Genomic DNA, 54,589 nt, shown 5'->3' with positions numbered 1-54,589 from the left:
CCAACCAGGAATGATGAAGACCCAGCAGATGATCACACATGCGATCAACACGCCCAGCGTGCCAAAAAACTGATCCAGATCATCCAATATACTCCCGCGTGAGTTTTTATCAGTCATACCCGCTCCTCACTCCACACGTTTTCTGCCGACTCCATCTTCGTCAGCCCATCGGTAGCCTGCCGGATCAGCGTGCTGCAGATACTCATCTGCAGATTGAACGCCACACGATCCTGCTCCATAGCCAGCAGTGACCGACGCACGCTGGCATCGACCTGTTTTTGCATGACCGACGCCCACAACGGTACGCCACTCTGCCCAGCTTGGTGATCCGGCAAACGCCAGCGCAGAAAAGTTGCCCCAGATCCTGCCCGCTGCAGTCGTAGAATCGCACCGAGCTGCCAGACATAGTTCAACTCCTCCGACTGCCGGACGATATACCGACCCAGGACCAGGAGCCCCTCACGGGACTCCTCGGCCTGCACACCCAATAGCGCGATTCTCCCCTTACCCTTAAAAGGAAAAAGGCCTTTTAGGGAGGGAACGTTTGCGGCCTGTGACAGCAGCTCTGGGGAGACATCGTTTGCGGGGGTGTAGACGCGAATCACGCCTCGGCCTCGATGTCAGATACCCCTGCCCCAGTCATCTTCGTAGCACCATTGATCACTGCCCCAGTCACTTCCTCTCCCGCCTCGTCCAGCGCTTCGGTAGCAGATACTGCGTCAGTCACTGTGTTGATCGGGGGGCGTCCGGCGGCCAGACCTGCCCGCGTGGCCAGCGCCTCATTCATGGCATCCAGCTGGGCCTTGGGCAGAGGAGGGGAGAACTGTGAGCGCAGGGTTCCATCCAGAATACCTGCCGGCAACTCCCCGTTGCGCTCGATGGCGGCCAGCACCTTGGCGCCACCAAGCACATAGTCGGCACGGGTCAGCCCGGTAAAGCGATAGCGGCGAGACTTATCAAACACACTGCGGACCACCCGGGCTGCATCTCTGATTAAGAGCTTCTTATCCACATTACCGATCAGCCCCACATGGCTGGCCAGCAATATCGACCGGATCAGCTCGTCAAAATCCGATACCAGGTAGCTGCCCTGGAACGCCAGTGGCGTGGCGCTAATGACCGGGAACTGCCGTGGACTGACCGACAGGTTGTCCGTCATGGAGATCGATGACGGCACCTGGCTCAACACCGCGCTGATGGTTTGTTTCTGCTCAAGCAGGGTCTGACGGGCTTTGGCGATGGCTTGCTCGATGTCCAGCATGTGCTTGTCGGCATAGGGATCGTACATCCCTGACGCGACTGTGGTCTGGTGCATATTGGACATGAACACGCGCATGCCGGGGCGATTGAACGGACGCCCATTGGACTCATCGGCATGGTTGTCGTCGTTGATGTTGACGCCTTCCCACAGCCGGCAAGCGTGGAAAGTATGCAGCTGGATAGTGATGGTCGAGCGCAGCGCCCCCAGCTGGGGGGCGGTTACGGAAATAGCAGAATCAGACATGAACACACTCCTGATTGAATGGCGAAGCGAAAATAGAAACGAAACATGAGCAAGAACAATCGAGAAAAGCGGCGCCGGATCTACGTCCGGCTGCCGCTACGCAGTGTGTTCAACAACGACCCGCAACTCAGCAGAAAACCCTCAGAGACAGGCTGAGAGTAGGGAAATGGAGGGGGAGAGGAGGGCATTGCCTCAGCTGACCGATATTTGGCTAAGTGATTCCCAGGGAATCACTTTACTAACCCTTGGTCACTTATCCGGGTGCGTTACAGCTGACCGATATTTGGCTAAGTGATTCCCAGGGAATCACTTTACTAACCCTTGGTCACTTATCCGGGTGCGTTACAGCTGACCGATATTTGGCTAAGTGATTCCCAGGGAATCACTTTACTAACCCTTGGTCACTTATCCGGGTGCGTTACAGCTGACCGATATTTGGCTAAGTGATTCCCAGGGAATCACTTTACTAACCCTTGGTCACTTATCCGGGTGCGTTACAGCTGACCGATATTTGGCTAAGTGATTCCCAGGGAATCACTTTACTAACCCTTGGTCACTTATCCGGGTGCGTTACAGCTGACCGATATTTGGCTAAGTGATTCCCAGGGAATCACTTTACTAACCCTTGGTCACTTATCCGGGTGCGTTATAGCTGACCGATATTTGGCTAAGTGATTCCCAGGGAATCACTTTACTAACCCTTGGTCACTTATCCGGGTGCGTTACAGCTGACCGATATTTGGCTAAGTGATTCCCAGGGAATCACTTTACTAACCCTTGGTCACTTATCCGGGTGCGTTACAGCTGACCGATATTTGGCTAAGTGATTCCCAGGGAATCACTTTACTAACCCTTGGTCACTTATCCGGGTGCGTTACAGCTGACCGATATTTGGCTAAGTGATTCCCAGGGAATCACTTTACTAACCCTTGGTCACTTATCCGGGTGCGTTACAGCTGACCGATATTTGGCTAAGTGATTCCCAGGGAATCACTTTACTAACCCTTGGTCACTTATCCGGGTGCGTTACAGCTGACCGATATTTGGCTAAGTGATTCCCAGGGAATCACTTTACTAACCCTTGGTCACTTATCCGGGTGCGTTACAGCTGACCGATATTTGGCTAAGTGATTCCCAGGGAATCACTTTACTAACCCTTGGTCACTTATCCGGGTGCGTTACAGCTGACCGATATTTGGCTAAGTGATTCCCAGGGAATCACTTTACTAACCCTTGGTCACTTATCCGGGTGCGTTACAGCTGACCGATATTTGGCTAAGTGATTCCCAGGGAATCACTTTACTAACCCTTGGTCACTTATCCGGGTGCGTTATAGCTGACCGATATTTGGCTAAGTGATTCCCAGGGAATCACTTTACTAACCCTTGGTCACTTATCCGGGTGCGTTACAGCTGACCGATATTTGGCTAAGTGATTCCCAGGGAATCACTTTACTAACCCTTGGTCACTTATCCGGGTGCGTTACAGCTGACCGATATTTGGCTAAGTGATTCCCAGGGAATCACTTTACTAACCCTTGGTCACTTATCCGGGTGCGTTACAGCTGACCGATATTTGGCTAAGTGATTCCCAGGGAATCACTTTACTAACCCTTGGTCACTTATCCGGGTGCGTTACAGCTGACCGATATTTGGCTAAGTGATTCCCAGGGAATCACTTTACTAACCCTTGGTCACTTATCCGGGTGCGTTACAGCTGACCGATATTTGGCTAAGTGATTCCCAGGGAATCACTTTACTAACCCTTGGTCACTTATCCGGGTGCGTTACAGCTGACCGATATTTGGCTAAGTGATTCCCAGGGAATCACTTTACTAACCCTTGGTCACTTATCCGGGTGCGTTATAGCTGACCGATATTTGGCTAAGTGATTCCCAGGGAATCACTTAGCAGAAAAAACTGAGGCAGCAACCCACAGACTGCCTCATTGTGTATTGACTTATTGCACTGGATATGGTTTAGGATTTTTTGAGACCTGCCCCAGTCTCTCTGCTTTGCCCAACCTATCAGCCAGCCTTCTCAGTGGCCGCTGCTGCAGTCTTGATGGATTGCCGATCCGCCTTCACCCAGCGATTGATATGCTGCGCCAGTTGTCTGACATCCGTGCCGGCTGCCTGAATATTCCGCTGCAATGCCACAAAGGCAGCCATTCGCTGCTCGGTCGGGGTATACGACGCTAGCACCGGATCGATTCGTTCAAACGCGGCGCACAGGGTGGCGGGGTACCGTGACCATGCAAACAGGCGGGGTACATGCACTTCACTGAGTAACAGCCGCCGTTGCTCAGGTGAGAGATCAGGGCGATCCTCAGGCAGGGCATCCAGCGAGCGCTCACTAAACTGGGCAAACGGCCTCCAGACGGCATAACGCTCTTCCTTATTCCACGTCAGGATGACACTCAGGGGGGCGGGCTTTTCCAGTCTCAACATAAGTCCCAGGATCACCAGCTGGATCATCATCGTCCCAGCCCATTGCACCCATCCCCCTCCGGTGACGCCTACATAGATCGCTGTCACAACACATCCGGCACTGCCTCCCAGGAGCAGCCGTGCCTTAAACGTTTCACGTGCCTGATCCCTGCCTGCCGCTCCATCTCATCAAGCTCTTTTAGCTGTTTCCGCTGATCGTTGGTCATTACTCACTGTCCCCATTCAAACGATACCCAGACATACCGCCGTTGCTCCGGTACCGGATGCTGGCTTGTCGTCACATCCACTAAAAACTGACACTGGGCCAGGATGGCATCGCCATCCGAGACCCATTCACCCGCCGCTTTGCGCTGATCCAGTTCGTGCTGGTTCAAGGTATAGAGTTTGCCCGGTGGATAGCGCGTGCCGTCGGGTGCCAGGCACCCAACAGCCGCACTGTCTGCTGCCGGCGTGGCGAGTGCAGGCAGGGCGGCGGCCCAACACACAGCACTGAGCACCACCGCGCCCCACCCTTGTTTCAGGGAGGGCCTAAAATGGAATGTCATCATCAAAGTCGTCAAAGTTGTTCTGTGGGTAACCGGAGTAATCGGGCGCAGGTGAGGCGGGTTGCTGGTAGGGTTGCTGTGGGACTCCTCCCTGGCGACCGGGGGCATTCGGCGCACTTCCACCCTGGCCTGCTCTCTGACCGTTGTCGGAACGGTTGTCCAGCAGCTGCATCGAGCCGCGCATGTCCACGACGATCTCGGTGGTGTAGCGATCCTGACCACTTTGGTCCTGCCACTTACGAGTCTGCAGTTTGCCTTCCACGTACAGCTTGGAGCCCTTGCGTGCATACTGACCGACCACTTCAGCCAGACGGGCGAAGAACACCACACGGTGCCACTCCGTTCGTTCTTGTACTTGGCCGGACTGTTTGTCTTTCCAGCTTTCGCTGGTTGCCAGGGTAATGTTGGTTACGGCAGTGCCGTTGGGCATGTAGCGGACTTCGGGGTCCGCGCCCAGATTGCCAATCAGGGTAACTTTGTTAACGCCTCGTGCCACGATGGACCTCCGAATGGATGGATGATGGAGATGGATGAATCGTCGGAAAGAGAGCCAGCTGCAGAGCACTGGGATCGGATGTGCCGGTCTGAGCTCTCGGGGCGGATCCTGCCTGCTCTGGCTCCAGTGTCGCGACCACCCCTGACTCCAGACGCTGCAGATCACTCAAGGTACGCTGCAACAGACGACCTGATAACGGCTGCGAATAGACCGTGTGCCAGCGCCATGCGTGCTGTACCGGATACCCGGCAGCCATCCAGCGTAGCTTCATCACCTGTTCCCAATCTGCTTGGTAGACCGACTCCGCCTGTCGCAACAAGACCTGAGCCAGGGCATGACTGACATCGGACAGACCCACCCCCATGGCCATGCTCAGTTGATACAGCGTCGTGATGGACGTGACCGCGGCCACCTCATACCACACCTGCACCAGATTGACAGGGACGACGGCCAGCCTGCGGGCTGCTGCCGTTGAACAGGACAGGCTACAGGTCAGCGCCCGGCAGCCGGGCAGTACCTGCTCTAACACCAACATGGCGGTGGCTTCAGACAGCCCGTCATCAAGGCCAGGCAGCACCGGGAACGTATCCCGGACGCGCTGGATAAAGGCCAGCAGCTGACGAATCTGATCGGCCTGCCAGGGCGTATCAATGCCGTACTGGCCGGACAGATGGGAGCGGGGATGGATCAAATGGTAGATGGCCATCGCAGTACCTCACCGAACGATGGCCGTAGTATTGGGAGAAAGGGGTGAGCCGACAGCAAGAAAGGCTCACTGAGGCTCAGAGGGTTTACGTGCCCGGCACAGGCATAGGGACGTGCTGGCCTTGTTCAGCATGGGGGTTGAGCAGCGTTGTCCAGGGGACATCCGACATCACGAACACCGACACCTGGCCGGCATCATTGGTACTGACCTGATAACGATAGTCCCCGAGCAATCCTGCTCTGACCCAGACCTCGGCCACCTTCATCTTCATAGACGGTTTTCCTTAACGTTGATGGTGGCATGGGGGTGACCTCACTGCTCCGTGGCCGCAGTGAAGTGGTAGTCACATTCCTCTCCGGTGGCAGTGGCCTCGTTCCAGATCCCCAGTCTGGCATAGCAGCAGGCCGACACTTCCATGTAGCTGAAATGGCGCTCCTGCACGATGCCAGCCCGGGAAGTGATGGTGGCCCGATGCTCTTCCAGTAATGTTTTTTCGCACTCCCCGCAGCCCCTGTCACAGCAGTACGTCTCATGTTCTGCCAGAGGCGGTACGGTATAGGTCCCCAGCAGCACTTTTTTAACACCGGGATGGAGGTGTGGCGCCGTCAGCGCTACGTTGTCCGCACTGTTTAACCGTTCACTGATCGACATGGGTATGGCCATGGTGCGACTCCTGATGTGCTGTGATGCAATGTTACGTCTGTGGGAATAGGGGGGTGGTGCAGTTATCCAGCATGCGTTTAGCCTGATCGTGTGACATCGCAGCCCGTGTTTTCCACGACGCTATATGAATCATTATCCAGCGGTCATAGCCCAGTGACCGCAAAAATTCCAGCAATGGCTGTGCTTCTTCCTGTACCTGTGCGCAGATCATGATCTTGAATGTATCCGGGGTCGCTCCATGACGCTGGAGGTAATCGATGCTGAGTGCATTGGGTTCACCCATTACATCGGTCAGGATCACGTTATTCTCTGTTATCAAAGGGGTGGGCGATTCCTGCAGGCGCCCCAGTGCATCCCATTCAATGGGTAAATCCAGTGCCTGATAGGCAGCGACACTTTTACCGGCCCCCGTCGCGCCGACCAGCACCACGACATGGTGATCCTGCATTGCCTGTTTGATGAGAGGGGTCATCCCGTTGTCTTTCATACGGTTATCCTGCGCTGTTTCATGGTTAACGAAGCAGGCAGTGTAGTTGTGGCTCATCAGCGTGTAGCGGGGGAAACCTGACTGGCAGAAGAAGGGTTTTGAGGATGAGTAAGCCCAGCAGCGTCACTGGGCCTTGTACGGGGAGTCGCAAGAGGGGAAGGGTTAACTATCCAGTTTTTTAAGACCGCGATGAGTCTGTTTTAATGATGTCTTCACTTTCTTGATGTCATCTGCCAGAGCCATATCTTCAGGGGCAATACCACTGATTTCTAACATGGTTTTGCGGATTTTAGAGCCCACTTCCCTGGCCGTATTTTCTGCCAGACGTTGACCTTGAATAGCTTCATTCTTCATCTTCAGGTCGGTCTGGGTGATACGAAAGAGATTGGCAGCCAGCTCTTCTTTACCCATAAAATCGAGCAAAGAGCGGTTTTTCTGGGCCAGTCCTTTGTATTCCTTGAGCTGAGTAAGGCTCATGTTGTACATGCCTCTATACCCCGCATTCTGAAAAAAGGCATAGTCCTTGTCTGTCTCAATGCCCGCAGCCTTGGCTGTGGATGCCAGGGTTTTCTCATGGGCGGTAATCTCGTCACGGATCAGGACACGCTCAACCTCTGCAGGATTGTCTACATAGCGCTGAATCGCTTCGGCCGTGACAGCAAAGAAGGCCTGCGCCTGAGCCACTTTTTCTTTCTTGTTATCACCGTTCATGGCGACCAGATAACACGCAAAGCGCGAGAGTTTGAAGTCTTTGACCTCTTTACCATCCAGCGTTCGGTGGGTCTGCTGAAAATTATCGGACGTGTCAATGTCCAGTGTCAGGCAGGTGGTCATGGCCTTATTGAGGACTTTGCGAAAGGTCTCGTACGAGCTGTAGCCGAGCATAAACATGAAGTCGCGGGCATACCAGTAAGTAAACCCATTCGCTCTGGCCAGATCGTTGAAGTTCATGAAGTCTTCCTCAAAGTGAAAGAGATCGACATCCTTACAGCGTTCGCCTTCATATTCACTATAGTCCATGGCATCCATCCTGTTCCAAAAAAACGCGTGATTCTAACACAGTCACAGAATGTATCCGTAAGTAAAAGTAGCACTTTAACAATGCGCCGGCTATGACTTGGCACCCTCGTTAAATGATTGGATGAAACACTGCCGGGCAGTGTAGTTCTGGCTCATCAGCGTGTAGCGGGGGAAACCTGACTGGCAGCGGGAGCGGGAGAGATAGAGAGGAATGGCCCAGCAAGACAGCTGGGCCAGGGCGCTTAATCCTGCTGTTCACGCCAGCGCAGATAATCGGCCTCGCGATAGAAGCCGGCCTGGATGTAGTTGATGTGATAGATGATCTGCAGATTAAACCAACACCCTTCCTTTCGCTTCGGGCACCATGCAGGGCCACTGTTCGTCGTGCCACGATGCCATGTCCTTGCCGTAGGTATCAATCAATACCTGACGCCGTGCCTCATCTGAGCCCCGATACCCCAAAAAAGGCAGGATCGCAGGGTTGTCTGAACAGCAGGATCTTTCAATCAGATCATCGACAACCGCCTTGCAAAGTGGGGTACCGGGCTGATCGAGAATGATGTTCCATTTCTCTGTGCCTTGAGACGGCATCGTGATGGTGTCGTGAGCCATGTTCGTTTCCGTGCCTGAATACATATCGCATGGGAGTATCGGAGCAAAGCAGCAGCGCCGTCCTGCATCAAGCCTGACGGCGGGGCAGAGGGTTGGGGCGGGCGCTGTAAGAGTGGCGGATCGCGCTAGCTATGACCTGCAGGACGGTATGTAAAAACATATGATATGTAAATCCATACGATTCACGCGGTCGGATTCTAACCCGACTAAATTGCGTGGAAAGTCGTCACGCGGTCGCTTCCTGACCAACCTGTGCATCACTCCCCCTTCGTTTTCGGCGTCTTGCCTTCGGCCTTCTCGGCGGCAACGGCTTTGTCCTGCTGCTGCTGTTGTTGCGCCTCAAGCTGACCGGCCAGTCGGGCGGCTTGCTCGCGAGCATCGGCGGCGGTCTTGCGGGCGTCGTCGCGTTCTGCTTGAGCCTGCCGGGCTTCCTGTGCGGCTGCGGCACGGGCGGTATCGTGGGCCCGCACCGTTTTGGCGGCCTGCTGCTCGACCTGCTCGGTGCGAGCCTCGGCACGGCTGGCCCGGTCGGCGGTGGCTTCCAGCTTGGCGGCTAGCACAGCGGCCTGCTGCTCGGCGGCGGTGCGACCACACTGCGCCTCGGCCAGTGCGATGCGTAGGCGCTCGATCTCTGCGGTCTGCTCGCTCACTCGCTCAGCCTGCGCCTCGATCTTGAGGCGGGCGGTTGCCACCTCCACGCGGGCGACCTCTGCCGCTTGTTGTTCGCGCTCGATGCGCTGCTGCGTGTCGGCAAGATCTGTGGCCTGCTGGGCGGCTTTGCCTGCCAGCGTGTCGCGCTCAGTGGTGAGGACGGCCACCTGCTCGGCCAGCGTGTCGCGTTCGGACTCCAGTGCTTCGCCTGCCACTGCCAGCTCGGCGGCCTCGGCCTGTGCCTGTACCAGACGGCCCTCGATCTCCCCGCGTGCCTGTACGGCGGCCCGCTCGATCTCGGCCGCAATTGCGGCGGTTAGCGCCTGCGGCAGTTCCTGCGCAGCGGCAGCGGCCACCGGGCGGGCCTCGCGCCAAGTCGAAAGATGCTTGTGGATCGTGTTCGGGCTCCCGGTATCTCCCAGCCGCTCACGCACCGCCCGGATAGTCGGCTGCTGCCCCTCGCCTGCCAGCGCATCAGCGACAGCCACGACCTGCTCAAAGGTGATTCCTGCTCGTGCCATGTCGTGCTCCTAGTCATGGTCAATCTGCTGCGAAAACCCGGCCCTCGGCGACTGCCTACCGGGCGACATCGGCGGAGGGGAAGAACTCGCCCGGCACTCCTCAAACGAGCCTCGCTCGCCCTCACACTGACGAACAGCCCCGTAAGCCCCTCGGATCGGGGATAACCACCCATTCGTCACACATGGATCATGTCGCGGAATTTTGTATATCATATCATGTATTTAGCATAATTACAGATATGATACATAATACAAAATATGATAATAAAGCAGCTTTCGTAACGTATCGCTGCGCCGGACGGCGGCACCTTGCGTCCGGTCGGGCGCAGACTACTCGCGTCAAGGGGAGAGCTCACGAAATGGCGGATTGGGACGTTAAGCAGTTGGCATGAGTCGGGAACGCTTGCTATGCCTGGTCATGTCCTTACCGCGTCTGGTTGAGGTGTGCCTCAGCCTGGACGTGCCCACTGATCGACGTGCTACATGGCGGCTGAATGGCCAGATCGTGACGGGTGACAAGACTGCTTTAGTCGTCAGGGCCGTGGCGGAAATGAGCCAAGATCGCAAGCTGATCTGGATTCGACTACTACAAAGGCCCTAACGGTTTGAGGTGGATCCGCGAGGGTGAAACCGTAAGTTTCTGTTCAAATGCCCCCGCTAGTCCATGATGCGGCCTAAATGCAGGTCTATCTTCTCCTGGAGCACTGCAGACCGCCAAAGTGGCTATATTTTATACGTATATATATTAAATATAGGTAGCAGATACTTCTCCTGGCTATTCGGATGTGGCCGGGAAAACCTGACTGGTAGTGGAAGAGTTGGGGCTGGAGACAGCGCCGTCATGCATCAAGCCTGACGGCGAGTCAGAGGGTTGGGGCGGCTTAATGAGACACGATGGTCGGCGGACAGTGCCTGCGCACAGCAGCGCTGGTCAGCTGAGCGATTTCCTGTTTGGAGTACATGCGCACCGGCGCGTATTCGGGGTAGAACTGCATCACTGGGAAGTACCGCTCGTCATCACTGAGTGACGTGGTTTCCTCTCCGACCACCCAGGCGACCAGTCCTGCTCCCATCTCGCTGGCCAGTGCCACCGCGGCGTAGCTATGACGTGCCACATCGTAAAATTCAGCCGGGCTCCGGGCATCGGAGTAATAGAGCATGACCGCATCCTGGTGGCATTTCGCGCACAGCAGGTCTTTGCTCTGCTGCCGGCGATAGTGCAGGGGCCGGACCGTGGTACTGGTGTCGAGGGGGAGGATCGCGGAGACATCCTCAATGGTGTTGAGGGCGGGCAGGGCGTTCAGCACGGCGGTGATCTCATCCGCCACGCTGTCAAAGCAGGCCTTTCGCCTGGCCGTCATGGGATCGTCCGGTTCCCCCAGGGCTTCGACATGAAAAAAGCCGGTAGTGGCCGCCGGATTTTTGACATCCATCCAGATACGGACCAGCAGCATACCCACATCACCGAGCACGGTATCCCGGAACAGATAACCGTGAGACTGTCCCTCACGGTCCAGCTCAGGGTCGGTAGGGCGAACCGACATCCCTGTCGGCAGAACGAGTAAACTCATGAATAACGGTCCTTACTGATGCGTCTGATGCTGTAAAAGTGGCTTAGGGTTGTCGGCGTGCCTGATCCTGCTGGTACAGCAGTTCGGCCTGCTCGTAAAAATCGGGCAGATTCAGCTGCCTGGCCAGGGCAATGATGTCTGCCGGATCCGGCATCTCATCCCCCCAGTTGAGATGGGTATAGAGCGGATGCGCTTCATCAATGCCTGCCAGGTAATCTTCCGCCCAGTCGTCATAGGTGTAAGGCGCATTCACCAGCTGCGCCATCATGGCGGACGAGATCTCGTTTTTGATCTGAGCGTCACGGGCATCGAGTACGGCAATCTCCCGATCAAGGGCGGCAAGACGTTTGTCAAACTGCCTGATGATGCGGCCTTCTTTTGCTTTTTGCTTGGCGCGTTGACGTCGCTTTTCGGGGCTGGCCATCGGTATGTCCTTCTGTGGCGGGGAGTTGCCTCTGATCATAGCCCAGGCTGACGGTGCGAGCCGATACGCAGGTGTAGCCCTCTGCTGCTTAGAGGGCTTTACTGTCCCTGTCTTTGCAGCCAGTTCTCGACAGAGAGGCCCCGGATGCGGCTGAATTCGCGTGTATTGTCGGTCACAAGCGTGAGGCCAAGTGCGTGGGCATGGGCTGCAATCAGCAGATCATTCATGCCGATAGGTTGGCCAGCGGCCTCCAGCTCGGCGCGGATACTCCCATATTTAGCATCCGTCGGAGCATCCAGTGGCAGCACCGGGATGGTAGCAAGGAGGCTATCCACCCTAGCCTGCAGCTGGGCAGACCCTTTCTTTGCACAGCCATAACGTAATTCAGCGGCAACGATGATGCTGGTGAATATCTCTTTCGGTCCGATGTGCTCAATGCGTTGGGCTGCGGAGCCATTCGGATGACGGATCACATCGCTGATGATGTTCGTATCCAGCAGGTAACCGCTCAAAATATCTCCTCCGACGAGGCAGGCATATCTTCAATGTCGGGTAATTGATCTTCCGGCCCCAGGGGGGCTTCTTTTCTCCATTCCGCCAGTAGCTCGATGATGTTCGTTGGTCGTGCCACGGGTTCAATGATGAGCTTGCTGCCTTCACGATGGATCAGTACACGCTCTCCTGGTAATTCAAACTCTGCAGGAATGCGCACCGCCTGGCTACGGTTATTGCGAAACAGCTTGGCTTCCTTGGATCTGGAGGGAGTCGGTAGGGTTGGCATGGTAGGTCGCTCCTGTGTATATGCCAAATTGTATATGCCATTTCTGCCACTCGTCAATTGACCCGCCATCGTACTCCTCCTGGACACCGGGGGGCTGGGGCGTAGCCCCAGAATAGGCGCTACACGGCCTGGCAGAGGGATGCCAGGTCTGGCCGCGCCGGTACCCGCCCATCTGTCCCGTCACCACGGCGGTTTGCCCCTCTGAGTTCCCCGTGGCCATTGTCGCGGGCACGGAACAATAGGCTGATTCTGCGCCCTCCCGCGCCCTGTTTAACCGATGGCGTTGGCATAGTGCGGTGCATTCAGTGGAGCACCGACCCTGCGGGAGATGGGGCGCAGCCCCGTCCGGGTGCGGGCTGGCCCGCGTAAGGCCGCATGCCCGCAGGGCATCGAGAGGCCGCTGCATTTTCAGCAGCGTAGCTGCCAGAAGAACAAGCAGATTTCTTAAGCAGATAAAGAGGCAAAGGACACTTAAAAGGATATTACTGACAGTTAAATCAAAACTACTGACACTTAATTTTTAACTCTCTGGTTAATAACGCCGTGAGCGCGGTCGTTCAGGACGCGCCGGGGCGGTCGACGTGGGTGGGATCGGTGTTTTAGGTTAAATAGTGATCAATCTGGGAGCCGCAAAGGCCAGTGGTGCAATGAGGGGAGAAATTCAGGCAAGGGGAGGCCGCGAGGCGTTCAATGGGCCGCCTCGGGGTGTTCGTGTTGTTCAAGTTGCTGCTCTTTCCAGGTCTCGAACGGTTGCAGCTGCTGCCTGACCCGTTCTCTCACCCAGTAAGGGGGATGGCCGTGCTGCTCCTGCTCTCGGCAGAGACTGGCCATCAGCAGGTGCTGGTAGCCCCGGTAACGCTGCCAGAGGCTGGCAGCCAGCTGTTGCTCCGGTGTTTTTTCAAGCGGGGTATAGCCGGGTCGGCAGCGACCTGCCAGGTTGCTGGGGCGCAGCTGACTGCGGACCGTGGCGCGGGCTTCACGCTCGGCCTGGCGTTTGGCTACAAAGTCAGGGCGCGTGGCGCGCCAGACATTGCGCCGTTTGGCCAGCTCACGGCGGCGGTTGTCACGAAACTCGCGCAGCTGCCGTTCGCTGACAACGCCGAGGGAAATCAAGGACGTAGCGCTGATGGATTTCACTGCCGTGAGGGCGTACTTGTGGCCATCGCGTTCTTCATAACGTTGCACAACCGTCAGGTGGCCTTTGTTCTTCAGGGCTTTGGTGGCGCGGCGATAGCGCTGTGTGGGCCTGAAGGTCCAGAGGTTGGGCGGCAGGTGGGGGTTTTCCGGCTCAACAAGACAGTCACCATCCGGCGTACTGGCTGACAGAGCAATCTCCAGCATTGATCGGTGACTGAAGGATCCATCATCACGCGGGGTGCCAATGTGGATGTCATCGCCGGTACTGGCAAAATTAGCCATCTCTACCATGGCGGCAAGGGTCCGCACCTCAATCAAGCGCAGCTCTGAACGGTCACAGCGGGGTGTTCCGTCCAGGTTGGCCTTGCCGGAATTGGTGAACAGCGGGTAGAGACGCGGGTTATCGTAGACCGGCGACACGGTACCTTTGTACTCGTGGCCATGGGTGCCGCTGTTCAAAAAGACATTTCGGATACGCTGGATGGCCTGGGGCAGATCATCAAAATCCACCAGGGGGTTAGCGATCCGTTCATTGACCGGGCGCTGGGGCCGATGGCCACAGCGGTTGCCTGTACCGATATACAGTCCGGGGTACAGGTAGGGCTGACGGCCATGCAGGACTTTGCCGGGCCGGGTGGTGTTGGCTTTTTTCTGTTCTTGCTTCTGCTCACGCGCATCCAGGGCTGCTTGGATGGCAAGACGCAGGGGGTGACGATAGGGCTCATCCCCCTCGCGTACAAGGAGATCGCCATCGAGCAGGTGCCGTAACACCTGCTCGTCATGGCAGTAGCGCTGCATAAGATACGGCATTAAGCCGGGGTTGATCCTCATGATCATCCCCCAGCTTTTATGCGGGCGCGCTTTGATGACAATCGTCACAGTCACAGGCGGCGCTTAGGCAGGCTTTTTCAGCAGTCTGACGTGCCGGATAAGCCCGTCAGTATTGCTTTGTTCACGCAGATGACGGGCACGGAATGCCTTCACGCCTTTGCCGAACAGACGTTCATCCTCGATCCAGCCACTCACGAGATGCCAGCAGCTGGCCAGTGAGAGCAGCGCCTGATCGGGACCAAAGAGGCCTGCGCGGGCCTCTTCCGTCAGCCGGCACATGGCTTCGAGGAAGGCATCCGTGCTTTCCGCGGCTTCTGGCTGCACGACTTCGTGCCACCGCTCCCACAGGGCTTTTTCCTGCTCCTCTGACGGCATTTGCTGCCGTCCCGAGGAAATCTGGATGCCCTGCAGTCGGCGAACCGACGCCGCCTCGGTGGAGTTCAGCCCAAAGAACTCCTCCAGCAGTGAGTACGAGGCGCCCAGGTTCATGGCTCTCACCATGCGCTCATCGCGGTTGCTGTCATTCAGCAACTGGCGAACCACGTTCCTCAGCACGGCACGATTCACCGACACCTCGGCCATGGGCACGGTGCAGTTGCACAGTCGGGCGAAGGCGGTTGAAGACAACAGCTGCAGCATAGCGGCATCGTCGGCCTCGACACCTAAATCCTGCAGGCGGGCCAGATCTCCCCGCTCAATGGTGCTCATGATCTCGTTGATCAGAGCCTGATTTAGCACGTGAACTAAACGTGGGGACATTTCCTTACATCCTTTATGGTACGGGTTGGGTTAGTTTTGCGTCCGACGGCGGATCTCGCGTCCGAGCCGGATCAAACGGAACAGGCGCAATACATCGGCATCGGGCAGATCGCCCAGCAGCAGTGCATGCGCGGGAAGCTCGAAGTCGACGTGGCCAGCGTCAGTGCGGGTCAGCAGACTCAGCCACTGAGCCAGGTGCCGTGCCGCGGGGGTGGCCAGGTCATCCAGCGCTTCGGGCTGGACGACAAAGCCGAGCAGCGCCTCCCCGTCCATATCTACCAGCTCCGGTGCGCCGGCCATCATGGCCATGACCATCGCAACGTCAGCTGCCTGATACTGCAGCTCAGCGACCGCTGTGTTGGCATCAACGAGCCACAGATCGTCAAAGCCGAGGCCAGGATCAGCCACCGCTGTTCGGGGCAGGACGGCAGGGGGAACTGGCGTGGGGGCAACAACAGGTGCTGCCGCAGGGGCTGGGCTACTGGCCGGGAACACCGAGGCCGGCGTGGGAGTAGGGCCCAATGGGTTAGGGGCAGCAGGAGACACCGGCGCGGTGGCGACGACGGTATTTACTTGCGGGGTGTGACTGGCACCCGGATGGGCTACTGTCTGGACGGAGGGGGACAGGGGCAGTGGGGCCTGATCGTCGATCAGATCCAGCTGCTCCTCCGTGTAGTCGTCATCGAGGCGGTCGTCGTCCGGCACGGTGTGACCCGCCTGAGCCGCAGCGGCTTCTGCTGCTCTGCGCTCGTTGGCCCGTTCCCGGCCTTCCTCCATTTTTAGCCTTCGTTCTTCGCGCTCTGCGTCCCGAATGGCCGCCGCTGCCGACTCGGATGCCAGTTCGGCATCGATCTCCAGCCACTTATCTTTGGTAGTCCGGCCCTGCAGAAACAGGAGCGCGTTGTTGTTGTGTCGCGTCCCGGGTTTCTGCATCTCCGGGTTATCCGGGTTCAGCTCGCGGGTGACCCGCGACAGCCAGCCGGCCAGATCTTCGGTGAAAAACCGAATGATCTCAGGACTGTTGGCTAACGCGATCAGTGCCGCCTCTTCGTCGTTGTCATGACGCTGCAGTGTTTCGTTCCAGCCCAGCTGGAACAGGCCTTCCCGCTCTTCGGGCTGGGGTATAAACGTTCTCCAGTATTCCCAGGCGCCGGAGCGCATTTTCAGCAGCTCTGAAATACGGTGTTTTCCCATGCCCAGGGTTAATAAATTCGGGATACAGGGGTAGAGGTACTGGATTGCCGCTTCCATTTTCGAGATGTGGGACTGGCCGATGGGGAAGCCGTCTTCTTTTAGTCTGTTGGCCAGCTCTCGCTGCGAGATCGCTGTGCCTTCCTGCTGTTCGTACAGGGTTCTGGCCTTGGCAATACCGAGGGCTTTTTCGATAAAGGTCAGGTCCGACCTCATGGAATTTTCTGCCAGGTGGCCGACCAAGGTATCCAGTTCGCCGATTGCTGGGCTTTCGTGACCGTCGGCATCCAGCAGTTTCCAGGGTTTGAACAGGACGGGGATCCTGAAAAATTTCTCGTCCTGGGTCTCTGTCCACAGTTCATTGAGGATGGCGAGGCGCGTATTGCCGCCATTGCGGATGATGTAATAGGTCTCACCCGGTCTGCGGGTCACCGGGGTGGATTATCCAGACCTCGCTTCAGAATCGAGGCCTTGATGTCCTCATACAGCGGGTTTTTCGACAGCCTCGGGTTGTTGTCGAACGGGCGTAACTGATCCAGTGTCAGGATCATGGGCTGATCCGCGATGGGATCAGAAAAGGCGATAGCCCCCGAATGACTGGCACTGGGAACGGGGCGCAGCAGGTTGGCCCGCATGGCCTCGGCGGTGACTTTTTTACTCATAAGCAGGCTCCTGCGCGGTTCGATGGGCCAGGTAATGGGTCTGGTAGTGCGATTGATAACGGACTGGTGACCAGGAGGGCTTCGGCATGACTCCGCACTTCCGAATGCAGCCTGACGGCTTCGGACTCTGTGTCCTGACAGCCTTGGGTATCTGCTGGAAAAGGGCGCGCGGCACGTCAACGTCGGTGGTGTTGAGCTCATCAAGGGTGAAATCAGGGTCGTGGTGAGTCATGCCAAAAGCCTTCTAGTGCGAGTGAAACGGAGCTACGGCGTGATGCTGGCGTGCACGGAAGGCCAGCATCACGTCGTGAGACAGTGGGGTGTCAGGGTGCCCGTCACAGACGGTGTGGGGCAGGGCATCGATGTTGGAGCATGCGGTGGATCGGGGCGTCTGGACGTGACGTGCCCACAACGCCTGAAAGCGGTCATCCCCGGTGGGGATGACCTGATGAGGCATACGGCCTGTGGCCGCGTAGCCATAGAGCACGTTAAAGAACGCGGACTGGTCGTGAGCGCTCAGTTGCCTCAGGCAGGGCAGATCACCCATGTAGAACGCCAGCAGGCAGCGTGTGGTGGCCTCGCCGTGTTGCCCCTCTGTGCTGGCCAGCAACTGCTCCACCGCGGCGGGGTAGTCCTGATCTAGTACCTCTTCATGCTCCAAAGACAGCGGGAAGTGGAAAAAGTGTGAAGAGAACGGCCTAGTCATGGCACACCTCCTGACCATGGACATAGCCGAGGCGTTCAATGAGCGCTGAGAGCGACAGCTGAGACCAGCGTGTGACCAAGGCTGCAAAACGGGCATCGCCGTTGTCGATCAGCTCCTGTGGCCCTTTTCCCGTGTACGCCCGTGCGTAAACCACCATCAGGATGGCGCTCAGCAGATCCTCTTTCGCGTCAAGAATGAGTGACAGGCGGGCCATATCCCACGGGTAACACGTGCCGTCATAAGCCGAGAGCAGCACCTGGGCGGCAATATGTCCCGAGCTGGTCTCCTGCTGGGCCGTGGTCAGCAGGCGCTCTACTGCCTGCTGGTAATGGTGATTGAGCGCCTCGGGACCCATGGACTGCATCGGAACCTGCCAGCCATACGTGTTGTACTGGTGCTGAATGCGAACGATGGCATGCAGCCCATGCCAGTGCTGGCCCAACGCATAAAAACGGGCATCACCCTTATCGATCAGCCCCTGAGGCGCTATTCCAGTGCGTGCTCGGGCGTAAACCACGGTCAGGATGGCGTTCATGATCACTTCCTCATTGACGCCAAACCGCCCGAGATCCGTGATATTCAGCTGATAGTCATCGCCGTTATAGGCGGACAGCAGCACCTGAGCGGCGACACGAGCGCCCTCCGTGTCCTGGAGGGCAACAGGCAGCAGGTACTCGATGGCCTGCTGGTAATGGCGTACCAGATCCCGGCTGCTCAGGGTGAGCAACGGACTAAACAGGGAGGCATTAGTCATGATGTGGCTCCTGGTGAGGGGCGAGGTGACTGTGCGACTCGCACAGGGATTGCAGGCTGGGGGGCAGGTCCGCCAGATCGGCAAACCCGTGAAGCAGGGAATAGGTGTTGATGATGCGGGTATCGACAGAGCGGCTGGCCCGCTGCAAGGACGGGCTGTCGCCGTAGCAGGTCACATCGATATTGCATAATCCTGCAGAGATAACCTCGCTGTTGGCCAGCCCTGGCAATAATTGGGCAGCTTCAGCCATTTGGTCATGGCTGAACACATCCGGGAAAATGATGGGAAAATGGCGTAGCCCCTGTCCCATCGGGACGCCTAACATGATGTATTTCATGGTGGCGTCCTTACTTCAGGGTCTTGCAGTAGGCGGTGATGGCCGCCTCTTGCTCTGGCAGCAGTTCCAGAGCAAGATCAACCATCGTCTCCATACATGATGCTGCCTGGCGCCCCGCAGGGCGTTTGGGCTCATAGCGGTGAGCTGCCACGCCTAGCGCACTCGCGTTTTTGTAGGCCACAAGATCGGGGACTTCTGTCTGTAGTACCGTGAACCAGTCTTCTTCTGCCGCCATATCCTTTACGAGTTCAATAACCATTGAACTGTTATTCGTGTTGTCTATCTGGTTCAGAAGAATCTGCATTGTTGGAATGGTGATCCCCATAGCTTCGGCCATGGGAGACAGGTCGTTATAGAGCGTGCCCATGCCCCGGATAAATTCCCGGGCGCTGAGCGTTGCTGGGGTAACGGGAGATACCACCATGTCTGCAAGCCAACAGTGCCATGTCGAGCACGACTGAACGGGCCACCTTGGGTATCCAATAGAATGATGTCGTAGTCGCTGAATCGGGCCAGCAGACGTCTCAGACGAATACGCCCGTCGGGGGCATGTAAAAGTGACGTACTGAGCGAGCCTGATGGATCGTTGGACTTTACGAGGTCCAGTCCGTCGATACTGGTCCTGGAAATTATCTGATCGGACGGAGGCAGGTTTTGGCTCAGCAGTTCGCTGATGCCAAAAGGAGCTTCATACGACAGATGGAAATAACTGCTCGCTGTGGGCTGAATGTCCAGGTCAACGATCAGTGTCCTTAAGCCTACATCGGCGAGGAACGCCGACAAATTGACCACTGTTGTGCTCTTTCCAACTCCGCCTTTGGAGTTGGTTACTGCGATAATCTTCTTCATAGAGCCTCCGGAAAATGCCTTGTATTCGTATGATTTCGGAGGTATGAGGGAGAGATTCTGGCGGCTCAGAAACTTGACATTATGAGTGTCGAGCAACAAAATATTTTATGTTTTGCCAAGAATCGTTGAGCTAAACCCTCAGACCGATTCACCCAGAATCCCTGAGTTAACCCTCAGACCGATTCGCCCAGAATCGTTGAGCTAACCCTCACGATTCACCCGAATCCCTGAGTTACCCCTCAGGCCGATTCACTAAAAGTTGTTGAATCTATCCTCAGACTGAAACTTCTGAGGCACCCCTTAAACTGATTTGCTATCCGTTTATATCCTTACCGCTTTAACCATGCTGACTGCGTTTGCCGCGTCAGTCAGCAACTCTCTCCCCTACCACACACCACACAATACACTTATTTGTTTCTTTATCAATACCTGATTATCGATTATTTAACGCTTCTCTGATCTGATCCATGTCTACCGTGACATAACGCAGTGTTGAACGCAGGCTTCTGTGCCCCAACAAAGCCTGAGCAATCATCAAATTACGATCAGGATGCCGCATCAACGTGGTTGCAATCGTATGTCTGAAGGCATGAGACGTCACCTTACAATTCACCTGCCTTGATAGCTGGCCAAAGAAGTAGTGCACCTGACTCTTCTTCATTGGCGTATCTTCCTGCTGATACCGTTTCCTAAAACGATTCAGATTGAAAAGCTGCTCATTCCCGCGAATGCCTTCGCGTTTGGCATTTTCTAGCAATTGCTCAAGGTAGGGGCGAAGTGGCTCTGCAATCGGTATTGAATACGACTTTCCGTTCTTACTGATGGCTGCCCGAAGGTGAATCGTATTCTTCTGCAGGTTGATGTCTGTCTGGTGCAGATGTAGCAGCTGATGTAACCGCATGCCCGTATTGTAAAGCGTTTCAAGCAAGCAACGATGAAACCACACGGGTCGAAAGGAGACCTGCTTAGCCACCTTCTCTTTCTCTGCTAAACGGTCAAGGTGTTGCCGATAGGCATCCATATCCTCTGTACCCAATACGATAAACTCAACATCAGTCTCGCGTACTTTGAGTTTGTAGAAGGGATTCTGATCACACTGCAGAAGCGCTGACTCCAAACCAAAACGGAATAGATGGCGCAGCGTGTCGATATAGGTGTTCCAGCTTATAGGCTTCAGGCCAGGCTCACTGTCTAATGCGGCCTCACGCCAATACAGCAACTGTTTATGTGTGACTTGTTCTGGCAGAACATCTGGCTGGAACTTCTGAAAACATCGGATGGCAATACCGTAGTTTCTGAGTGTGACCGGCTTGACCCGTTTTTGAAGTCGATATTCCTCCAACAACTCTTCCCAGGTAATGGGCTTGGTTGATCCCTGTGCTTGCTGTTCCATGCTTGACTACTTCCCTCTGTACAACGTCTTTCACTTTCTTCATCCAGGTGTCTACCTGGTACTACTCAGACCTCTCCCTCAGCCACCCGCTCAGGGGCAAGTGTGAGAAACGGGTTGTTTCTGATGTTTGGCGCCACGTCTGTCGGATTGAGTAATAGGTAGCCCTTCAGTGACTTCCCTGTCTTTCTCGGCCCGTTGACGTAGCAAGTCCAGATATTTTCTCCATTGCCGGCGGCTTTGCGGTGGATACCCAGTTGCTGAAAGCTCACTTGCAACTCTCTCCACTCCATGTCTACGTTCGGGTGCTCTGCCAGGTATTTGGTAAAGATGGTCGGGGTTACCAGTAGCACCGTGTTATCGACTCCATGGACCAGTGCACGCGAGTCATTGGTAATCATGGAGCGATCCGCGACTCCTTGTTTAATCCATGTAACGAAATGTGTAGGTATTGTATCTTTAATTTTCTCTGGCGCGTTAGTGTTTGTTTCTGACGCCAAGTTCCTGCCGCCTGTAAAAGTTTTTGGATTGCCTGCCCGTTGTACCTCGGGCGTGGCTACAACAGGTTCCAGTGGGGCTACGGGAGCCTCTGGCGTTCGTGGGACCAAGGGGGCTGGAGCCGGTGTTGTCACCTGGGCCGCTGCCGGCATGAGTTGATCGAACAAGGACAACATGACGTCGGTGGCATCGGCAGAATGGGTTTGGGATGCTGAGGGTACTGCCCCAGTCATTTCCTGTTGCGTTGTCGCTGCCGCAGTTTCTATCTGCTGGGTCGTTGTCGCAGTCTTCTGTGTCGTCGAATCGGGCAGTGCTGATGATGTAGTGGACTGGAGCAGGTCATCGAGTGTGAAGGCTGTCGCAGCAGGCTGTGCTGTAGTGGCATCTGGCGCAGTGATCTTATCTGGAGCGCCTGTGCCAGCGTCTGTATGTTCAGGTACGACAGTGCCTTTGAGTACCGCTGGGCGATCACTGTTGTTCTCCCAGATCAGTGAAGGGGCGACTTTGAGCAGCGTCAGGCTTTGAGTCCAGGGGTCTTTGCCTTCAACAGTGATCTGGCATTTCCAGATGCTGCGTCCATCGGACGTAGGCTGGACCAGTCCATGGGCCTGCATTTCATCGAACAGGCGACTGTTGGACGAGGGTATGCCTTCAATGCCCTGCTGGAGCAGATGGGCCTTCAATTGATCAACGACGGCTTTGCTGACCAGCCAGAGTGCGTCGTCGGTCAGATAGGCAGCGGCGCCAGGCTGATTGAAGCGGATACCGCCTTGCTGCAGCAGGAAGCGTAGACCGCCAAGCAATTTGGACTGCAGGGAGCTCTTGGGAGCAGTGATCGCTTTACCAGGATTGCCGCCCAGGTTCGCGGCAACGCTGGCCTGATCCGCTTTGATAACGATCTCGCCCAGAATGCCGGCACGATCATTGTGGCCAGCAAGGACCGACAGCAGGGCACCGAATAAAGCCGGGAAATGACTGAGCCAGTCCAACACGTAAGGCGTCAGGATCTGGGAAACGAGCAGGGCGCCCGCAGGCGCATGCAAGTGGTAGTCACGTCCCTTGATATAGCGCACGCGGTACGGTTCCCGGATTGATCCATGCCAGGGATGCCAGGGCTTGCCAGAGGCTAGAGTGACCTCAATATCGACGGCGATCTTGCCGATGTCGTGACAAAGCGCACCGTAGGCTGCACCCGCTGTCCAGGCCTCGGCTTGCGCACTTTGTTCCTCGGGAGGCGCCCCTTGGGGCAATAGGTAGGATCGACGTAGCTTGAGAGCGTAGGCAATGATCTCAAGGCCGTGATCAAGCATACCGCCGAGGTGAGCGTGGTGATGACTTTCCGACGCAGGAAGTAGCTGGACCAGCTCTGCGTAGCGCTCGATAGGTTCCATGTAGAGCGATTTGAAATGGGCTTCGGGCAGACTGGTCATTTGCCAGATCAGCTGCAGCAGTTGTTGTCTGGCAGGGGGAGCCAGGAGCTGCTTTGCCGACAGGGGACGTATCAGGCCGCTGTCCGTCAGGTAGTCGCTGGGATCGAGCTCAGTAGGTGCTGTGGATGCGGGACCGGAGGGGGTCTTTGAAATGACTGGGGCAGTGGTCCCTTTTGAGCTTAGGCCAATCAGAGATCCTGAGCGTTTCAACAAACCGCGTAACATCAGACGTGCACCTCTTGCGCCTTTTGGCCGTTTGGCCGTTTGGCCTTTTCCATCCAGTTGAAAAGGGCCTTTTCCGGGTAAGCCCGTTACCTTTGACCCCCTTCCCTTGATGCCATTCCCTTCCGGCCATTCCCGTCAATCCATTCCCTTGTTTTCCCTTCCAGTCCTTTTTCGCCATTTTTCCGTTTGGGAACAAGAGTTAAACCTCAGAGGTGGCCAGAGTGATGAAGCTGGCTGATATAGCGCAGTGAATGTCTGGGATGGCATTGCTATCTTATGACGTTATTCGTAAAGCAGGTTGCTGGATCTGCGCCCACTTACTCATAGGACGTGATGATGTCTAATGCAAAAGAGGCCTTTCGGTATTCGATACGCGACGCTGAGGAGTTGTTGGAACATTTTGATGCGTTGAATAGCAACCCGCCCCCGGCCAATGCCGAAGTGCTAAAACGGGCAGGGTTGGTGATGGCGTTGACGGCGTGGGAAACCTATGTCGAGGACCGCATTGGTGAGGCGATCAATTCTCAGCTACGGCTGATTGCTGGTAGCCATTGTGGCGAGTTTATTCGGAAGAGGCTTGAGGGAGAGCTGAAACGTTTTCACAACCCGGATGCAAGCAAGACGAGGCAACTGTTTGTGGACTATCTGGGGGTTGATGTCACCGACAGTTGGGTTGGTCTGAATGCCGATGCGGCTACCAACAGAAAAGCATTGGACAACTGGATCAATAAACGAGGGCAAGCTGTACATCGTTCCAAAGTAAATGTTCCAGGGGCAACAGCTGCCCACCTGGTACGACGTGAGGATCTGGAGAGGGCTATTCGGTTTGTGAAAATGCTGGTTGAAACGACTGACTCCTGTCTGGAACAAGTGCTCATGGGAAGGAATGGGGTACTTTGAACATGTTGCAAGGTATCAGCGGCCAAGTCACACTCCAATACAGAGCTTTTGTGCTGAAGATTGGGGCATACCTAATGCGGCCTTTCTCGTGAATATTAGTCGCATAGCGCAGATTAATAATAGGATGCGAAACCGGCGCTATTAGAGTAGGTCAGGAGGAGATCGCTGTAGCGCTATAGGTTTGACTTTTCGAGTTAAAAGTTGTGACGCTTCATACCTTTAACGGCAAACATGCCCAATTGTAGAGCTGCATTTTCTAGGAAAGCTGACCTAAGCACAGAATGGGCTCTTCTTGCCCTTCCGCCACGCAGTGAGCCCTAGATAGGCTACTTATCCTGGTAGACTTGCAGAGCAACTGATAACATTGACAGAGCAGTTTAGGTTGAGGTAGGGAAGGTTAGATGTTGTCGGTAGATGAGAAGATTATAAAAAAGATTCACTCTCTATATGATGTAGACAAAGAGTATTGGTCATTCTCTGGTAGGTCAAAGAGGACCCATTGCCATGGTTTCATAAAGTATCCAGCAATGATGGTTCCTGAAATGCAAGGGGAGCTAATTGATTTGTTTCTGAGCGTTCGAGAGGGTATTAACTCTGTATTTGATCCATTCGTAGGCTCTGGGACTACAATGGGAGAGTCAATTATTAGAGGTCTTGATTTTCAGGGTGTGGATATTAATCCTTTGGCAATATTAGCCTGCGAAACTAAGTCAGACTCCTTCTATCTATCTTCACTTGAGGAAAAAATAAATTTATTAAACCGCCGGTTGATTTTAGATAAGTCAGAGGCTGTTGAGGTTGATTTTCCGAAAATTGATAAATGGTTTACCCCTAGAGTAAAAATTGAGTTAAGCAAGATCAGAAGAGCAATAACTGCTGAGCCTAGTAAGTGGGCTAGGAGGTTCTTTTGGGTAGCTTTCAGTGACACGGTCAGAGATAGTTGTAATTCAAGAACCTCAACTTATAAGCTTCATATAAAACCACCTGGTTATTTAAATGATACAAGTTGTTGTCGTGATTTGTTTGTAAGAAAGATTGAATCAAATTTTAATTTGAAAAAAGAACAAAGAGAGTTATTGAAAGAAAGAGGTCTTCTTCCTCGTTCCCGCATAACTAGCACAGTAGATTTGCAAATATCTGATATTCGTAAGAAGCCTAATAAGCACGACTATGAAAGACATGACCTGCTAATAACATCTCCTCCATATGGCGATAACCAGACTACAGTTCCATACGGGCAGTTTTCATATCTTCCATTAATGTGGATTGATACAAAGGACTTGCGAAATAGTGTGCCAGATAACCTCCTTCTAAATTCATCATCAATAGATGCGGCTAGTCTTGGAGGCTCAAAGAGAGGTGCACTGTTAAATATTGATCGGCTTCGAGGATTATCAAAGAACTTTTCATCCAGCATGGATATTCTACTGAAGAGTAATAGTAGCGGCGTTGGACGTTTATCATCATTCATTAGAGATTTAGATGATTCCCTAGATAACATTCTTTTAAGAATGAAGTCAGGAGGATTCCTTGTCTGGACCTTAGGTAATCGACATATATCTGGTAATAAAATACCGCTAAATGAAATTTTGAGAGAGTTGCTGGAAAATAGGCGGTGCAGTTTTATAACGGAAATTGATAGAACTATTCCCTTTAAACGGATGGCAAGTAGAAATAGTAGCTCTCAGACTATGAATGAGGAAAAGGTCTTGATAATGACAAAAAGATAGTCCTTGTACACTCTCAATGTTTTTTAAATCTATATTTTGATTTTTTATATAAAAGGGATGGGGTATGTCAGAGGTATATTTAAAATTTGGGGGGAAAATTATCGAGGAACTCTCACAGAAAATTCCTTCCACGCTGTTTGCACTTAATGAACTAATTAAAAATGCTTATGACTCTTTCTCTCCGGATGTCACAATAAAAATTGATCCATTAAGGCAGACTGTAATTGTTTCTGATCATGGAAATGGGATGGGGGAGGATGATATTGCAAAATTATTTCATATATCTAGAAGTTCGAAGATTTATGGTTCTTTGATTAGCCAAGATGGGATAGAAAGAGTTACCCAAGGGTCTAAAGGTCTGGGATTTTTAGCGGCATTTAAATTTGGAGATAGAGTTGAATGGGTTACCTGTAAAAATAATATTCGTAGTAGGTTCTCATTAAAAAAGTCTACCTTAGTAGATAAAGAGGACTTAAGCGATACAAAAATTAATGTGATAACTGACTCTTGTGAGAGAAAAGGAACAGAAATAATAATTCACTCGAGTGATAGGATAATTGAAGAGTTATTAGAGGATTTAAAAGATGATAGGATGATCGAAAAACTGGTTGCTACTATCCAGGATGAATCGTTTGAAATTAAAGTTGATATTGAAAATCAAAAAAATAAATATTCAACTGGAAGGCTGGTGTGGCTTTGTTGCATAAATAGGCTTCAGCATACAAAGCCCCTTTCCCCAGACGAATTTATGCCATACGTACCGTCACCGGTGTTCCAAGCGACGTGAAGCGGTTCAGAATGGCGGCTCGCACCTGTAGTTCGGCCACCTGACGGTCGAAATCCTTCGCCATGATCCGCTCACCCAGTCGCTTGAAACACCGCATCTTGGTTTCTACCAGACTACGCCGATGGTAACCGCTCCACCTTTTCCAGAGCCCTTGCCCCAGATAACGCGTCACCCGCAAAATCGCGTTACGGGCCTTCGCTCCCGCTCGGCTCTCCTTCCACGGCCTCCCATTCCTGCGCGTGGGAATCACCGCTTCCGCCTCTCGCTGAGCGATCGCCTCATGACAGTCTCGGGTGTCGTAGGCACCATCACCGCTGACGGAGGCGATCTTTTCCTCCGCCGGAATCTGACTCAGTAACTTTGGCAGCATCGGGGCGTCACCCACGGTGTTGTCGGTGACCTCAATGGCCCGAATTTCCAGCGTCTGCGCATCAATACCTATATGCACTTTACGCCACTGGCGGCGGTAGTCTGCACCGTGTTTTTTCGTTTTCCACTCGCCTTCACCCAGCATTTTGATCCCTGTGCTATCAATCAGGAGATGCAGCCCCGACGTACTGGGGCGGTAAGGAATCACCACCTGTAGCGACTTCTGACGTCGGCATACCGTGCTGTAGTCCGGCGCAGGCCAGTTCAGTCCCGCCAGGCGGAGTAGACTTTGCACCATGCCCACCGCCTGACGCAGGGCCAGGCCGAACAGGTTTTTGATCGTCAGGCAGAACTGAATGGCCGCCTCGCTGAAGCGCTGCGTACGCCCTCGCTGGCCGCGCGGTGTTCCGTGCCAGGTCATGTTTCTGTCCAGCCAGATCATCAATGCCCCACGCGCTTTGAGCGCGGCGTTGTAGGACTTCCAGTTCGTTGTTTTGTACTTCGGGGAGGTAGGCTTGTTCATGCCTTCATTCTACAACACGGGAGCCTGTTCCGATTTGTGCAACAAAGCCGCTGGTGTCATATTTAAAAGAGAGTGAGGAAGATCAACTGTTTTATGTTAAGTACGACTCTGAAGAAAATGAAATACTATTCTATCACAACAAGGAATTGTTGAGATCTTATCCAGGACTTCTAGAGTCTGAAATTAGAACCGATTATGCGATAAATATAGAGCTGGTTATTTTTCATTTTGAAAGTGGAAGGAACTCAAAACAAGTATCACCATTGAATAGAAGAATTCATGATAGTGCACTCTATCCATTGGTTTATATAAATAGAAACTTATTCAATAACAACATTATCTTTGACCCAGAACTTCTTAGAAAGTCCAAGTCTACATTGGCCTTGCCCCAGATGATTGGCAGGATTAATCTGACAAGTCAGAGTAATGAGCTGGAGTTTAATTCGGACAGGACTAATTTTGTTGAAAATACACTGACGAAAAAAATAGTTAAGGATTTAAGAACACTGAATGAAGAAATCCAGACTAAAGGCTCTGAGTTAAAAAGAGAACTTAAAAGTAAACATGGAGGCCAGCTCCCAACTGGTAAAGCAATCGAAGTTCCAGAAGCTGAAGAGAATAAAATAAAGGTCGCAGCTATACTCATTAATCGGCAGTTGCCTTCATCTTATTTCATTCCTTCTGAACAAATTGATTTGGAGGATTATATTTATCAAGTAAGAAATAGTCGTGGAGAGGAGGTTGGTAAAAACAATGTGGAAATTGCTGTAGATAGCACCTTAGTGAATAATAGAATTTTGCCATCTATTGAGGACGTATGTGAAAAAGTAGTCTCTTTCAGATATAGAGATGAGCATACAGACCTGGTGTTGTCTGAAGTTGTTTTGAGGTTTGAAAGAAAAAATTCAAATGTTGCAGGTGAACCAAAAAATAAGTCTATATTTACAATAGAATCTAATTCCGAGTATAAGATTAAGGAAGGTGTTGTCTCTAATTTAATTTATGCGATTGATAAAGCCTATTTGACAAGGAGTCGAGGTGATTATTTACCACTGGTTGCGTGTTCTATTAGGACTATTTTTGAGTGCTCTGCTAATAAGTTATTAAAATCAAAAAAGCAATGGTTCGCTAAGATTGCTTTTGGCTCCTCAGATAAAGAGGCTAAAAAGGAGTTTGGTAATAGTTCGTTGTTGATGGATGTTTTCCATGTTCTGATTTTACTTAAGAAAAATCAGCCCCTTGTGAAAACAATTGCTGATGCTACAGGTATTAGCTTCAGTACCATGAATAATCTTTTGATTCTAGCAGATTTCAAGAATGCTGTAAGACTTTCAAATGTGGGGGCACACTCCTCATCTAGTTATCTAACGAAGTCTAAAATTGAGGAGTGTGCAGACAAGTGTGGTCTATTCGCGGTAATTTGTGATGTGTTGATAAATCTTGACAGTAGCGTTGCTAGTAGTTTTAGCGTTGTCAAAGTAGATGTTGATGATTTTAGACAAGTCCTAGGGGCATAAGTTTAGATCAATGTACATCACATCATCTTTTATACTGCCTTACGATGAAATGTATGCGGTAGTGGTGTTAGCCAAAAAGAGCAAGGCCCCTCTGGAGCCTTGCTGACTGGAATGATTCTATCGTGGTGATGGGTCAAGCAGGCTAGGTTTGGGAACAGCAGAGACTGGCTGATAGGGCAGGTGGCGTAGCCTGTTGTCCGTGGTAGGATTTTGCGCTTTCAGGTACTGGTGAGGAATGTTGGTACCGCTTCACCTCAGCAAGGAACGTGCTATGAGCAATCCCAGCGTTTGCCCCACACCCACAGGCTCAGCAGTGACCAGCAATCCCGCCGGTCAGCCCTACCTTGACGAACTCACCCCCATCGCCGAATACATGGCCAGAGAGATCAGCACTAACTTGCGTTCTCCTGACGTGCGGGCAATGAAACACCTGAACCATTCCGCTGACTACTTTCTCAATCATGCCCGTGAAATGAAAAACTGGGGTTTAGGGGAGTTACTGGACCGGGGTAAAGACAAGGCCAAAGGGCTGACGGCCCGAGAGGCCGCCATGATGATCTGGACCATGAAGGTGGCTCAGGATAGTAGCTGGGATCATAAGCCGGTGATTAGTCGGTGCTTTCATCCGCGTGATCCGCAGTCACAGCAGTATCATGCATGGCATAACCGCCGCTACTACTACGATATCTGGTCTAACATTCACTATGGCTTTATCGGTACGGCATCCGGTTTTACCAAATCCCAGTTGTTGGATGGAGCAGGCCTGGAGCAGATTGGAAGTGACTTATTTAGGCTGAACATGCCAGGTCGGAAAGGCCCTGATACAGGGAGGTTAAGAGACTTCGATGATCCCAGAGACCGCACCTCAATTCAGTTAGGTATCGATCTTTATCGAAAGAGCCCGGGCGGCCCATCGGCTGCTACGATAGTCACCAGCCTCATCAATAGCTCAGTGAAGTACCGGACATGAAACATTGGTTAGGCGTGCTAGCTACTCTGCTGATCGCACTCTGGTGGTACTACTTGCCATCAGGGCCAGTATGCTTTGTAGAGATCGAGTTTATTGCTCCAGATGGAACAGCACCGTTGTCCACGGCAGAAATTCTGTCAGGGGTTGATAAAGTAACACTTGCGAATATTCAGCCTGGAGAAAGCCAAACCGCTCGTATCTATCCTGGAGATGCTTCAGAAAACGAGATTGTGCTGTTTGTGAATCGCTATCCTACTTCCACTGAAAATAATAACTGGAGTGGCCAACGCTACTACCCTCCAGGCACTGCTTTCCGTACCCATATCCAGATTGATCAGGAGGGTAAGGTGATTTCTGAGAAGTCCTGTCAGTTACCGTGCTCCTTTGACTGATTCTGCTGGTTTGTGTTTGTCTTAGATGAGTAAGGCCCCACTGGGGCCTTACTGCATTAGGGTGAAGTTAAACGGGCAGGTTGGTTTAGTCTGTCAGTGTATCCGTGCTCCACACGTGTTGCAGATCCTGTATGTGCTCGTAGCCATCGGCGACTAGCCGTTGCTGCAGACGATCTGCATCTACTCCCTGGATCTCATCGGGAGAGAAGCGAACCACGACCCAACCGGGTTTATCCGGGTTGAGATGAGTGGCTAGTTTCTGCAATGCATCCAGGATAGATGCCTTTGCAGTGCCCGCTGGATCCGTGCCTTCGCCATAGGCAGGATGAGGGTCATAGAAGATGTCTCCCATGTTCTGTACTGCCTGGGTAGCCAGTTGCTCAATCAATTGGCTCAGAGAGTTCTCTGCGTCAGTGTTCATGAGTGCATGTCCTTATGCTGCGACAGGTGTTGGCTTGGTAGTGACGGTATAGGTTGCCCGTGGACTTTCAATCAGAGAAAGCTGGGTCAGAGGTGCGATACGGTCTGTATAGCGTACTGCTTCCGTTTCCGTACTGACCTCATCGGCTGCATTGACCTCACCGACTGGCGATGTGGCTGGTTCAGTGATGACGTGACCCACCTTCTGATCCTGATCTGCCCCGTCTTGTAGCAGTTTCCGCATGGCCTCTGCCTGAGTTCTACGCCGTAGTTTGGCGCTCCAATCGCCGAGGTAGTGGGCGAGGGTGTACATACGCCGACTGAATGCCATCGACAACGTGTTGCCGATGATAACCTCTGCTGGAATATGCAGGAGGGTCAGCTGGATGTAGCACATCCATGCAGCAATCGGGTCAATGTCGATTCCCTGTGCCCACATCTGTTGCTGGGGTGCATGCCCTCCGTTCCGCAGTTCTTCTGCGACAGCGATGATCATGCCCCCTGCACCGCAGGCAGGATCACTGACAGTGACAAAGCCATACAGATTATTGGCGAACGCATCATTATTACCGATGTTAAGCCGGGCAAGCATTCTCGACATCGAAAACGGGGTGAAAAACTGTCCCAGGTGACCTGATGAGATGTCCAGGCTCATGTAGAGTTCTCCCAGCACGTCACGGGGATGGCTCTCCAGTTCCATGGTGAGTACAGCGAACAGTTGGGTGAAGCGCATCACATCGTCTTTCTCATACTGCTTTACGATGTCGAGGTATTGCTGCTCCAGCGCCTGATCAAACGCCGCAGCGTTGTGTAGTGCGATACCTGACACCGTTACGAAGTCAGAAAACACTTTATAGCGGTGATGGTAGCGCGCAGTCTGGTTGAAGAGGGAGATGAACTCACGGGTACTCGCCGACTGGACTGTCGCCGTCACTTTTTCGGATGGGGTCATGATTGAGTCTCTGTGGTGAGGAAAAAGAAAAAGGCCCCGAAGGGCCTGAGTGAGAAGAGGATTCCAGTGAAGTTGAGAGAGGTCAGTCGATGGCTCTTAGAATGCTGCTTGCTTCGGCATGCGCACAGGCAAAGTCTCTGAGTCTGTAGAAACTCTCACCAACGTCGTCGTTATTTGTTTTCCATGCCAACATGTTGAGCGTAAACAGCGAGGCGACGATGCCGGCGGCATCAAAGCTCATGCTTCCAGTAAAGTGATTACTAGGGACTTCAAGCGTCAGTTGACCCTCTCCTATCGGGGCCATGTAGACCCCTCGATTCGACAGCGCGAAGAACTGCCATTGTCCACCGTGGTAGGCGTCGGCGTAGCTATCAAGCTGACGAAAGGTGTTCATCTCAAAGAGGATGGCATGGGCAGGCTTGCCTCCCAGATACTGAGAGAGCGTACTGCCAACATCGTCTGGCTGAATAAGGGTGCGGGTGATGCGGTTTTCTGAGGTCAGTGTCGACATGGTGATCTCCATAAAATAAGCACGGAGATACCGCCCGCTGGGGAGGTATCCCCATGCGGGCTGGTTGAGAAGCGTGCCTGGTGTCAGGCTATAAGCGTGAGTTAAACGCCGGGCTCAGTACGAGCTGGGCGTGAGTGTGACAGGTGTATATGTTTCACCGAGCCGAAGACCTGATGCCAGGGCGTGCGGTGTTCGATATACATATCCTGGTGAGTGTCATAGCTACCCGCCCGAAAGGCGTTGATAGTCTCATGCACTTCATCCCGAGTAGGACCTCCTTCCCATCGCACAATGATCTCGGTGAAACCATTCATCCGAACAGAGAACGTATGGCCAGGAAAACGGTGTTTCAGTGAAGCACGGATATTCCGTGACGCGAGCTTGGTGCTGTAGACATCGCCTGCGCCTGTTCGTTGCAGGTGCCGGTATTCAGCCGCCTGGCTGAGCCGTTTAACTTCGTCACTGAACCGCTTGTTAGCGGCCAGGATGTCCGTTGCGTTCATGGTTGATCTCCGAAAAGGGTTGCACGGAGACACCACCCACCGGGGACAGTATCCCCGAGTGGGTGAGGTGAAGTGGCCTGATAGTTCAGGCGGGCTATACGTCGAGCATCGATGACTGACTCTCAGGCCACGTTAATCATGACACCGGGTTGAGCCAGGGTGATGCAGGTTGAGTACATGATGGGGCTCCAAGAGCGGGAGACACATCGCCCCAGCGGAAGTGTGTCCCGCATGGGTAGAAGAGTGAATGGGCGATCTGTAGCGAGCGCTACTGTCACCGAAATGAAGAACAGCAAGGCCTCCTGATATGAGATGTCATCATCGTCAGACAGGTGACCACCCAGCGGGGCTAGCCGCTTTGGGGTGAGAAACTATGGCATCAGCATGTAGCGCATTGCGGTCAGAACGATGCCTATCCCTACAACCATCAGGCCGCCAAGGCGAACTGTTAGCTGCAGGCCCAATTTGTCGATCTTGTGTTCCAGTTTTTGCTCAATGCTGTCAACACGGTGGTTGAGGCGTTGCTCTAGTAACTGGAGATCGCTTTTGGTAGCCAAGCTATCGGACATCGCATTCTCCAAGGCATCAACAACAGCCTGAGCTTTATCTTCAGGAATGTTGGCAGATACCAGCGCTGCATACAGAGCGATATTTAATTGTAAGTGCATAAAAGGTCTCCAGTTGAAAACGGGAGACCACCCGTGGGGATGTCTCCCGCAGGGGTGTGAAAAATATAGTGAAGTCGGTGCCAGTCTCAGTAACTGAGTGCGTGTCTTCGCCAGGAGCTGAGGCACATCGCGCATGGTTTGCCGAGCTGATCAGCGATCAGTGCCACCTGATCGGCAGTGGCTGGGGTTCAGTCAACAGACTGATACACAGGAGTAATGATCAGGGAGGGGAGGGATGGGCGTCAAGCCTTACGAATATCAGTTACTTTGAAGTACCGTATTGTGTGAGTCATCAAAATTGAAGTGATCTACCTGATCACTCAAAGCGCATTACTGAACCGCCCCGGCTTTCGCGGAGGCTCCAACTTTTGAGAAGATGGAGCCATGAAAAAGAACAGCAAGTTTTCCCCTGAAGTCCGTGAGCGTGCGGTACGGATGATGTTTGAGCAGCGCGGTGAGCATGAGTCTCAGTGGGCTGCGATCGTATCGATCGCCAGCAAGATAGGCTGTAACCCACAGACGTTGTGTAACTGGGTGCGCCAGTATGAGCGTGATACGGGTCAGCGTGATTGACCACTCGCGAGCAGGAGCGGATCAGGTCGTTGGAGCGCGAGGTGCGGGAGCTGCGCAAAACCAACGAGATCCTGCGTCTGGCCAGCGCGTTTTTTGCCCAGGCGGAGCTCGACCGCCGCTTCAAGTCATAAGATCGTTCATCGACCAACAGCGGGCGCGGTTCGGGGTCGAGCCGCTCTGCAAGGTTCTGCAGATTGCCCCGTCCGCTTACCGGCGCCATGTTGCACGACAACGTCAGCCGGACCTGCGCAGCCGCCGAGACAAGCGCGATGAGGCGCTCAGCCACGACATTCGGCGGGTCTGGGAAGAGAACCTGCAGGTCTACGGTGCTGACAAGGTGTGGCGTGCGCTCAAGCGCCAGGGCGTTGCCGTGGCCCGCTGTACGGTGGAGCGATTGATGAAGCGTTTAGGACTGCATGGCGTACGCCGGGGCAAGGCGGTGCGAACCCCCCATGGAGATGAAAGCAGGCCCTGCCCGCTGGATCGGGTTAATCGGCAGTTCGTAGCCCAGCGCCCCAACCAGCTATGGGTCTCGGATTTCACCTATGTTTCGACCTGGCAAGGGTTCGTGTATGTGGCCTTCGTGGTGGATGTATTCTCGCGTTTCATTGTCGGCTGGCGCGTGAGCCGCAGCATGAGCACCGACTTCGTGCTGGATGCGCTGGAGCAGGCGCTATACGCCCGACGGCCAGAGCGGAACGCGCTGATCCACCACAGCGACCGGGGCTCGCAGTATGTGTCGCTGCGTTACAGCGAGCGGCTGGCTGAGATGGGGGTCGCGCCATCGGTGGGCAGCAAGGGCGACAGCTACGACAACGCGCTGGCAGAGACGATCAACGGTCTGTACAAGGCCGAAGTGATCCACCGGCGCCGCTGGCGCAGCCTGGAAGAGGTGGAACTGGCGACCCTCAATTGGGTGTCGTGGTTCAATCACCAGCGGCTGCTTGAGCCACTTGGCTATATTCCACCGGCAGAAGCTGAGGCAAACTACTACCGCAACCTCGGGAGTCAGGCCATTGCGGCTTGACTCAAACCAACCAGCCTCCGCAAAACTCGGGGTGGTTCACATTGAGTCCTAAATCGATTGGAATGGGATGTCCTTACTATCTATGTAACTCAGTAACGCTCATGGTAAACACCAAATCAGAGTCAGCTTGATTCGAATAGGAGTGAGGAACATCCGTTTTAGCTATAGCAGATTGACCTTCAAGCAGTTCTACTGTTTGACCATCAATATTCAAAGTGAGTATTCCAGACTCAACATGGAATAGTTCAAATGTACCGGGTGGATGACCGGGGGATTCAAAATGTTCGGATGGTTTCATTACCCAACGCCAAAGTTCTATCATGTTGGGGCCAGTCGTTCCTACCAATAACTTAGCACTACCACCATGTTCTCCATCCCACAGAGTTGGAATATCTTCTTTAGAAATGACATTGATGGTTGGGTTACTAGCCACATTGACAATATCGGCTACTGAAATACCAAGCGCAGCGGATAATTTACACAGAATAGCAATACTTGGATTAGCAGAGCCTTTTTCGATTTCAACTAGCATCCCTTTACTGATCCCTGCTTTTTTCGCCAATACATCGAGTGAAAGCTTGAGATGTTTGCGGTGCTCTTTGATTCTGGCAGCAACGGCTTGGTTGACAGTCTGGGCATTAGAACCACTATCGGTCATTATATTGACTTTTTCGGTCATAAATGTATCTTGTAGCAAATGAGTCATGAGAGGAATTATCTAATGGTTACACTACTACCGTCAATTGACAGTCGCATTTCTAATATTGCGCCTGAATTTAAAGCATTAAGTATCACAGTTAAAGGAACTGAAGTTCAAGACGTTACGTATGCAAAGGACGTTTTAAAGGAAGCTTGTGCATCTATCTTGGAAAGCGATTTTTGTTGGGCTGAGTCTCACATCAATGCGTGGGGAGACGTTTTTCGTCAATTTGGTTCGAAACCTAATCGAACGCCTTGCTCTGCCGCAGCGCTTAGAAAACGAGTATTAAAAGATGGAACAATGTCAAGTATTGACCCTATTGTAGACATTTATAATGCCATCAGTATTCGATACGCCATACCTGTTGGTGGTGAAGACATGGATAGCTATCAAGGAACACCAACACTCACTATTGCAGATGGTACTGAATCTTTTGACACCATTAAAAATGGTGAGGCTTCAATTGAAAACCCTGACGTTGGGGAAGTTATTTGGCGCGATGATATCGGCGTAACTTGTCGTCGTTGGAACTGGAGACAAGGTGTTAGAACTCGAATTGAACCCGACACACGTAACATGTGGTTTATTCTAGAAAGCTTGCCAGAAATGCCACTAGAAAGCTTGCGAGAAGCAGGGGACGAAATGATCAAACACTTGCAAGTGATCATGCCTGAGTCAGTGATAGAGCAATCGTTGGTGTTTGCTTCAAAATCCATTGAGGTTTGATGTGATAAATACTTTGTTAACGGGTGCCGTTGTTTCTGGAAGTTTGATTGTCGCAATCGGTAGCCAAAATGCGTTTCTATTAAAGTGCGGATTAAAAAAGCAATACGCACTGTCCGTTGCCACTGTCTGTTTTCTTGGTGACATTCTTCTCATCAGTACTGGTGTACTTGGTATAGGGACACTTCTCTATAAAGCACCATTATGGAAAGACCTTTTGACTCTTGGCGGCGTAGTATTTCTTTTCTGGTATGGCTACCAATCTGCAAAATCAGCGTGGAAAGGTTCAAGTCACCTAGAGTTGGAGAATTCGGACATTGCCCAGAGTTGGTTAAAAGTCGTTTTGATGGCGATGGCTATCACTTTTTTAAATCCACATGTCTATCTGGATACGGTGGTGATCCTTGGTGGTGTGACTGCTCAAATGGAACCTGATGAAAAACTATTGTTTGTTATCGGGGCGCTGGTTGCATCAGGGATATGGTTCTATGGCTTGGTGTATTTGGCTAACAAGTTGATCCCACTCTTTAGTAAGCCAAGAACATGGCGAATGTTAGATTCTGCGATTTCATGCATCATGTTTGGTATTGCATTAAAGCTGGTAACACCTCTGCTAAGCCAATACATATAGAACGTCGTTATAACGCCATTTTTTCAATAAGTTAATTCTATTTTAGAAGGTGAATTTCATGTTTGTTGGGCTATCTGCATTTCCCTTAACACCAATGTACGATGATTCTGTTGATGAAAAAGCTTTTATAGGTCTTATTCAGCGCTTGGTTAATGCTGAGGTGGATTCTATTGGGGTATTGGGGTCGACTGGTAACTATGCGTACCTCACAAGAGAAGAACGAAAAAGAGTCGCGCAGATTGCGGTTCAACACGCAGAAAACATACCTGTCATGGTTGGTATTAGTGCTTTAAACCTAAGAGATGTACTCCTAAATGCCGAAGACGCTCAAGCGGCAGGAGCAAGTGCAGTGTTATTAGCGCCAATGTCATACCAGCAGTTGAAAGAAAATGAAGTGTATAAGTTGTATGAAGTTGTCACTTCTAATCTATCCGTTCCTCTGTGCGTCTATGATAATCCTGGCACTACACATTTTAATTTCAGTGATGAACTGCACGGGCGTATCGCTCAGTTACCCAATGTCAGGTCAATAAAAATCCCAGGTGTGCCGATGGAACCTCAAGCCGCTTTAGATCGAGTAAACCGCCTCCGTGCTTTAATTCCCGATCATGTATCCATAGGTATTAGTGGTGATGCTTGTGCTGCTACCGGATTGAACGCAGGATGTGACGTTTGGTATTCAGTCATTGGTGGCTTATACCCTGAAGTAGCTCAATCGTTTACAACAGCAGCACAGAAAGGAGATACTCAAGAAACGTTGCGCCTGTCAAACCGCTTAGCTCCGATGTGGGAACTATTCCATCGTAATGGAGGAAGTCTTCGTGTTGTAGCTGCTGCGGCTGAGATTCAAAACTTAGTTAAGCCTCCCTGTTTGCCGTTGCCACTTAGGGCATTAGAAGGAAAGGAAAGGAAAGAATTAGCACTATTGCTTAATAGTTTAGAATTATCATGATGTTAGGGTGGTTTTTTTTGGTTTGTAACTCACAAAGATACAGTTAAGGATGATTGCAATGGATGCTATTAATTACCCTCTAATCTTAGTGGCAGCATTAGCTGCGATAGCGAGTCCTGGGCCTGCGACATTAGCTATTGCTAGTGCATCAATGAGTCATGGTCGAATTTACGGCTTAGGTCTAGCTTGTGGCGTGCTCACTGGTTCGCTGTTTTGGTCTTGTAGTGCAGCGTTTGGTTTGGCGGCACTGCTCAGTTCAAATGTTTGGATATTTGAAGTCATACGGTATTGTGGCGCTGCTTATTTGATTTATTTGTCGTTGAAATCTTTACGTTCTGCCGTCGGAAAATCTACATTGACATTAGTTCAAAGTCATTCAACAACGCTGACCAATATTTATTTCAAAGGTTTACTTATTCACCTGACTAATCCCAAAGCCATATTGTATTTCGCCTCTCTGTACTCCATCGGTGTTCCTGCAACTGCGCAGGTTTCTGATTTGGTGACAGTGATATTGTCTGTTGGAATGTTGAGTTCCAGTGTCTTTCTTGGTTACGCTGTTCTTTTCTCTAACCATAGAGCGAGAAATATCTATCTAAAATCGAAAGTCATGTTTGAATGTACGTTTGCTGCTTTTTTTGGTTTTGCTGGAATGAAAATTTTGACGGGTGATATTGTTAGGTAGTTCTTAACATACCTGTATTGGAAGACGACTTCCCCCGTTTTGGGAGTGATCTGCTGGGACGACCTAGCCCTGTTATTACTTGGAGGGGCTATGCCTTGGTTCTATCTTCTCATTGCTGGATTACTTGAAATTGTCTGGGCTTACACAATGAAGCAATCTTACGGTTTCACTCGACTTATTCCATCGCTCATAACTATTTTTGCAATGATGGCAAGTTTTTGGTTACTAGCGATTGCTATGCGCTCTATACCTCTTGGAACGGCGTATACAATTTGGACAGGGATTGGTTCTGTCGGTGCATTCCTTGTTGGAGTTTTGTGGCTAGCTGAACCTGTTAACGTTTTGAGAGTTATCGCAGCCGTACTGATTATTATGGGGCTTATTTTAATGAAACTATCAAGTCTCTAGGTACCATCAATTCATGCAGCAAAATCGACCTTTGTAATCAACATCGGGTTCTGGGTTAACTGACTTTTCCATACTATAAGTTATTCATGACTTACTAATTTAGCAAAATCACTGAAACAGATATGTCCCAGAAACAAGTTACAGCTTCACCATAATCGGTTTGATGTATGTGAAAACGCGGGCCGGTACACCATCACCGGGCTTTGTTGCATAAATAGATGTCAGCATATAAGACCCCTTACCCCAGATGATCTTATGGTATGCGCACCGTCATCGGTGTCCCGAGCCGCGTAAAGCGATTCAATATTGCCGCCCGCACCTGAAGCTCGGCGACCTGCCGGTCAAAATCCCTTGCCATCACGCGTTCACCCAGCCGCTTGAAACAGTGCATTTTGGTTTCCACCAGACTACGCCGATGATAACCGCTCCACTTCTTCCAGAGCGTCCGGCCCAGCCGGCGGGTGGCCCGCAGAATCTCATTCCTGGCAGAGGCCCCCGGGCGATTTTCCTTCCACGGCTTCGCATTCTGGCGGGTGGGTATCACCGCCTCTGCCTCTCGCCGGGCTATCGCCTCATGACAGCCTCGCGTGTCGTAGGCACCATCTCCACTGACAGACGCTATCTTCTCCTCCACCGGTATCTGACTCAGCAACCCGGGCAGCATCGGTGCGTCCCCCACCGCATTGTCGGTCACCTCAATAGCCCGGATTTCCAGCGTGTGCGCATCGATGCCCAGATGCACCTTGCGCCATTGGCGGCGGTAGTCCGCACCGTGCTTTTTGGTTTTCCATTCCCCTTCGCCCAGCATCTTGATACCGGTGCTGTCGATCAACAGATGCAGTCCGGTCGTGGCTGGGCAGCAAGGAATCACGACCTGCAGCGACTTCTGGCGCCGACAGACGGTGCTGTAGTCGGGGGTTGGCCAATCCAGCCCTGCCAGTTTAAGCAGGCTTTGTACCATGCCCACCGCCTGGCGCAGGGCCAGGTTGTAGAGGCATTTAATGGTCAGGCAGAACTGAATGGCTGCATCGCTGAAGGTGGGCGTACGTCCTCGCTTCCCGCACGCAGAACCGTACCAGTTCATGTCACGGTCGAGCCAGATCATCAGCGATCCACGCGCTTTGAGCGCGGCGTTGTAGGACTTCCAATTGATGGTCTTGTACTGAGGTGAGGCCGGTTTATTCATGCCGTCATTCTACAGCATGGGACTCAACATGATTTGTGCAACAAAGCCCCATCACCGGCCCGTGTGCTTTCTAACTACTTGCGTCGGCCAAACGGCCAATACCTCATTTTGTCGATTCGCTCGACCGATCTCGTCATGTCCTTATAAGCACGCCCGGCCAGCTTGTTTTGGAATACCTCCATTTTGTCGGCAATGGCTTTCATCTTCGGGCCGTGCCCGGTTTTGTGCAGCCACTGGCCCAAAAAATAGGAGGCCACTATCACAATGAACATCACTGCGAAGAAACCAAATACCTCTGCAAGGTTTTGAGGTGGAAAGTTAAACTCCATAATCAGTAATCCTTACTTAGTTAGGCCATGCGACCTTTTTTAACAAAACTGGCAACCTCTTCGTTGCGCTCCTGCTGGCGTTCTTGGGCATACGAAACGTAGTCCTCAACGTCGAAGGTGTGATTTTCCGGGTCGCGCTCTTGCCATTCTGCGTGTGCTTGACGGGCTTCTTCCTGGTCCTCAATGGATAGACCATCAAAGCCGCCGGTTTGATTCATCCAGCCAGTGCCGCCACCGCCTAAGCTATCGTTGTCAAATGCAGGGGAAGCCTCGTCAAGGCTTTGTTGCACAAATCATGTTGAGTCCCATGCTGTAGAATGACGGCATGAATAAACCGGCCTCACCTCAGTACAAGACCATCAATTGGAAGTCCTACAACGCCGCGCTCAAAGCGCGTGGATCGCTGATGATCTGGCTCGACCGTGACATGAACTGGTACGGTTCTGCGTGCGGGAAGCGAGGACGTACGCCCACCTTCAGCGATGCCGCCATTCAGTTCTGCCTGACCATTAAATGCCTCTACACCTGGCCCTGCGCCAGGCGGTGGGCATGGTACAAAGCCTGCTTAAACTGGCAGGGCTGGATTGGCCAACCCCCGACTACAGCACCGTTTGTCGGCGCCAGAAGTCGCTGCAGGTCGTGATTCCTTGCCACCCAGCCACGACCGGACTGCATCTGTTGATCGACAGCACCGGTATCAAGATGCTGGGCGAAGGGGAATGGAAAACCAAAAAGCACGGTGCGGACTACCGCCGCCAATGGCGCAAGGTGCATCTGGGCATCGATGCGCACACGCTGGAAATCCGGGCTATTGAAGTGACCGACAATGCGGTGGGGGACGCGCCGATGCTGCCCGGGTTGCTGAGTCAGATACCAGTGGAGGAGAAGATAGCGTCTGTCAGCGGAGATGGTGCCTACGACACGCGAGGCTGTCATGAGGCGATAGCCCGGCGAGAGGCAGAGGCGGTGATACCCACCCGCCAGAATGCGAAGCCGTGGAAGGAAAATCGCCCGGGGGCTTCTGCCAGGAATGAGATTCTGCGGGGTACCCGCCGGCTGGGCCGGACGCTCTGGAAGAAGTGGAGCGGTTATCATCGGCGTAGTCTGGTGGAAACCAAAATGCACTGTTTCAAGCGACTGGGTGAACGCGTGATGGCAAGGGACTTTGACCGGCAGGTCGCCGAGCTTCAGGTGCGGGCGGCAATATTGAATCGCTTTACGCGGCTCGGGACACCGATGACGGTGCGCATACCATAAGATCATCTGGGGTAAGGGGTCTTATATGCTGACATCTATTTATGCAACAAAGCCCTGCTGATGAAAGAAACCTTTATCATGGTTGTCGATTTCGAGCTATCCAATTAGAAGGCATATCGTCTCTTTCGAGGCTATTCATGGTTAGGCGTGAGCTTTCACTTTCTTGAGCATGTCATTTCATTTTTCTTCGGCACCGTTTGGTGAGAGCGCTCTCCAATATCAGAATCAGAATTTATAGCTCGATGTAATACAGCTCTAGCTCGCGAGCAAGATAAGTGTATAAAAAGGATCGTTTTCGGACCCCTCTCAAACACCCTGTCCTAAAATTAGCCTTTCCCTATTTTGTACACGCCGTATGATACGAACACTGATTTCGTACATGTAGGTGCACGTATGTCCCGCATTTTCGTCTATGCCCGTGTCAGCACTGCTGACCAACATACTGATAACCAGATACAAGAAGTTGTTGCGGCGGGCTTTGCTGTAAATCAACGGCGGATCGTAACAGAGCACATCAGCGGCAGTGTAGCAGCGCTTGAGCGTCCGCAGTTTGCCAGACTGCTGGATCGCCTGGAGCCCGGAGATATATTGATCGTGACCAAGCTGGATAGGCTGGGTCGCAATGCCATGGATGTTCGGGCCACCATAGAACTTCTGGCAGAAGATGGTATCCATGTTCATTGCCTGGCATTGGGAGGTGCGGATCTGACCAGCCCTGCAGGCCGGATGACGATGATGGTGATGAATGCGGTCGCGGAGTTTGAGCGAGATTTGCTGATAGAGCGCACTCAGGCAGGTCTGGCAAGAGCGCGTGCCGAAGGGAAGAGGCTAGGGCGCCCACCGGCATTGAGTGACGAAGATCAGGTCAAAGTCATTGACCGCTTAGCGGCAGGAGTGTCTGTCGCTCAGGTGGCACGAAATTTTGGGACTACCCGGCAGTCGATCATGCGGATCAGGGCAAAGCAGTTGGAGTATCACAACATGGGGCAAGATCTATCAGGTGGAGCTTGAGAGCGCTTGAACGACATAGGGTGTACTACCCATAAATGAAAAAAGGTGGAGCTATAAGCTCCAAGTACTACGACAACATCAAATGTTGAAGGGCTAGCCGCTGCCTAACCTTCCCACTACTTGCCCTTTACAGGCTGACCATGGGGGGTGCTACGCGGGCCTCATCTGGATTTAAAGAGCGGGGAGGCTCAAACACACTCTGTAGCCTAATAATGAAAAAAGCCCACAATTATGTGGGCTTTTTTCAAAACTTGGAAGGTATGACATTTCCGCTCTAATTGCGTGGTGTGAGTGACCTTCACACAAACAATATATCGTTGTTTTGTTTTGTGGTCAAATTTGGTCAAAGCACTCAAAGATAAAGCTGCCCTGTGTGCCTATGGTTGGCTCTTCCAAATCAGAAGACCTTCTGCTTCCCATTTCTGGACTGGATCAGGACCCTCTTTGCCATACATTGACGTGACTAAGTTGTAATACTGATTACGACCAACCTGCTGGTTTTGCCTGATAGGGATGATGACAGGAGCGCCGCTTTTTATCTCAAAAGTCACAACGACAACGCTATCGATCAATGTCTGCTTGGCAGGTTTGAATAGGGCCATTGGAGCGTTTTGTATAATGGTTGGAAGCTGCTGGATCATACGTGTGGGGATACCATGATCAAAGCATATCTTGCTTATAATGCTGCTTTTGACTGCCACAGGTAAGGCAGGAAAACCTGCATGAGTGAGCAGGTATTCAGGAGTATCACATACAAGCAGTAACTTCTCATGCTGCGGAGCTTCATGCATCTCTGACGTGATCAGAGCATCAACTAATGTTGCAAAGTTGTTCAATACAGCCCCCGAAAACCCAAGAAAGGAATCAGCAAAGGCCGAAACTTTACATCCCGTACATTTTGTATTCAACTTACCCCCACCACAGGCGTACAAGGAGAGTCCCATGCCCGCCCACACCTCAGCCACCAAGGCCGGCTTTCTGCAACGTCTAAAAGATCGGCGTTTCCAGATACTGCTGGCCAAACAATTGATGCTACTGATCTATAGGGTGTTTGCGATTACTGTGGGGGTACTCACGGCGGGGTTTGTTCAATTTATGGCCGTGGGCACCAGTAGTGAGGAAAGCGATGATAGCCTGCACAGAACAGGCTATCGTCATGGTCCAGAGGGTGATGGGTACTACAGTGGTAGCCAGAAAATCGACTAGAACCACGCAGAATGGCACTGCCAAGTAGTACCATCCTGATAGTAGTTCGTAGTTCGTAGTTCGTAGTTCGTAGTTCGTAGTTCGTAACTGCTTATGCCTGCCCCTTGTCTCCCTTCGATTTTCCTTTTCCAGTTATCTGCTGGAAGAACTGAGCAGCCCCTTTTCCCGCATCCCCTGCCGACTTAGTTCCTGATCCCATACCATCAGAAATCAATGCCATCTTATATCCAGCCCAACCCATCGCAGCCAGGAAGAACGCTGGCCATACCAGAAACATGGTGACCGTCACAAAGTCACTGACCCAGTTGTCAAAGTCATCAGCCAGGTAACCCAACAGGGAACCGTCACTGGGGCTGCTGTAGAGGATCTCCACCAGTTTGTTGTCCACGAACCGGGCCAGCTCCCACCAGAAGGTCATAAAGACCAGCGCGCAGTAGGCGAGGGTGATCGACATCAGCGTGGCAAAGCTATAGCTACCCATGACCATGACGATGGGCATCGAGATGATCAGGGCCATCATCAGCATGCTCTGTACCATGGGCAATGACGTTTGCACCAGATACATAGCAGGCATGACGGTGGCAGTCGCAACACCCATACCCACCGCTGCCGTGGCGGTTTTCAGGGCTGCGACGGGCGCCCCTACAACGCTTCCCCCTTCCGACTCAGAATAGCCATAGCTTCTGAAGGCACGCCCTGGCCGCTCCATCGTGGTGGAGGACATCAGGGTACGCAGCAAGTCTTCATCGGAGACACCGATCGCGAAGAGCTGTTCCAGCAGATCGTCTGTCAGCTCCGCTTTCGCGCGCGCGGCCAGACCGACTTTGCTATCACTCCACCACTGTTTACAGGTGGGATAGCCACCGGCCCCGGTATTGGGCAGGGCCACGTCCCTTGCCGCATCATACGGAAAGTTGGGGTTAGGCAGACTGGCATGATGGGTGTCGTAGTAGCCCGGCGTAGTCAGAAAGTAGTTCGAGCCAACCCAGTCCACGTCACGCAGCTGCTCTTCGTTGAACTTGTAATAGTCCGCACGCTTCAGGTTTGTCAGGCGTGACTTGGATACGGCAAAGCAGTCCCGCGCAAAGTCACCCAGTTCTGCAGCCAGGCCTCCAGAGATATATTCCTGATTCAGTTCGTACTTCACTTGCCGGAGGTTGATCTCACAGGGGATCGAGGCAATCGCGGGGTAGGTGATCATCTTGGCCACGACATGCCAGCTCCACCACCAGAAAGGCACTTGAGGCGTCATACCGTTGACGCTGGCAAAGCCTGTCGTCCAGGCATTTTCACCGCCTGCAGGTTTGCCCTGATCACTCATGGAGCATTGTGCCGAATGCAGGTTGTCTGCGTTAGGGGGATAGACGACCTTGAGATTAACGTTAATGAAGGGCTGCAGTGCAATCAGGATCACGATGAGCGCCTGATACAGATCGATCTCAAGGTTGTTCAGCCCCAGTGCGCCCTTGTTACCCTCATCGGCACCCTGACGACGCATTTCTGCAAAGTTGCTGTAGACCATAAACATCAACGGGATCGCAAACACCCCGGAGTCAGAGAGCACGGCCCATATTTTTTCGCTGATATACCAGCCCAGCAGCACCATGGAGTATTCCAGGTGCGAGTCCACGGCCATGATCATGCCGCACCTCCTACGATCTGAATCAGGCGGATCACTTCAACGGCGGCGATTATGCTGACGGCACGCCAGCCAAAACGGCGCACCTTGGCCGCGCCATGACGCTCTGCCATGTAGTGATGGCTGGTACGCCACATCCAGTAGAAGCCCCCATACAGCGGTATACGCCACAGATACAGCCAGGGGCTGAGCCGGCTCCACCACTGACTAAAGTGCTCCAGTTGTTCGGTGTGGTTCATGCTAAAGCGAGCCAGTACCAGCAGGGTGGCAATGCACGCTACCAGGATGGCCACTGCGATCAGCAGCTTCCTGGTCAATGTCAGTCCACGCTGAGCCAGCTGCAACATCTGAGGGTTATGCCAGAGTTTCATATCCATCATTCCTCATCCTTCGGGTACAGACCGGGTGCGGTATTAGGTAAGGGACGTGCATTGGTACCTTCATTGCTGGTACGACGGTCAGCAGTACGGGTCAGTGAGGTGAGTGCGGTGTTCTCGGCCAGCATTTTGCGGATCTCCATTTCCTGTTTGAGGGAGCCGATTTCCCGGTCCAGCTGATCCAGGCTGCTATCTACAGCGGTTTGTAGCTCATCGGAGTTCTGCACTTCAGGAATACTGGCACCGGCGACGAGGGCACGGCGCATCAGGATGGCTTTGTCCAGTACCCGCGACAGTGCCAACTCACCGGACAACCGCTGTACCAGCAGGGAGCGTTCAGGGTCATCCCGTAAGCTGTCGATGATGGAGCGTGAGACCTGCAACAGTTCGCCCCCGGACACTTTGGCCAGGTTGTCATTGGTCACCTTGAGCGAGCCACTGGCGAGGCCTGCCAGGGTGGTGGCAATGGAGTCCTGGGCCTCGGCGACCATCGGAATCAGCCCCGTACCGGCTTTACCCGCCACTTGTTCGCAGGTGGTGCAGGTGGTCAGGGTTTTCTCACCCAGCACCTTCACCATGTCGTCAGCCAGTTCGGCAGGAGAGCTCCAGACCTGACACATCGAGCCACCGGCACAGGATTCACTCCCTGTCGCATGGGAGAAGGTGCCCGTGTCGGTGACGGTACGGTTGGTCAATACGTTGGCACCGGCCACTGCCGTATCACGGATGACTTTAATGGGATCCTGGCCCTTACCACCTTTACGGGCACCGCCTACCCACTGAATGCCCTCATCGCCGCCTTTACTCTCGGCCTGCTCCTTGGCCTGTACGGCATCGGTTGTGGAGGCTGCTGCCCGCTGGTAGGCATCGGCCTTGGCTTGCTGGGCCAATCGAGACCCCATGACCACATCGGTCATATCGGAGGCCATGCTCTCGCAGGTGAGCTTGGCAGAGTCGAAGGACAGTTTGCCTTGCAGTACGCCATTCTGCAGCAGGTCATAGAGCTGTGGATTGCTGCGCTGAATGATCATGGCCGGCAGTGAAGCCACGGCGCCAGTCGCGGCATTAATCACGTTACTCATCAACGACTTGAAGCCGTTAGTAACGCCGTTCAATTGGTTCTGTACCGTTGCTCCGAGATCAAAATTGCCGCACATGAGGTTGGCATTCCAGCCGACCCCCAAGCCAATGGAGTTGGGCGTCTTCCGGCTTGCTGGGCCTGCAATCACATTGCCGCCGCCAATGGCGTAATACACCGAGTCATTGAGCACTTTGTCATGCACATCAAACCCGTAGTCGGTGTCTGCACCAGCCAAACCACTGCCCATCACTGCACCCGTCAGGCCGACGGCCAGGGTCACGGTTTTTACTGCCTTCACTGCACCAGCCCTCTTTATCCTTACGTTCATTGCTGCTCCCTCACATGAAATCCGTGTAACCCAGGAAGGTTTGCCCTCGCCGCTGACAGCAGCTATAGGGGCGCCACAGCGACCAGACATAGCCGCCGTTCTCACTCAGTCGGTCGGAGTAGGTGTCAGATGGGAAAATCGCGCAGGTGTACTCCAGCTTAGGAGACAGCTGCTGCCACTTGTGGGTTTTCTTATCCCCTTCGGTGATCGGGCCGGGTGGCCAGTAGCCATCGCGACTGGAGGCCGTCAGCGGGGTATAGACGTGCATCTGCCCGGAGCGGGTGACCAGATCGCCTACGCGCTGGGCCACGACAGCCCCTGCTTTGTAATCGTGGGTCTGGATCAATGCGCCGGCACGCGGATAGACGCTGCCCCACATATCGCCCGTCTGGCCGACTTCACGCTGTCCGGGGATCAGCGCTTCAGGGTAAACAGACTCAGGCACACCCCAACGCCAGGCCAGGGTATCCAGGGTGGAGACGAAGTAGGGGTAAACAGGAGTGGCACTGGTTGAACAGGCATAGCCTGACTGAGAGGCCAGATTAGAGGCGATATAGCCGCCCGGATGACCGATGGCATCTGCACTCTTGAAGCGCACCTTGCTGTGTTCATTGGCATGCCGGCCATGGGTATCCCCACCACCTTCCGCTCCTGGGAGCGGGACACCAACAAACGACATCTCAGACCAGGGGTTATCCCCTGGGTTGTTGTACGCCGAGACCACCAGATCCGGCACGTAGTGCCTAACCTTAACTGAGGTCCGCACTGTGCAGCCCCACCAGGTGCAGAACAGCCAGTAACAGACACCGACTACCCGGTACTCCACACAATCCGGCGCCATGGCTGACTGGGTGATGGTGGCAGTGGTAATGGCAAAAGTCGGTGTGGTCACTAGGCAGAACGACATCGCCATGCTGCGCAGCCGCTTTTTCCATGACAGCGGTACCGGGATGGCGCGGGGGGAAGAGGCCACCACGGGCAAGGTATCGGGCACCGTCATTGGCCACCCCCGGTGCGCTGCTGGATCTGAGCTACTGCGGCAGCCACATCGGTCTGGCCATAGACGACATAACGCCCACCCACCACCACGGCAGGCACTTTCAGCACCTTCAGTTCATGGGCGCGCACGACACCGGCATACGCTGCCTGCAGCTGCTGCTGGAATTGCTGGCCGGCAGGGCCTGCTAATCGCTGCTGCACCACTGCAGCGGCCTGTTCAGGGGGCTGCGGCAGGTTCGCGGAAAACGACTGTTCCAGCCGCGCGGGTTCGTCCAGATAAGCCACGCGAGTCTGTGCCATGAGTGTCGGCGGCACCGTGACGGGCTGTGCATGGACGGTGAAAACCTCAATGGAGGGGGGAGCAGATGGTGAGGGCGCAGCGGCCCAAACCGCTGCACTGACGATGGCCAGCACACCACCGGCCCATGCTGCTGTTTTGCGAAGATGGATGGGAAACATACCTGACCCCTTGAAGACTGAAACTCAGCCGACAGCTTCGAGAAGAAAAGGTAAAAAATCCGCAGTTAACTCTTGCTGGGTGTCAGAGGGTTAGCTCAGGCTGCGCCAGGTGGTGGACAGTCCCCGTACACCCACCTATTGTAAGTATATTTCTTACAGGAGGCGGCGTGATGTCTCGCACTATTACTTTCCAACCCAGCCCGGAGCTCGGCGAGTTTATTGACTCGCTGATCCAGACAGGCAGCTATAACACCCAGAGCGAAGTGGTCAGAGCAGGATTACGACTACTGCAGGAGCAAACGGCAGCCTCTAACCTGGAACAATTGCGGCGCCTTATTGATGAAGGTGAAGCCAGTGGGAGTCCGATGCCATGGGACGTTGACACTTTTCTGCAGAAGATGAGAAAGCCATCGCCATGACGGATAAGACATTCAAGGTATATCCCAAGGCCGAAGAGGATCTGACTCGCATCTATCAGTACACCCAGCAGGAATGGGGGGCACAACAGGCCGAAGCGTATATCAGAACACTCCATCAGGGATTGATGGTCATTGCCAGTAACCCTGCCTTGGGACGCAACCGTGATTACATTCGTCCGGGGCTCAAGGCTTACCATACGGGATCGCATATCGTTTTCTATAAATCGACCCCATACGGTGTTGCTATTGTGCGTGTTCTGCACCAGGCCATGGACTATGATCGGCATTTCAACTGACAGGGTGGAACCTTGCGCATCGCCTCACTATAGTGGAGCTCTGCTTATCAGGAGAGCAGCGCAAAGCCGGGATCATCGTCAGATGTCCCGGCTTTGTGTTTTTAAGGAGGGGAGGAGCAAGAAGGTATTATTTAAGTCGCTGAGTGGTATGACCCAGTTGCTTCAGCAGATTGACTGCTTTCTTGTCAAAGGAAACAAAAGTATTACCACCTTGAAGCCGCCCATCATAAGCAATGATGCCATCGGCAAAATCTCCCCCTGCGTCAAAAAGCTGAAGACCTGCTTCGACAGCTGATTTATTGACCACGACGTTTGCGGTATTCATCAATTGACGGATGACTGACGCAATATCGGTGCGCGCAACCTGATAGCCTCTGCCCAGAACCCAAACGAGCTCACACAATGAGTGCAGGCTAATCACCACAGAACTGGCCTGGTTAAGTGTCTGTATGGCCACCCTTGACTGATGTAGATCATCCTCTGTCAAAAGACGCACCAGAACATTGGTGTCAGCGGTAATGTTCATGCAGGCGTGGCCCCTGCTTCGGCAGAAGCCTCTCTGATGACGTCATTCATTTCTTCTACAGAGAGAACGCGTCCATTGGTTTTGCCTTTGAGAAAGCCTTGTAGAGATTCAAACGTATTTTTGGGGGGAAGGGCTTTGATATTGGCCCGCCCTTCAGAGAGCAGCTCCAGCTCAACTTTGTCACCGGGCTTGAGCCCTAAATGGCGGAGCACTTCTTTATTAAAAGTGACCTGGCCTTTGGCGGTAATTGTCAGCGTAGCCATGGGATGACCCTCCAAGTGGTATAGATACATGGTAAGGCATATCTGCCTTACCATCTACTATGACCAATACGGGCTATCGTTCAACTCAGCTCACCACACGAAACTGCTGCCGGCGCTGACTGGCCGTATTCTGCAGTTCAATACAGTGGTCCACCATGCGCCCCTCACTGTCCGTCAGCAGGCATCCGGCATCACGTAAGATATTCAGGTGAGGCTTCATCAGCGGTACAGAAGGGTAGACCTGCCATACACGCAGACCATCACTGCTGGCCATATTGATATGGAGTTGCTGAGGATGCCCATAGCCGGCATCAGAGGAGGGATACACCGAACGGGGAGCATGGCGCGCTGCCTGATAGTCCTGCCAGCGGTCTTTCAGCACGATGCCTGCAAGGATCGCTACCAGGTTAAGCAGGCCAAACAGCAGCAGATAACCACCGACCTGTACATTGAGCCCCAAGGTGGCGGCCAGCACGATCCCCAGCCCCATCCAACCAATACCGCGCAGACCTGCCCAGTAGGCCTGCCTGATCATGCGTCCTGCTTTCATTCTGATCATCCGTATCATGGTGTGCACACTCCGCCGCCGATAACGGCTATTAAGTGTGCTAAAGCGTTATTCGGTTTCCGTGACAGCAACAGGTGCCGTGGCCTGATCACCCTCGTCCGGCTCCCCGTTGTCCTCACCGCCTTTGATGTGCTTCAGTGTGGCTTCCGCTGTGGCTACGCGCCCGGGCAGCTGGTCAGGCGCAATGGCGCGTCGCGTGGTGACATCGTAGCCGAAATGGATCACCAGCCTGGCTGCAGCCAGTTGCCGCGCTTCCTCGGAGATGTCGCCAGCAGCTCCCTCCAGCGGCTGACCGTCCAGCCCGATACGACGTGCTCCTTTCCAGACCGCGATCAGATAGTGCCGGCGGCTGGTGTAGGCCTTGAGCGCAGCCCGCACCCGTTTCAGTGACACCCCCATCGCCTCAGTCACCACGATGGTCCGGATCTGCTCACCCACACCGATCCCCAAGGGTTGAGCTGGCTCCGGCAGGCAGTCGGGGAAGTGTGTACGCACGATCTCCAGGCTGGCCTGAGCATAGGTTTTCGGTTTTTTGGGCTGACTGGCAGGAGGAGGTGTCACCGGCGCCGCTGCGGGTGGACTGGCTAAAGGCGTACTGACAGGGGGCTGTTCATTTGTACTCGGTATGGCCACAGCGGGTGTGGAGGGAGCCTCCACCGTGTCTGCAGCCACTTTACGCTTCAGACTCAACTTCGGGCGGGAAGGCGGGGTAGTCATCATGAGGTCCATCGGTTTCGTGTCAGGGTTCGTCCAGGGCACAGCTTACCGTAAAAGGCCGTCCCCTCTACAGACCATGCAGGATCAACTCCTTCGGCACATATCCCAGCTGCAGCTGGTGTGAGTGTGGCCACTGTCCACAGAGCACGGTCACTGAATCCCCTTCCTGCTTGAAGGGGATCATATCCACCGGAGGATGGGGCTCACAGCGCCCCTCCAGATCCGGGACGACCTTCACCCCCATCATATTGCCTACCGGAATCGGTGCTATCAGCAGGCTGTAGTGGCCTTCGCCGTAGAACTCGGCCACCTCCTGACCCCGACGGTAATCGACATAACTGTCTGCACTGATCCATGCCAGTAACATCATCGGTACCATGACGAACAGACTGGCGCGCTTCATATCGTGCTGCATAACGGGGGACGTCCTTGTAACGGGTGATCCAGGATCACGGTTGGGAATCGATCAGTACCGGCTCGGCCCAGTACAGAATCTCTTTCATCTGTTTTTGTACCTCGGTGGTCAGCTGGTTGGCCTCCTTCAGCACCGCCATCTGGTATGCCATCCAGCGCTTATCATCTTCACAGGCCCCCTCCCGCACCTGACCGGCGATGGCCACCGCCTTGCGTCGGGCCTTGGCCTCCATCTGTCGAATGACCATGCAGGCCTCCCGCGCGCTCTGCATCACCTCATCACTCAGTAGCATTTCACCGTCATAGATACGCTGGAGCGTCAGTGCACGGTCTCTCAGCACCGACAGTGCTCCCTCACACTCACGGTACAGGTCCATGACGACATCGGTGGGGTTGGGTTCAGCGGCATCAGTCGTCAGGTCATCCATATCGAGGGACACGGATAGTGGTTGAGCAATAGCCGATGGCATAGCGAACTCCTTCTCGATTGTTTTTTGTTATGGCCAGAAAGTGATCATTGAACACAATGCGCCTGAATCGATATAGATACCACCCCAGTGGCGTCATTGAACTGGCACAAGGGACAGCCGCCTTACCGTTTGCGTGCCCAAAACAACACTGCCAGGATCAACCTGGCAGTGAGATCAGATAGGCCGATCAGGGATCCAGGCCTTTACACTTAGCCCAGCGCCTTTTTGACACGGGCTTTCAGTGCCGACTCCAGCTGACTGACATTGGCACCGGCAGGATTACGATACGTCATGGTCAGGGCCGCTTTGCCTGAGCCCAGCTTGTCGATCACCATATCCAGCACAATATCCTGACCGCTCACGGTCGCATCACTGCGCATGTGATAGGTCACACCCGGTGTGGCCTCATAACGCCATCCAGCGTCCTGCATTCTCATGCGGGAAGCCAGGTCGCCACGGGCAGCTCTCAGCTCTTCCGGGGACTGAAAACCAAACTCCCGTTTCATCCGAATAAACACCAGATCCACATCCTGATTCACGGCCATACTCACGACATGGCGCCCTTCGGAATAGGGAGCGTTGTTCGGGGCGCCCAGGCCGATGCTGCGCGGACCACTGTTATCCGTGGTGGTCCCTGAGCTGACGGACACAATCCCAAACGGATCCTTGATTGAACAAGTAACGCAGCTGCCGTCCTTGGTATACAGATCGCAGCCGGCTAACAACCCCACCGATGCCAATACCATCACACCCACACCTGCCTTTACCCTGGCGGTTATCCCCACGCTGCCACTCCTTATTGATTGTCATTGAATACACCAGTTGACCTGCCACAGCCGACTGTCGCTGTCAGTGCTTGCCACTGACATCCCCTGTACCTTACTACTGACGCTGTACTGAGACCGAGTTACTGAGGCCGGTTGGCCATTTCCTGCTCGGTCATGTGCCCTATGGCCATATCGATAATGTTGCGGCAGCCACGTCGCTTGGCCGCCTGATAGGCCTCCTCAAGCGCCACTGTTTCCGACGTGGCCAGCACGGTGACATGCACCACACCCGCTGCCACATCAAGTACCGAACAAGGATACTCATGCGATAATCCGGCACTGGCCTGTTGATGGAATTGACCGCCACCAGCAGCAGGTGGCGACGTGCGCTCACCAAACAACGGCACCACCACACCGGTCACCGGGGCGCTTGTTCACAGTTCTCTCCTTATTCGGTTCATGGCCCGGATTCATTCCAGACCGTTTCAACATGCCCTCCACCGCATTGACAGGGCAGGGCAACCTTTCAACAATACCCAAGCAGCCTGCCACTACTGGAAACAGGCGAAACAGCAGGTGGCAGGCTGGCAATCTACTGACTCCAGGATGGAACCGATGTCCCACGCTTTTCATGCCCCTACTGCCGGATGGCCTTCGGCCTTATCCGCTACCTGATCGCCATCAAGCAGCGCCCGTACTTTCAGCAGACCCTGCTCAAAGCCCAATGGCATGGCCACCTGATCCTTAACCGGAATCGCGGTGAGCGCATCGTCCTCACCAAACCCGATGGCCACCAGATCATCCTGCTTGTCTACGATGTCAAAGACACCGAGTCGCAGCAGCAGGTATGGATCGGCATAGAGGCACCGCGCCATATCGCCATCCGGCGCCCGAGTGCTACGCCCACCGCAACAGGCAATACCTGAGTCGCCTGGCCCGCACCTTCTGCCTCGACTCAACCATCGACTGACTGCTTCAGCCTCTCAGAACCGCTTCCAGTCATTTCCACACACAAAAACTGCCTCAGCCCTTCTACTATCACGAACTGCACAGCCAGGCTGGCCTGCCACTGATTCAGCCAGCCTTGTACAGCGGATCAGCACCAAACACTTCTTCGGGCGCCTATGGCCACTCGGC

The 54,589-nt window shown here is 53.4% G+C and carries 66 protein-coding genes, 3 pseudogenes and 1 other annotated feature (1 of these 70 cut by a window edge); of the genes and pseudogenes, 18 read left to right on the top strand and 51 right to left on the bottom strand.

Translation table 11 applies throughout. The features are described from left to right. The 13 genes from QCD60_RS00345 to QCD60_RS00285 all read right to left on the bottom strand — a co-directional run. Positions 1-117: the 5' portion of a hypothetical protein gene (locus QCD60_RS00345; protein ID WP_279781269.1), read on the bottom strand. Its footprint begins 468 nt before the window's first position; only the first 117 of its 585 coding nucleotides appear in the window; it begins with the start codon at positions 115-117; its stop codon lies off the left edge, out of view. Then, positions 114-605 (bottom strand): DUF3158 family protein, encoded by a 492-nt coding sequence (locus QCD60_RS00340; RefSeq protein ID WP_279781267.1) that lies wholly within the window; start codon positions 603-605, stop codon positions 114-116. Before QCD60_RS00340 ends, QCD60_RS00345 begins: the two co-directional genes overlap by 4 nt. Then, positions 602-1,504, bottom strand: coding sequence for a PFL_4669 family integrating conjugative element protein (locus QCD60_RS00335; protein WP_279781265.1), 903 nt, complete (start codon positions 1,502-1,504; stop codon positions 602-604). The genes QCD60_RS00340 and QCD60_RS00335 overlap by 4 nt, the downstream gene beginning before the upstream one ends. A gap of 2,026 nt (positions 1,505-3,530) precedes the next feature. Further along, positions 3,531-4,040 (bottom strand): hypothetical protein, encoded by a 510-nt coding sequence (locus tag QCD60_RS00330; protein WP_279781263.1) that lies wholly within the window; start codon positions 4,038-4,040, stop codon positions 3,531-3,533. A gap of 122 nt (positions 4,041-4,162) precedes the next feature. Then, complete coding sequence (locus QCD60_RS00325; protein WP_279781261.1) at positions 4,163-4,453, bottom strand: hypothetical protein; 291 nt, start codon at positions 4,451-4,453, stop codon at positions 4,163-4,165. Between the two features lie 28 nt (positions 4,454-4,481). Continuing rightward, complete coding sequence (ssb, locus tag QCD60_RS00320) at positions 4,482-4,994, bottom strand: single-stranded DNA-binding protein (protein ID WP_279781259.1); 513 nt, start codon at positions 4,992-4,994, stop codon at positions 4,482-4,484. Then, complete coding sequence (locus QCD60_RS00315; RefSeq protein WP_279781256.1) at positions 4,978-5,700, bottom strand: hypothetical protein; 723 nt, start codon at positions 5,698-5,700, stop codon at positions 4,978-4,980. The genes ssb and QCD60_RS00315 overlap by 17 nt, the downstream gene beginning before the upstream one ends. Positions 5,701-5,785: 85 nt before the next feature. Then, positions 5,786-5,971 carry a hypothetical protein gene (locus QCD60_RS00310; protein ID WP_279781254.1) on the bottom strand — a complete coding sequence of 62 codons (186 nt, stop codon included), beginning with the start codon at positions 5,969-5,971 and terminating at the stop codon, positions 5,786-5,788. 41 nt (positions 5,972-6,012) lie between these two features. Next, entirely contained in the window at positions 6,013-6,363 is a 351-nt protein-coding gene (locus QCD60_RS00305) for a hypothetical protein (protein ID WP_279781252.1), read from the bottom strand. Between the two features lie 31 nt (positions 6,364-6,394). Beyond that, on the bottom strand, positions 6,395-6,850 hold the full coding sequence (locus QCD60_RS00300; protein ID WP_279781250.1) for a hypothetical protein: 456 nt from the start codon (positions 6,848-6,850) through the stop codon (positions 6,395-6,397). A gap of 162 nt (positions 6,851-7,012) precedes the next feature. Then, on the bottom strand, positions 7,013-7,870 hold the full coding sequence (locus QCD60_RS00295) for a BRO family protein (protein ID WP_279781248.1): 858 nt from the start codon (positions 7,868-7,870) through the stop codon (positions 7,013-7,015). 330 nt (positions 7,871-8,200) lie between these two features. Then, positions 8,201-8,482, bottom strand: a complete 282-nt coding sequence (locus QCD60_RS00290; protein WP_279781246.1) for a hypothetical protein — start codon at positions 8,480-8,482, stop codon at positions 8,201-8,203. A 257-nt stretch (positions 8,483-8,739) separates the two neighbouring features. Further along, positions 8,740-9,654, bottom strand: a complete 915-nt coding sequence (locus QCD60_RS00285) for a DNA-binding protein (protein WP_279781244.1) — start codon at positions 9,652-9,654, stop codon at positions 8,740-8,742. A 388-nt stretch (positions 9,655-10,042) separates the two neighbouring features. Here QCD60_RS00285 and QCD60_RS00280 point away from each other — a divergent pair, with 388 nt between their 5' ends. Next, entirely contained in the window at positions 10,043-10,255 is a 213-nt protein-coding gene (locus QCD60_RS00280; protein WP_279781242.1) for a hypothetical protein, read from the top strand. Between the two features lie 280 nt (positions 10,256-10,535). Here the strand turns inward: QCD60_RS00280 and QCD60_RS00275 are convergent, their stop codons facing one another. From QCD60_RS00275 to mobH, 13 genes and pseudogenes are all read right to left on the bottom strand, one after another. After that, entirely contained in the window at positions 10,536-11,225 is a 690-nt protein-coding gene (locus QCD60_RS00275; RefSeq protein WP_279781240.1) for a hypothetical protein, read from the bottom strand. 43 nt (positions 11,226-11,268) lie between these two features. Then, a complete protein-coding gene (locus QCD60_RS00270; RefSeq protein WP_279781238.1) occupies positions 11,269-11,649 on the bottom strand; it encodes a hypothetical protein in 381 nt (126 codons plus the stop codon). Positions 11,650-11,747: 98 nt separating this feature from the next. Beyond that, a complete protein-coding gene (locus QCD60_RS00265) occupies positions 11,748-12,161 on the bottom strand; it encodes a type II toxin-antitoxin system VapC family toxin (RefSeq protein ID WP_279781236.1) in 414 nt (137 codons plus the stop codon). Then, positions 12,158-12,430 (bottom strand): antitoxin, encoded by a 273-nt coding sequence (locus QCD60_RS00260; protein ID WP_279781234.1) that lies wholly within the window; start codon positions 12,428-12,430, stop codon positions 12,158-12,160. Before QCD60_RS00260 ends, QCD60_RS00265 begins: the two co-directional genes overlap by 4 nt. Positions 12,431-13,117: 687 nt before the next feature. Next, a complete protein-coding gene (locus QCD60_RS00255; RefSeq protein WP_279781232.1) occupies positions 13,118-14,377 on the bottom strand; it encodes a hypothetical protein in 1,260 nt (419 codons plus the stop codon). Positions 14,378-14,461: 84 nt separating this feature from the next. Further along, positions 14,462-15,157 carry an STY4526/YPO1902 family pathogenicity island replication protein gene (locus tag QCD60_RS00250; protein WP_279781230.1) on the bottom strand — a complete coding sequence of 232 codons (696 nt, stop codon included), beginning with the start codon at positions 15,155-15,157 and terminating at the stop codon, positions 14,462-14,464. A gap of 30 nt (positions 15,158-15,187) precedes the next feature. Continuing rightward, positions 15,188-16,929 (bottom strand): annotated as a pseudogene (locus tag QCD60_RS00245) (ParB family protein); the annotation flags it as partial. Between the two features lie 325 nt (positions 16,930-17,254). Next, entirely contained in the window at positions 17,255-17,716 is a 462-nt protein-coding gene (locus QCD60_RS00240) for a hypothetical protein (RefSeq protein ID WP_279781228.1), read from the bottom strand. After that, positions 17,709-18,470 (bottom strand): hypothetical protein, encoded by a 762-nt coding sequence (locus QCD60_RS00235; RefSeq protein WP_279781227.1) that lies wholly within the window; start codon positions 18,468-18,470, stop codon positions 17,709-17,711. The genes QCD60_RS00240 and QCD60_RS00235 overlap by 8 nt, the downstream gene beginning before the upstream one ends. Continuing rightward, a complete protein-coding gene (locus QCD60_RS00230; RefSeq protein ID WP_279781225.1) occupies positions 18,463-18,807 on the bottom strand; it encodes a hypothetical protein in 345 nt (114 codons plus the stop codon). Before QCD60_RS00230 ends, QCD60_RS00235 begins: the two co-directional genes overlap by 8 nt. Before the next feature lie 10 nt (positions 18,808-18,817). Then, a complete protein-coding gene (locus tag QCD60_RS00225; protein ID WP_279781222.1) occupies positions 18,818-19,231 on the bottom strand; it encodes a hypothetical protein in 414 nt (137 codons plus the stop codon). A gap of 858 nt (positions 19,232-20,089) precedes the next feature. Next, positions 20,090-21,049, bottom strand: coding sequence for a site-specific integrase (locus QCD60_RS00220; RefSeq protein ID WP_279781220.1), 960 nt, complete (start codon positions 21,047-21,049; stop codon positions 20,090-20,092). Between the two features lie 65 nt (positions 21,050-21,114). After that, a complete protein-coding gene (gene mobH, locus QCD60_RS00215) occupies positions 21,115-23,127 on the bottom strand; it encodes a MobH family relaxase (protein ID WP_279787857.1) in 2,013 nt (670 codons plus the stop codon). A 405-nt stretch (positions 23,128-23,532) separates the two neighbouring features. Between mobH and QCD60_RS00210 the strand changes: the two genes are divergently transcribed. The 3 genes from QCD60_RS00210 (at position 23,533) to QCD60_RS00200 (ending at position 26,616) form a co-directional block, all read left to right on the top strand. After that, positions 23,533-24,099, top strand: a complete 567-nt coding sequence (locus QCD60_RS00210; RefSeq protein ID WP_279781218.1) for a HEPN domain-containing protein — start codon at positions 23,533-23,535, stop codon at positions 24,097-24,099. A 401-nt stretch (positions 24,100-24,500) separates the two neighbouring features. Next, positions 24,501-25,829 (top strand): hypothetical protein, encoded by a 1,329-nt coding sequence (locus tag QCD60_RS00205; protein WP_279781216.1) that lies wholly within the window; start codon positions 24,501-24,503, stop codon positions 25,827-25,829. 64 nt (positions 25,830-25,893) lie between these two features. Then, positions 25,894-26,616, top strand: coding sequence for an ATP-binding protein (locus tag QCD60_RS00200; protein WP_279781214.1), 723 nt, complete (start codon positions 25,894-25,896; stop codon positions 26,614-26,616). Here the strand turns inward: QCD60_RS00200 and QCD60_RS00195 are convergent. Next, positions 26,576-27,508 carry an IS5 family transposase gene (locus QCD60_RS00195; protein WP_279781211.1) on the bottom strand — a complete coding sequence of 311 codons (933 nt, stop codon included), beginning with the start codon at positions 27,506-27,508 and terminating at the stop codon, positions 26,576-26,578. The genes QCD60_RS00200 and QCD60_RS00195 overlap by 41 nt on opposite strands. 53 nt (positions 27,509-27,561) lie before the next feature. Between QCD60_RS00195 and QCD60_RS00190 the strand changes: the two genes are divergently transcribed. The 3 genes from QCD60_RS00190 to QCD60_RS00180 all read left to right on the top strand — a co-directional run bounded on the left by QCD60_RS00190 (position 27,562) and on the right by QCD60_RS00180 (position 30,387). Then, entirely contained in the window at positions 27,562-29,025 is a 1,464-nt protein-coding gene (locus QCD60_RS00190; RefSeq protein ID WP_279781209.1) for a hypothetical protein, read from the top strand. A gap of 271 nt (positions 29,026-29,296) precedes the next feature. After that, positions 29,297-29,995, top strand: a complete 699-nt coding sequence (locus QCD60_RS00185) for a polymorphic toxin type 44 domain-containing protein (RefSeq protein WP_279781207.1) — start codon at positions 29,297-29,299, stop codon at positions 29,993-29,995. After that, a complete protein-coding gene (locus QCD60_RS00180) occupies positions 29,992-30,387 on the top strand; it encodes a hypothetical protein (RefSeq protein WP_279781206.1) in 396 nt (131 codons plus the stop codon). Before QCD60_RS00185 ends, QCD60_RS00180 begins: the two co-directional genes overlap by 4 nt. An 85-nt stretch (positions 30,388-30,472) precedes the next feature. Here the strand turns inward: QCD60_RS00180 and QCD60_RS00175 are convergent, their stop codons facing one another. The 5 genes from QCD60_RS00175 to QCD60_RS00155 form a co-directional block, all read right to left on the bottom strand. Further along, positions 30,473-30,808 carry a hypothetical protein gene (locus QCD60_RS00175; protein WP_279781203.1) on the bottom strand — a complete coding sequence of 112 codons (336 nt, stop codon included), beginning with the start codon at positions 30,806-30,808 and terminating at the stop codon, positions 30,473-30,475. 12 nt (positions 30,809-30,820) lie between these two features. Further along, positions 30,821-31,759, bottom strand: coding sequence for an N-6 DNA methylase (locus QCD60_RS00170; protein WP_279781201.1), 939 nt, complete (start codon positions 31,757-31,759; stop codon positions 30,821-30,823). Between the two features lie 82 nt (positions 31,760-31,841). Further along, complete coding sequence (locus QCD60_RS00165) at positions 31,842-32,270, bottom strand: antirestriction protein (protein WP_279781199.1); 429 nt, start codon at positions 32,268-32,270, stop codon at positions 31,842-31,844. Positions 32,271-32,371: 101 nt separating this feature from the next. Further along, the gene (locus QCD60_RS00160) at positions 32,372-32,773 is read right to left on the bottom strand and encodes an LPD29 domain-containing protein (protein WP_279781197.1); all 402 of its coding nucleotides are present in this window, start codon (positions 32,771-32,773) and stop codon (positions 32,372-32,374) included. Between the two features lie 371 nt (positions 32,774-33,144). Beyond that, positions 33,145-33,441 (bottom strand): hypothetical protein, encoded by a 297-nt coding sequence (locus QCD60_RS00155; protein ID WP_279781195.1) that lies wholly within the window; start codon positions 33,439-33,441, stop codon positions 33,145-33,147. 384 nt (positions 33,442-33,825) lie between these two features. On the opposite strand from QCD60_RS00155, the pseudogene QCD60_RS00150 reads away from it, so the two are divergent. After that, a pseudogene (locus QCD60_RS00150) lies at positions 33,826-35,041 on the top strand (IS3 family transposase). Next, positions 34,100-34,216: a sequence feature (AL1L pseudoknot), on the top strand. (Overlaps the previous pseudogene by 117 nt.) Before the next feature lie 76 nt (positions 35,042-35,117). Here QCD60_RS00150 and QCD60_RS00145 read toward each other — a convergent pair. Beyond that, positions 35,118-35,720 (bottom strand): helix-turn-helix transcriptional regulator, encoded by a 603-nt coding sequence (locus QCD60_RS00145; RefSeq protein ID WP_279781193.1) that lies wholly within the window; start codon positions 35,718-35,720, stop codon positions 35,118-35,120. A gap of 42 nt (positions 35,721-35,762) precedes the next feature. Between QCD60_RS00145 and QCD60_RS00140 the strand changes: the two genes are divergently transcribed. The 5 genes from QCD60_RS00140 to QCD60_RS00120 all read left to right on the top strand — a co-directional run bounded on the left by QCD60_RS00140 (position 35,763) and on the right by QCD60_RS00120 (position 39,140). Further along, on the top strand, positions 35,763-36,467 hold the full coding sequence (locus QCD60_RS00140; RefSeq protein WP_279781191.1) for a B3/4 domain-containing protein: 705 nt from the start codon (positions 35,763-35,765) through the stop codon (positions 36,465-36,467). Between the two features lies 1 nt (position 36,468). Continuing rightward, positions 36,469-37,095, top strand: coding sequence for a LysE/ArgO family amino acid transporter (locus QCD60_RS00135; RefSeq protein WP_279781189.1), 627 nt, complete (start codon positions 36,469-36,471; stop codon positions 37,093-37,095). 58 nt (positions 37,096-37,153) lie between these two features. Then, positions 37,154-38,047 (top strand): dihydrodipicolinate synthase family protein, encoded by an 894-nt coding sequence (locus tag QCD60_RS00130; protein ID WP_279781187.1) that lies wholly within the window; start codon positions 37,154-37,156, stop codon positions 38,045-38,047. A gap of 58 nt (positions 38,048-38,105) precedes the next feature. Continuing rightward, on the top strand, positions 38,106-38,732 hold the full coding sequence (locus QCD60_RS00125) for a LysE family translocator (RefSeq protein ID WP_279781185.1): 627 nt from the start codon (positions 38,106-38,108) through the stop codon (positions 38,730-38,732). A gap of 90 nt (positions 38,733-38,822) precedes the next feature. Further along, positions 38,823-39,140 (top strand): multidrug efflux SMR transporter, encoded by a 318-nt coding sequence (locus QCD60_RS00120; protein WP_279781183.1) that lies wholly within the window; start codon positions 38,823-38,825, stop codon positions 39,138-39,140. 253 nt (positions 39,141-39,393) lie between these two features. Here the strand turns inward: QCD60_RS00120 and QCD60_RS00115 are convergent, their stop codons facing one another. The 3 genes from QCD60_RS00115 to QCD60_RS00105 all read right to left on the bottom strand — a co-directional run bounded on the left by QCD60_RS00115 (position 39,394) and on the right by QCD60_RS00105 (position 40,873). Continuing rightward, positions 39,394-40,326 carry an IS5 family transposase gene (locus tag QCD60_RS00115; protein ID WP_279781181.1) on the bottom strand — a complete coding sequence of 311 codons (933 nt, stop codon included), beginning with the start codon at positions 40,324-40,326 and terminating at the stop codon, positions 39,394-39,396. 74 nt (positions 40,327-40,400) lie between these two features. Further along, on the bottom strand, positions 40,401-40,655 hold the full coding sequence (locus QCD60_RS00110) for a hypothetical protein (RefSeq protein WP_279781179.1): 255 nt from the start codon (positions 40,653-40,655) through the stop codon (positions 40,401-40,403). Positions 40,656-40,675: 20 nt separating this feature from the next. Then, the gene (locus tag QCD60_RS00105) at positions 40,676-40,873 is read right to left on the bottom strand and encodes a conjugal transfer protein TrbL (protein ID WP_279787856.1); all 198 of its coding nucleotides are present in this window, start codon (positions 40,871-40,873) and stop codon (positions 40,676-40,678) included. A gap of 107 nt (positions 40,874-40,980) precedes the next feature. On the opposite strand from QCD60_RS00105, the pseudogene QCD60_RS00100 reads away from it, so the two are divergent. Together QCD60_RS00100 and QCD60_RS00095 are read left to right on the top strand one after the other, a co-directional pair. Beyond that, positions 40,981-41,912: pseudogene (locus QCD60_RS00100) on the top strand (IS5 family transposase). Positions 41,913-42,305: 393 nt separating this feature from the next. Next, positions 42,306-42,923: a recombinase family protein gene (locus tag QCD60_RS00095; RefSeq protein WP_279781177.1), complete on the top strand. Its 618-nt coding sequence runs from the start codon at positions 42,306-42,308 to the stop codon at positions 42,921-42,923. Positions 42,924-43,300: 377 nt separating this feature from the next. Here the strand turns inward: QCD60_RS00095 and QCD60_RS00090 are convergent, their stop codons facing one another. Continuing rightward, entirely contained in the window at positions 43,301-43,867 is a 567-nt protein-coding gene (locus tag QCD60_RS00090; RefSeq protein WP_279781174.1) for a hypothetical protein, read from the bottom strand. Between QCD60_RS00090 and QCD60_RS00085 the strand changes: the two genes are divergently transcribed. Beyond that, positions 43,866-44,129 (top strand): hypothetical protein, encoded by a 264-nt coding sequence (locus QCD60_RS00085; RefSeq protein WP_279781172.1) that lies wholly within the window; start codon positions 43,866-43,868, stop codon positions 44,127-44,129. The genes QCD60_RS00090 and QCD60_RS00085 overlap by 2 nt on opposite strands. A gap of 91 nt (positions 44,130-44,220) precedes the next feature. On the opposite strand, the gene QCD60_RS00080 is transcribed toward QCD60_RS00085, so the two are convergent. The 5 genes from QCD60_RS00080 to QCD60_RS00060 form a co-directional block, all read right to left on the bottom strand. Next, on the bottom strand, positions 44,221-45,771 hold the full coding sequence (locus QCD60_RS00080; protein WP_279781170.1) for a conjugal transfer protein TraG N-terminal domain-containing protein: 1,551 nt from the start codon (positions 45,769-45,771) through the stop codon (positions 44,221-44,223). Next, complete coding sequence (locus QCD60_RS00075; RefSeq protein WP_279781168.1) at positions 45,768-46,139, bottom strand: hypothetical protein; 372 nt, start codon at positions 46,137-46,139, stop codon at positions 45,768-45,770. The genes QCD60_RS00080 and QCD60_RS00075 overlap by 4 nt, the downstream gene beginning before the upstream one ends. Before the next feature lie 5 nt (positions 46,140-46,144). Further along, positions 46,145-47,524 carry an integrating conjugative element protein gene (locus QCD60_RS00070; protein ID WP_279781166.1) on the bottom strand — a complete coding sequence of 460 codons (1,380 nt, stop codon included), beginning with the start codon at positions 47,522-47,524 and terminating at the stop codon, positions 46,145-46,147. Between the two features lie 40 nt (positions 47,525-47,564). After that, entirely contained in the window at positions 47,565-48,467 is a 903-nt protein-coding gene (locus tag QCD60_RS00065) for a TIGR03756 family integrating conjugative element protein (protein WP_279787855.1), read from the bottom strand. An 83-nt stretch (positions 48,468-48,550) separates the two neighbouring features. After that, on the bottom strand, positions 48,551-49,012 hold the full coding sequence (locus QCD60_RS00060) for a TIGR03757 family integrating conjugative element protein (protein WP_279781164.1): 462 nt from the start codon (positions 49,010-49,012) through the stop codon (positions 48,551-48,553). Between the two features lie 170 nt (positions 49,013-49,182). Between QCD60_RS00060 and QCD60_RS00055 the strand changes: the two genes are divergently transcribed. Continuing rightward, positions 49,183-49,431 (top strand): type II toxin-antitoxin system ParD family antitoxin, encoded by a 249-nt coding sequence (locus QCD60_RS00055; RefSeq protein WP_279781162.1) that lies wholly within the window; start codon positions 49,183-49,185, stop codon positions 49,429-49,431. Next, positions 49,428-49,727, top strand: coding sequence for a type II toxin-antitoxin system RelE/ParE family toxin (locus QCD60_RS00050; protein ID WP_279781160.1), 300 nt, complete (start codon positions 49,428-49,430; stop codon positions 49,725-49,727). Before QCD60_RS00055 ends, QCD60_RS00050 begins: the two co-directional genes overlap by 4 nt. 127 nt (positions 49,728-49,854) lie before the next feature. Here the strand turns inward: QCD60_RS00050 and QCD60_RS00045 are convergent, their stop codons facing one another. The 9 genes from QCD60_RS00045 to QCD60_RS00005 form a co-directional block, all read right to left on the bottom strand. Beyond that, the gene (locus QCD60_RS00045; protein WP_279781158.1) at positions 49,855-50,253 is read right to left on the bottom strand and encodes a type II toxin-antitoxin system VapC family toxin; all 399 of its coding nucleotides are present in this window, start codon (positions 50,251-50,253) and stop codon (positions 49,855-49,857) included. Further along, positions 50,250-50,516 carry a transcriptional regulator gene (locus QCD60_RS00040; RefSeq protein WP_279781157.1) on the bottom strand — a complete coding sequence of 89 codons (267 nt, stop codon included), beginning with the start codon at positions 50,514-50,516 and terminating at the stop codon, positions 50,250-50,252. The genes QCD60_RS00045 and QCD60_RS00040 overlap by 4 nt, the downstream gene beginning before the upstream one ends. Positions 50,517-50,601: 85 nt before the next feature. Then, positions 50,602-51,066 (bottom strand): hypothetical protein, encoded by a 465-nt coding sequence (locus QCD60_RS00035; RefSeq protein ID WP_279781154.1) that lies wholly within the window; start codon positions 51,064-51,066, stop codon positions 50,602-50,604. Positions 51,067-51,132: 66 nt separating this feature from the next. Next, complete coding sequence (locus QCD60_RS00030) at positions 51,133-51,804, bottom strand: ProQ/FINO family protein (RefSeq protein WP_279781152.1); 672 nt, start codon at positions 51,802-51,804, stop codon at positions 51,133-51,135. 64 nt (positions 51,805-51,868) lie between these two features. Next, a complete protein-coding gene (locus QCD60_RS00025; RefSeq protein ID WP_279781150.1) occupies positions 51,869-52,216 on the bottom strand; it encodes a hypothetical protein in 348 nt (115 codons plus the stop codon). 34 nt (positions 52,217-52,250) lie between these two features. After that, positions 52,251-52,685 (bottom strand): hypothetical protein, encoded by a 435-nt coding sequence (locus QCD60_RS00020; protein ID WP_279781148.1) that lies wholly within the window; start codon positions 52,683-52,685, stop codon positions 52,251-52,253. Positions 52,686-52,894: 209 nt separating this feature from the next. Then, positions 52,895-53,470 (bottom strand): hypothetical protein, encoded by a 576-nt coding sequence (locus QCD60_RS00015; RefSeq protein ID WP_279781146.1) that lies wholly within the window; start codon positions 53,468-53,470, stop codon positions 52,895-52,897. Positions 53,471-53,592: 122 nt separating this feature from the next. Further along, positions 53,593-53,865 carry a hypothetical protein gene (locus QCD60_RS00010; RefSeq protein ID WP_279781144.1) on the bottom strand — a complete coding sequence of 91 codons (273 nt, stop codon included), beginning with the start codon at positions 53,863-53,865 and terminating at the stop codon, positions 53,593-53,595. A gap of 216 nt (positions 53,866-54,081) precedes the next feature. Then, complete coding sequence (locus tag QCD60_RS00005) at positions 54,082-54,327, bottom strand: hypothetical protein (protein WP_279781142.1); 246 nt, start codon at positions 54,325-54,327, stop codon at positions 54,082-54,084. Positions 54,328-54,589 lie beyond the last annotated feature (262 nt).

The sequence above is a fragment of the Pokkaliibacter sp. MBI-7 genome, from assembly GCF_029846635.1.
Lineage (GTDB): Bacteria > Pseudomonadota > Gammaproteobacteria > Pseudomonadales > Balneatricaceae > Pokkaliibacter.
The sequence above is the reverse complement of the archived record's forward strand: the minus strand, read 5'-3'. Positions and strand labels throughout refer to the sequence as shown.

What these genes read in the sequence shown, in the direction of transcription:
- QCD60_RS00315 (WP_279781256.1), bottom strand. Translation starts at nt 5,700, where the DNA reads ATGGCCATCTACCATTTGATCCATCCCCGCTCCCATCTGTCCGGCCAG.
- QCD60_RS00335 (WP_279781265.1), bottom strand. Translation starts at nt 1,504, where the DNA reads ATGTCTGATTCTGCTATTTCCGTAACCGCCCCCCAGCTGGGGGCGCTG.
- QCD60_RS00275 (WP_279781240.1), bottom strand. Translation starts at nt 11,225, where the DNA reads ATGAGTTTACTCGTTCTGCCGACAGGGATGTCGGTTCGCCCTACCGAC.
- QCD60_RS00255 (WP_279781232.1), bottom strand. Translation starts at nt 14,377, where the DNA reads ATGCCGTATCTTATGCAGCGCTACTGCCATGACGAGCAGGTGTTACGG.
- QCD60_RS00185 (WP_279781207.1), top strand. Translation starts at nt 29,297, where the DNA reads ATGAGCAATCCCAGCGTTTGCCCCACACCCACAGGCTCAGCAGTGACC.
- QCD60_RS00035 (WP_279781154.1), bottom strand. Translation starts at nt 51,066, where the DNA reads ATGAAAGCAGGACGCATGATCAGGCAGGCCTACTGGGCAGGTCTGCGC.
- QCD60_RS00110 (WP_279781179.1), bottom strand. Translation starts at nt 40,655, where the DNA reads ATGGAGTTTAACTTTCCACCTCAAAACCTTGCAGAGGTATTTGGTTTC.
- QCD60_RS00115 (WP_279781181.1), bottom strand. Translation starts at nt 40,326, where the DNA reads ATGAATAAACCGGCCTCACCTCAGTACAAGACCATCAATTGGAAGTCC.
- QCD60_RS00300 (WP_279781250.1), bottom strand. Translation starts at nt 6,850, where the DNA reads ATGAAAGACAACGGGATGACCCCTCTCATCAAACAGGCAATGCAGGAT.
- QCD60_RS00030 (WP_279781152.1), bottom strand. Translation starts at nt 51,804, where the DNA reads ATGATGACTACCCCGCCTTCCCGCCCGAAGTTGAGTCTGAAGCGTAAA.
- QCD60_RS00170 (WP_279781201.1), bottom strand. Translation starts at nt 31,759, where the DNA reads ATGACCCCATCCGAAAAAGTGACGGCGACAGTCCAGTCGGCGAGTACC.
- QCD60_RS00120 (WP_279781183.1), top strand. Translation starts at nt 38,823, where the DNA reads ATGCCTTGGTTCTATCTTCTCATTGCTGGATTACTTGAAATTGTCTGG.
- QCD60_RS00045 (WP_279781158.1), bottom strand. Translation starts at nt 50,253, where the DNA reads ATGAACATTACCGCTGACACCAATGTTCTGGTGCGTCTTTTGACAGAG.
- QCD60_RS00025 (WP_279781150.1), bottom strand. Translation starts at nt 52,216, where the DNA reads ATGCAGCACGATATGAAGCGCGCCAGTCTGTTCGTCATGGTACCGATG.
- QCD60_RS00085 (WP_279781172.1), top strand. Translation starts at nt 43,866, where the DNA reads ATGCCCGCCCACACCTCAGCCACCAAGGCCGGCTTTCTGCAACGTCTA.
- QCD60_RS00005 (WP_279781142.1), bottom strand. Translation starts at nt 54,327, where the DNA reads ATGGCGCGGTGCCTCTATGCCGATCCATACCTGCTGCTGCGACTCGGT.
- QCD60_RS00205 (WP_279781216.1), top strand. Translation starts at nt 24,501, where the DNA reads ATGTTGTCGGTAGATGAGAAGATTATAAAAAAGATTCACTCTCTATAT.
- QCD60_RS00065 (WP_279787855.1), bottom strand. Translation starts at nt 48,467, where the DNA reads ATGGCGATGTCGTTCTGCCTAGTGACCACACCGACTTTTGCCATTACC.
- QCD60_RS00130 (WP_279781187.1), top strand. Translation starts at nt 37,154, where the DNA reads ATGTTTGTTGGGCTATCTGCATTTCCCTTAACACCAATGTACGATGAT.
- QCD60_RS00165 (WP_279781199.1), bottom strand. Translation starts at nt 32,270, where the DNA reads ATGTCGACACTGACCTCAGAAAACCGCATCACCCGCACCCTTATTCAG.
- QCD60_RS00225 (WP_279781222.1), bottom strand. Translation starts at nt 19,231, where the DNA reads ATGGTGGTATCTCCCGTTACCCCAGCAACGCTCAGCGCCCGGGAATTT.
- QCD60_RS00155 (WP_279781195.1), bottom strand. Translation starts at nt 33,441, where the DNA reads ATGCACTTACAATTAAATATCGCTCTGTATGCAGCGCTGGTATCTGCC.
- QCD60_RS00175 (WP_279781203.1), bottom strand. Translation starts at nt 30,808, where the DNA reads ATGAACACTGACGCAGAGAACTCTCTGAGCCAATTGATTGAGCAACTG.
- QCD60_RS00180 (WP_279781206.1), top strand. Translation starts at nt 29,992, where the DNA reads ATGAAACATTGGTTAGGCGTGCTAGCTACTCTGCTGATCGCACTCTGG.
- QCD60_RS00310 (WP_279781254.1), bottom strand. Translation starts at nt 5,971, where the DNA reads ATGAAGATGAAGGTGGCCGAGGTCTGGGTCAGAGCAGGATTGCTCGGG.
- QCD60_RS00105 (WP_279787856.1), bottom strand. Translation starts at nt 40,873, where the DNA reads ATGAATCAAACCGGCGGCTTTGATGGTCTATCCATTGAGGACCAGGAA.
- QCD60_RS00250 (WP_279781230.1), bottom strand. Translation starts at nt 15,157, where the DNA reads ATGTCCCCACGTTTAGTTCACGTGCTAAATCAGGCTCTGATCAACGAG.
- QCD60_RS00280 (WP_279781242.1), top strand. Translation starts at nt 10,043, where the DNA reads ATGAGTCGGGAACGCTTGCTATGCCTGGTCATGTCCTTACCGCGTCTG.
- QCD60_RS00050 (WP_279781160.1), top strand. Translation starts at nt 49,428, where the DNA reads ATGACGGATAAGACATTCAAGGTATATCCCAAGGCCGAAGAGGATCTG.
- QCD60_RS00090 (WP_279781174.1), bottom strand. Translation starts at nt 43,867, where the DNA reads ATGGGACTCTCCTTGTACGCCTGTGGTGGGGGTAAGTTGAATACAAAA.
- QCD60_RS00240 (WP_279781228.1), bottom strand. Translation starts at nt 17,716, where the DNA reads ATGACTAGGCCGTTCTCTTCACACTTTTTCCACTTCCCGCTGTCTTTG.
- QCD60_RS00210 (WP_279781218.1), top strand. Translation starts at nt 23,533, where the DNA reads ATGATGTCTAATGCAAAAGAGGCCTTTCGGTATTCGATACGCGACGCT.
- QCD60_RS00160 (WP_279781197.1), bottom strand. Translation starts at nt 32,773, where the DNA reads ATGAACGCAACGGACATCCTGGCCGCTAACAAGCGGTTCAGTGACGAA.
- QCD60_RS00195 (WP_279781211.1), bottom strand. Translation starts at nt 27,508, where the DNA reads ATGAACAAGCCTACCTCCCCGAAGTACAAAACAACGAACTGGAAGTCC.
- QCD60_RS00140 (WP_279781191.1), top strand. Translation starts at nt 35,763, where the DNA reads ATGGTTACACTACTACCGTCAATTGACAGTCGCATTTCTAATATTGCG.
- QCD60_RS00080 (WP_279781170.1), bottom strand. Translation starts at nt 45,771, where the DNA reads ATGATCATGGCCGTGGACTCGCACCTGGAATACTCCATGGTGCTGCTG.
- QCD60_RS00040 (WP_279781157.1), bottom strand. Translation starts at nt 50,516, where the DNA reads ATGGCTACGCTGACAATTACCGCCAAAGGCCAGGTCACTTTTAATAAA.
- QCD60_RS00145 (WP_279781193.1), bottom strand. Translation starts at nt 35,720, where the DNA reads ATGACCGAAAAAGTCAATATAATGACCGATAGTGGTTCTAATGCCCAG.
- QCD60_RS00200 (WP_279781214.1), top strand. Translation starts at nt 25,894, where the DNA reads ATGTCAGAGGTATATTTAAAATTTGGGGGGAAAATTATCGAGGAACTC.
- QCD60_RS00055 (WP_279781162.1), top strand. Translation starts at nt 49,183, where the DNA reads ATGTCTCGCACTATTACTTTCCAACCCAGCCCGGAGCTCGGCGAGTTT.
- QCD60_RS00260 (WP_279781234.1), bottom strand. Translation starts at nt 12,430, where the DNA reads ATGCCAACCCTACCGACTCCCTCCAGATCCAAGGAAGCCAAGCTGTTT.
- QCD60_RS00075 (WP_279781168.1), bottom strand. Translation starts at nt 46,139, where the DNA reads ATGAAACTCTGGCATAACCCTCAGATGTTGCAGCTGGCTCAGCGTGGA.
- QCD60_RS00295 (WP_279781248.1), bottom strand. Translation starts at nt 7,870, where the DNA reads ATGGACTATAGTGAATATGAAGGCGAACGCTGTAAGGATGTCGATCTC.
- QCD60_RS00270 (WP_279781238.1), bottom strand. Translation starts at nt 11,649, where the DNA reads ATGGCCAGCCCCGAAAAGCGACGTCAACGCGCCAAGCAAAAAGCAAAA.
- QCD60_RS00125 (WP_279781185.1), top strand. Translation starts at nt 38,106, where the DNA reads ATGGATGCTATTAATTACCCTCTAATCTTAGTGGCAGCATTAGCTGCG.
- QCD60_RS00095 (WP_279781177.1), top strand. Translation starts at nt 42,306, where the DNA reads ATGTCCCGCATTTTCGTCTATGCCCGTGTCAGCACTGCTGACCAACAT.
- QCD60_RS00235 (WP_279781227.1), bottom strand. Translation starts at nt 18,470, where the DNA reads ATGACTAATGCCTCCCTGTTTAGTCCGTTGCTCACCCTGAGCAGCCGG.
- QCD60_RS00285 (WP_279781244.1), bottom strand. Translation starts at nt 9,654, where the DNA reads ATGGCACGAGCAGGAATCACCTTTGAGCAGGTCGTGGCTGTCGCTGAT.
- QCD60_RS00220 (WP_279781220.1), bottom strand. Translation starts at nt 21,049, where the DNA reads ATGGAACAGCAAGCACAGGGATCAACCAAGCCCATTACCTGGGAAGAG.
- QCD60_RS00290 (WP_279781246.1), bottom strand. Translation starts at nt 8,482, where the DNA reads ATGGCTCACGACACCATCACGATGCCGTCTCAAGGCACAGAGAAATGG.
- QCD60_RS00060 (WP_279781164.1), bottom strand. Translation starts at nt 49,012, where the DNA reads ATGTTTCCCATCCATCTTCGCAAAACAGCAGCATGGGCCGGTGGTGTG.
- QCD60_RS00020 (WP_279781148.1), bottom strand. Translation starts at nt 52,685, where the DNA reads ATGCCATCGGCTATTGCTCAACCACTATCCGTGTCCCTCGATATGGAT.
- QCD60_RS00305 (WP_279781252.1), bottom strand. Translation starts at nt 6,363, where the DNA reads ATGGCCATACCCATGTCGATCAGTGAACGGTTAAACAGTGCGGACAAC.
- QCD60_RS00230 (WP_279781225.1), bottom strand. Translation starts at nt 18,807, where the DNA reads ATGAAATACATCATGTTAGGCGTCCCGATGGGACAGGGGCTACGCCAT.